32 protein-coding genes and 2 pseudogenes are annotated in these 45,023 nt (G+C 68.5%); 22 read left to right on the top strand and 12 right to left on the bottom strand.

Annotation, left to right across the window (positions count from 1 at the left end; all coding sequences use genetic code 11):
• Positions 1 to 2,662: pseudogene (locus QHF89_RS43445) on the bottom strand (tRNA wybutosine-synthesizing protein 4 beta-propeller domain-containing protein); the annotation flags it as partial.
• Positions 2,663 to 2,856: 194 nt separating this feature from the next.
• Between QHF89_RS43445 and trhA the strand changes: the two are divergent.
• Both trhA and QHF89_RS43435 read left to right on the top strand, forming a co-directional pair.
• Complete coding sequence (trhA, locus tag QHF89_RS43440; RefSeq protein ID WP_136968924.1) at positions 2,857 to 3,537, top strand: PAQR family membrane homeostasis protein TrhA; 681 nt, start codon at positions 2,857 to 2,859, stop codon at positions 3,535 to 3,537.
• Positions 3,538 to 3,647: 110 nt separating this feature from the next.
• The gene (locus QHF89_RS43435; protein WP_284721704.1) at positions 3,648 to 7,349 is read left to right on the top strand and encodes an IPT/TIG domain-containing protein; all 3,702 of its coding nucleotides are present in this window, start codon (positions 3,648 to 3,650) and stop codon (positions 7,347 to 7,349) included.
• Here the strand turns inward: QHF89_RS43435 and QHF89_RS43430 are convergent.
• On the bottom strand, positions 7,309 to 8,841 hold the full coding sequence (locus tag QHF89_RS43430; protein WP_136968927.1) for a right-handed parallel beta-helix repeat-containing protein: 1,533 nt from the start codon (positions 8,839 to 8,841) through the stop codon (positions 7,309 to 7,311). The two genes, QHF89_RS43435 and QHF89_RS43430, sit on opposite strands and share 41 nt — an antisense overlap.
• 327 nt (positions 8,842 to 9,168) lie before the next feature.
• Here QHF89_RS43430 and QHF89_RS43425 point away from each other — a divergent pair, with 327 nt between their 5' ends.
• The 11 genes from QHF89_RS43425 (at position 9,169) to QHF89_RS43375 (ending at position 21,084) form a co-directional block, all read left to right on the top strand.
• Positions 9,169 to 9,582 (top strand): YkgJ family cysteine cluster protein, encoded by a 414-nt coding sequence (locus tag QHF89_RS43425; RefSeq protein WP_284721703.1) that lies wholly within the window; start codon positions 9,169 to 9,171, stop codon positions 9,580 to 9,582.
• 197 nt (positions 9,583 to 9,779) lie between these two features.
• Positions 9,780 to 11,624, top strand: coding sequence for a type VI secretion system Vgr family protein (locus QHF89_RS43420; RefSeq protein WP_136968929.1), 1,845 nt, complete (start codon positions 9,780 to 9,782; stop codon positions 11,622 to 11,624).
• Positions 11,625 to 11,633: 9 nt separating this feature from the next.
• Positions 11,634 to 12,923 (top strand): PAAR domain-containing protein, encoded by a 1,290-nt coding sequence (locus QHF89_RS43415; protein ID WP_284721702.1) that lies wholly within the window; start codon positions 11,634 to 11,636, stop codon positions 12,921 to 12,923.
• 16 nt (positions 12,924 to 12,939) lie between these two features.
• Positions 12,940 to 13,854, top strand: a complete 915-nt coding sequence (locus tag QHF89_RS43410) for a DUF4123 domain-containing protein (protein ID WP_136968930.1) — start codon at positions 12,940 to 12,942, stop codon at positions 13,852 to 13,854.
• Positions 13,855 to 13,857: 3 nt separating this feature from the next.
• On the top strand, positions 13,858 to 15,249 hold the full coding sequence (locus tag QHF89_RS43405) for a hypothetical protein (RefSeq protein ID WP_136968931.1): 1,392 nt from the start codon (positions 13,858 to 13,860) through the stop codon (positions 15,247 to 15,249).
• A gap of 30 nt (positions 15,250 to 15,279) precedes the next feature.
• Positions 15,280 to 15,792: a type III secretion system chaperone gene (locus tag QHF89_RS43400; RefSeq protein ID WP_136968932.1), complete on the top strand. Its 513-nt coding sequence runs from the start codon at positions 15,280 to 15,282 to the stop codon at positions 15,790 to 15,792.
• Positions 15,793 to 15,812: 20 nt separating this feature from the next.
• Positions 15,813 to 18,383, top strand: a complete 2,571-nt coding sequence (gene tssI / locus QHF89_RS43395) for a type VI secretion system tip protein TssI/VgrG (protein ID WP_136968933.1) — start codon at positions 15,813 to 15,815, stop codon at positions 18,381 to 18,383.
• Between the two features lie 6 nt (positions 18,384 to 18,389).
• Positions 18,390 to 18,695 carry an immunity protein Tsi6 family protein gene (locus QHF89_RS43390; protein WP_136968934.1) on the top strand — a complete coding sequence of 102 codons (306 nt, stop codon included), beginning with the start codon at positions 18,390 to 18,392 and terminating at the stop codon, positions 18,693 to 18,695.
• Positions 18,680 to 19,705, top strand: coding sequence for a WD40 repeat domain-containing protein (locus QHF89_RS43385; RefSeq protein ID WP_136968935.1), 1,026 nt, complete (start codon positions 18,680 to 18,682; stop codon positions 19,703 to 19,705). The genes QHF89_RS43390 and QHF89_RS43385 overlap by 16 nt, the downstream gene beginning before the upstream one ends.
• On the top strand, positions 19,702 to 20,346 hold the full coding sequence (locus QHF89_RS43380) for a hypothetical protein (protein WP_136968936.1): 645 nt from the start codon (positions 19,702 to 19,704) through the stop codon (positions 20,344 to 20,346). Before QHF89_RS43385 ends, QHF89_RS43380 begins: the two co-directional genes overlap by 4 nt.
• Before the next feature lie 108 nt (positions 20,347 to 20,454).
• Entirely contained in the window at positions 20,455 to 21,084 is a 630-nt protein-coding gene (locus QHF89_RS43375; protein WP_170228889.1) for a DUF4145 domain-containing protein, read from the top strand.
• Positions 21,085 to 21,093: 9 nt separating this feature from the next.
• Here QHF89_RS43375 and QHF89_RS43370 read toward each other — a convergent pair whose 3' ends face one another.
• A complete protein-coding gene (locus tag QHF89_RS43370) occupies positions 21,094 to 22,794 on the bottom strand; it encodes an alpha/beta hydrolase domain-containing protein (RefSeq protein ID WP_284721701.1) in 1,701 nt (566 codons plus the stop codon).
• 288 nt (positions 22,795 to 23,082) lie between these two features.
• Between QHF89_RS43370 and QHF89_RS43365 the strand changes: the two genes are divergently transcribed.
• Positions 23,083 to 24,315 (top strand): hypothetical protein, encoded by a 1,233-nt coding sequence (locus QHF89_RS43365; RefSeq protein WP_136968938.1) that lies wholly within the window; start codon positions 23,083 to 23,085, stop codon positions 24,313 to 24,315.
• A complete protein-coding gene (locus tag QHF89_RS43360) occupies positions 24,312 to 25,415 on the top strand; it encodes a hypothetical protein (protein WP_136968939.1) in 1,104 nt (367 codons plus the stop codon). The genes QHF89_RS43365 and QHF89_RS43360 overlap by 4 nt, the downstream gene beginning before the upstream one ends.
• Positions 25,416 to 25,441: 26 nt before the next feature.
• Here the strand turns inward: QHF89_RS43360 and QHF89_RS43355 are convergent, their stop codons facing one another.
• Both QHF89_RS43355 and QHF89_RS43350 read right to left on the bottom strand, forming a co-directional pair.
• Positions 25,442 to 26,929 carry an MDR family MFS transporter gene (locus QHF89_RS43355; protein WP_136968940.1) on the bottom strand — a complete coding sequence of 496 codons (1,488 nt, stop codon included), beginning with the start codon at positions 26,927 to 26,929 and terminating at the stop codon, positions 25,442 to 25,444.
• 54 nt (positions 26,930 to 26,983) lie between these two features.
• The gene (locus QHF89_RS43350) at positions 26,984 to 28,039 is read right to left on the bottom strand and encodes a nucleotidyltransferase domain-containing protein (protein ID WP_136968941.1); all 1,056 of its coding nucleotides are present in this window, start codon (positions 28,037 to 28,039) and stop codon (positions 26,984 to 26,986) included.
• An 80-nt stretch (positions 28,040 to 28,119) separates the two neighbouring features.
• Here QHF89_RS43350 and QHF89_RS43345 point away from each other — a divergent pair, with 80 nt between their 5' ends.
• From QHF89_RS43345 to QHF89_RS43335, 3 genes are all read left to right on the top strand, one after another.
• Positions 28,120 to 28,362, top strand: a complete 243-nt coding sequence (locus QHF89_RS43345; RefSeq protein ID WP_136968942.1) for an amphi-Trp domain-containing protein — start codon at positions 28,120 to 28,122, stop codon at positions 28,360 to 28,362.
• A complete protein-coding gene (locus QHF89_RS43340; protein WP_136968943.1) occupies positions 28,359 to 30,230 on the top strand; it encodes a ribonuclease R family protein in 1,872 nt (623 codons plus the stop codon). Before QHF89_RS43345 ends, QHF89_RS43340 begins: the two co-directional genes overlap by 4 nt.
• A 501-nt stretch (positions 30,231 to 30,731) precedes the next feature.
• The gene (locus QHF89_RS43335) at positions 30,732 to 31,598 is read left to right on the top strand and encodes a hypothetical protein (RefSeq protein ID WP_136968944.1); all 867 of its coding nucleotides are present in this window, start codon (positions 30,732 to 30,734) and stop codon (positions 31,596 to 31,598) included.
• Here the strand turns inward: QHF89_RS43335 and QHF89_RS43330 are convergent, their stop codons facing one another.
• The 3 genes from QHF89_RS43330 to QHF89_RS43320 are packed head-to-tail and all read right to left on the bottom strand — an operon-like array spanning position 31,599 to position 36,416.
• Positions 31,599 to 32,465, bottom strand: a complete 867-nt coding sequence (locus QHF89_RS43330; protein ID WP_136968945.1) for an STAS domain-containing protein — start codon at positions 32,463 to 32,465, stop codon at positions 31,599 to 31,601. It abuts the gene before it with no gap.
• Between the two features lie 16 nt (positions 32,466 to 32,481).
• Positions 32,482 to 34,374 carry an OPT family oligopeptide transporter gene (locus QHF89_RS43325; RefSeq protein ID WP_136968946.1) on the bottom strand — a complete coding sequence of 631 codons (1,893 nt, stop codon included), beginning with the start codon at positions 34,372 to 34,374 and terminating at the stop codon, positions 32,482 to 32,484.
• A gap of 53 nt (positions 34,375 to 34,427) precedes the next feature.
• Positions 34,428 to 36,416 (bottom strand): CocE/NonD family hydrolase, encoded by a 1,989-nt coding sequence (locus QHF89_RS43320; RefSeq protein ID WP_136968947.1) that lies wholly within the window; start codon positions 36,414 to 36,416, stop codon positions 34,428 to 34,430.
• A 161-nt stretch (positions 36,417 to 36,577) separates the two neighbouring features.
• On the opposite strand from QHF89_RS43320, the gene QHF89_RS43315 reads away from it, so the two are divergent.
• A complete protein-coding gene (locus QHF89_RS43315) occupies positions 36,578 to 38,881 on the top strand; it encodes a M20/M25/M40 family metallo-hydrolase (protein ID WP_284721700.1) in 2,304 nt (767 codons plus the stop codon).
• Position 38,882: 1 nt separating this feature from the next.
• On the opposite strand, the gene QHF89_RS43310 is transcribed toward QHF89_RS43315, so the two are convergent.
• Positions 38,883 to 39,668, bottom strand: a complete 786-nt coding sequence (locus QHF89_RS43310) for a hypothetical protein (protein WP_136968949.1) — start codon at positions 39,666 to 39,668, stop codon at positions 38,883 to 38,885.
• A 258-nt stretch (positions 39,669 to 39,926) separates the two neighbouring features.
• Between QHF89_RS43310 and QHF89_RS43305 the strand changes: the two genes are divergently transcribed.
• From QHF89_RS43305 to QHF89_RS43295, 3 genes are read left to right on the top strand one after another with little or no spacing between them, the layout of a single operon-like run.
• Positions 39,927 to 41,216 carry a ferredoxin--NADP reductase gene (locus QHF89_RS43305; RefSeq protein WP_284721699.1) on the top strand — a complete coding sequence of 430 codons (1,290 nt, stop codon included), beginning with the start codon at positions 39,927 to 39,929 and terminating at the stop codon, positions 41,214 to 41,216.
• Positions 41,216 to 41,986 (top strand): MerR family transcriptional regulator, encoded by a 771-nt coding sequence (locus QHF89_RS43300; protein WP_284721706.1) that lies wholly within the window; start codon positions 41,216 to 41,218, stop codon positions 41,984 to 41,986. Before QHF89_RS43305 ends, QHF89_RS43300 begins: the two co-directional genes overlap by 1 nt.
• A 29-nt stretch (positions 41,987 to 42,015) precedes the next feature.
• Positions 42,016 to 43,194, top strand: a complete 1,179-nt coding sequence (locus tag QHF89_RS43295) for a ferritin-like domain-containing protein (protein ID WP_284721698.1) — start codon at positions 42,016 to 42,018, stop codon at positions 43,192 to 43,194.
• A 1-nt stretch (position 43,195) separates the two neighbouring features.
• Here QHF89_RS43295 and QHF89_RS43290 read toward each other — a convergent pair whose 3' ends face one another.
• The 3 genes and pseudogenes from QHF89_RS43290 to QHF89_RS43280 form a co-directional block, all read right to left on the bottom strand.
• Positions 43,196 to 43,822, bottom strand: coding sequence for a hypothetical protein (locus QHF89_RS43290; protein WP_136968952.1), 627 nt, complete (start codon positions 43,820 to 43,822; stop codon positions 43,196 to 43,198).
• 17 nt (positions 43,823 to 43,839) lie between these two features.
• Complete coding sequence (locus tag QHF89_RS43285; RefSeq protein WP_136927990.1) at positions 43,840 to 44,460, bottom strand: hypothetical protein; 621 nt, start codon at positions 44,458 to 44,460, stop codon at positions 43,840 to 43,842.
• 124 nt (positions 44,461 to 44,584) lie between these two features.
• A pseudogene (locus QHF89_RS43280) lies at positions 44,585 to 45,023 on the bottom strand (PE-PGRS family protein); the annotation flags it as partial.

Genomic DNA, 45,023 nt, shown 5'->3' with positions numbered 1-45,023 from the left:
CGCCGCCATTGCCGCCATTGCCGCCCGCGCCGCCGGCTCCGCCCGCGCCGCCATTGCCGCCCGAGCCGCCGGCTCCACCCGCGCCGCCATTGCCACCCGCGCCGCCGGCTCCGCCCGCACCGCCGGAGCCGCCCGCGCCGCTCGGATCCATCATGCACGCACCGTCGACGCACACGCCACCCGGGCACGGCGTGCCATCGGGCTTCGCGGGGTTCGAGCACATGCCGCTCATTGCATTGCAGGTGCCGGCCTCATGGCATGCGTCGAGCGGCGCGCATTCGACCGGGGCCATACCTGTGCACACGCCGGCCGTGCATTGATCGGTTTTCGTGCACGCGCTTCCGTCATCGCACGCGCTGCCGTCCGCTTTCGCGGGATTCGAGCACATGCCGCTCGCCGGATTGCAGGTGCCCGCCTCGTGGCATGCGTCGAGCGGCGCACACTCGACGGGGGCCATGCCCGTGCACACGCCGGCCGCGCATTGATCGGTCTTCGTGCACGCATTGCCGTCGTTGCACGCGCTGCCATCCGCTTTCGAGGGATTCGAGCATACGCCGGTCATGGGATTGCACATGCCCGCGATGTGGCATGCGTCGAGGGGCACGCACACGATGGGGCTGCCGGGCGAACACGCGCCGCTCATGCACGTATCGTTCTGCGTGCATGCGTTGCCATCGTTGCAGCCCGTGCCGTTCGGCTGCGCGGCATCCACGGGGCAGGTCGTCGCGACGCCATTGCACGTCTCGGGCGCGTCGCACGCAGACGCAGCCGCTCGGCACGTCGTGCCCGCGGCGATCGGGGTGCAGAGGCCCTGCGCCCCCGGGACGTTGCACGCCTGGCAGTCGTTCGCGGCGCCCCCACCACACGCGGAGTCGCAGCAATATCCATCGACGCAGAGCCCGTTCGCGCAGTCCGCCGCACCATTGCATGCGATCGGGGTCGTCGAGGTATAGATCTCGGCGTTCGCCGTGTAGAGCACGTTCGGCGGATCGCCGCCGGCGACGAGCACGGAGCCATTTTGCAGCAGGGTCGCCGTGTGGTAGCCGCGGGCGAGGCCGAGCGATGCGGTCGTGGACCACGCGCCGGTGCTCGGATCGTAGAGCTCGGCGCTCGTCAGGGACGAGGGGCCGACGCCGCCCGCGACGAGCACCTTGCCCGTGGGCAGGAGCGTCATGCTGTGCGCGTAGCGGCCTTTGACCAGGGAGCCGGTGAGCATCCACGCGTTCGTGGCAGGATCGTAGAGCTCGCAGAAGGCTTGGGAATCGGTGTTGCCGCAGGTGAGCGCCTTGCCATTGCCGAGGAGCACCGCCGTATTGTAGGCATGCGCCACGTCGAGCGGGCCCGTGAGGCTCCAGGTGTTCATCGCCGGATCGTAGGCCTCCGCGGTCAACGAGGCGCCCGAGAGGCCCGCGCCGCCGATCGCCAGCACCTTTCCGCTCGCCAGCGTGACGAGCGCGTGCGCCTCGCGCGGATAATTCATCGCGGGGCCGGCCGACCAGGCATTCGTGGCCGGATCGTACAGCTCGGTCGAGGCGTTGGCGCCGCCCGTGACGAGCACGCGGCCATTGGCGAGGAGCGCGGCGCGATGCGAGTAACGCGTGATCGACATGACGCCCGCCGGGGTGAACGTGCCCGTCGCGGGATCAAAGGTCTCGGCGGCCGCGAGGCTCCCGAAGATGCTGCTCAGGCCACCCGTGACGAGCACCCGGCCATCGGCGAGCCTCGTCGACGAATGGGCGTACCGCGCATCCTTCATGGAGCCCGTGAAGCTCCACAGGTTCGTCGCCGGGTCATAAAGCTCGGCGAATTTCGTGGCCACGTCGCCGACCGAAAAACCGCCGGTCACGAGGACCTTGCCATTCACGAGCAGCGAGGCCGCGTGGCTCTCGCGCGGCGTGTTCATCGGCGCGATCGTGGTCCACGCGGGATCAACGAGCAGCGCCGCGCCGGGTGGCGGCGCCTCTTCGAGGTAGAGCTTGATCGTCGCGCCGTCGAGCGCGAGGCGCACGCCGATCGGATGACCGCCCTCCGAAAAGGCGCGCGGCGCGGTGACGTGGAGGCGCGCCCGGCCGGCCGGATCGAAGAAATGAATACCCGAAGCATCGTTTCGCGCCTCGGCCCCATCCACGCGCCACGCGCCGATCGCCTCGCCCGGCGCGGCGTGATCGGCCTCGATCACGAGCCATTCCTCGACGCCGCCCGCGCCGGCGACCCAGAGGGCCGTGCCGCCCCGGCGTGGATATGCGACGGCATCATCGACCGTGAATGCGCGGCCGCTCGTGCCTTCTTCGCGCACCAGGATCTCGAAGCCGTCGGGGGCCCGAAAACGTACTGCGCCCTCGCCCTCCCGCGGGAGCGCGACGCTCAGATCGTCCCCTGCGCCGGCCCCCCGGGGCAGGCGCCGACGATAACCGGCCTCGTCGGCTTCGAAGGGAGACGACCGAAGCACCTCCCCGACCTGCCCGGGAAACTGCGCTCGAAGGTTCGCGCGGAGCGGCTCGGCGGCCGCATCCTCCGGCTCGGGGAGGGACGCGCCGGGCATCTCCGTGGCCTCGTTGCCTTCGCAAGCCCCGAGCGCGACGAGCGCCATTACAAACGATGAAAATCCCCACCAGCGTGCATACGATCGTTGCCTCTCCCCTCGAACCTTCGCTTCGTGCATGGCGCGGACCCTACCCACCGGCGGCGATCTCGTCAATGAGGGTCGCCCGAGCAAGCGTGAAGCCATGGCATTTGCGGTCACTTTTTGGTCATGATCGCCCCAGCAACACGTGACCGTTTGCGCCTTGCCTACGCGTTCCTATCCACGTTACCTTCGGCGAAACGCGTAGCCGCTGACCCAGAGAAGGCCCCCGCATGAACGACGACTTGCTTGCATCGCCTGCGAACGGCTTCGAACCCCATTCCGAGAAGCCCCGGCTCCGGGGCGTCATCCACCAGTGGGCGGCCGTGGTCGCGCTCGTCGCGGGGGTGGCGCTCGTATGCATCACCGCCGGGATGCGCCGCTCGGTGGCCGCCGGGGTCTACAGCCTCAGCCTGCTCACCCTCTTTTCGGTCAGCGCGACGTACCACCGCGTCAACTGGAGCCCGCAGGCGCGCCTGCGGATGCGTCGCCTCGACCACGCGGCCATCTTCGTCCTCATTGCGGGCACGTACACGCCCGTCGCCTTGATCGCCCTGGGCCCCGGGGACGGGACGAGGCTTTGCACATTGGCGTGGGCGTGTGCCGCCGTCGGCATCCTCAAATCGGTCTTCTGGTCCGGATCGCCGAAATGGGTGACCGCCGCCATCGCCGTCGCCGCCGGCTGGTGCATCGTGCCGTTTCTGAGCGCCGTGGGGCGCGCCCTCGATACCACGCAGTTCGTTCTGCTCTTCGGCGGAGGCATCGTTTACACCGCCGGCGCCCTGGCCTACGCATCGAGGCGCCCGAACCCCGTCGTCGGCGTCTTCGGCTACCACGAGGTCTTCCACGCCTGCACCGTCATTGCCGCCGCGATGCACTTCGCCGCCGTCGTGAAGATCGTTCGCGGGGCCTGACGATCCTGTCAGAGGGTTGACGGATCGCCGCTCCCCTCCCCTCTTTCGCAGCGCGGGCTCCCGCTCTATCCTCCTCGATTCTTCCCCTTTCATCACAGGAGGAGCTCGCCATGCGTTTCCGCGCGAAAAGCCGACTCTCGATTGCGTTCCTGATCAGCCTCCCGCTCGCCGCCTTCGCGACGGGCTGCTCCGACGACTCGTCGGCGACCACCGGCACGACAAACCCCGCGGGCAGCGGCGGTGCGGGCGGCAACGGCGGAATCGGCGGCAACGGCGGCAACGGCGGCAACGGAGGCATGGGCGGCGGCGGCATGGGCGGCGCCGGCGGCTCCGGTGGACAGGAAGAGATGCGCGGCCCGGTCTCGTTCACCACGATGCCGGTGCTCGTCGCGCGCATCGGGGACCCGTACGTGTACGCGTCGCAGGCCGTTCAGGAAAACGCCCTTCCCGGCGACACGATCACCTACACGCTCGCGACCAAGCCAGACGGCATGCAGGTCGACCCCGCGACGGGCGCAGTCACGTGGACGCCCGCCGCCGGCCAGGAAGGGCCGCAGACCGTCTCGCTCGTGGCCACGGGCCCCGACGGGCAAAACGCGAAGCAGGACTACACGATCGAGGTCGAGCCGGCCGTCAACATCCTCGGCATGCAACCGGCCGCCGGCAGCGCCGCGGGCGGCGAGCTCGTCACGATCAGCGGCTATGGCTTCGTCGGCACCATCGGCGTCCTCTTCGGCAACGTCCCGGCCGCCGACGTCATGGTCCTCGACGACGGCACGCTCAGCGTCACCACGCCCGCCGCCGTCGCCCGCACCCGCATCGTCACGGTCACCCTCAACGGCCAGCCCCAAGCCACGTTCTCCCCGGGCTTCACCCACCTGCCCGTCGCCGCGTCGACCGACGTCACGCAGGCTAAGCTCTCCTCCACGCTGAAGGTCCAGGGCCTCGGCTTCGATCCGGCGTCCGTCGAGGCAAACCAGCTCGCGATCCCGGGCCGCAGCGGTACGCGCCGCAAGATCGTCACGAACCAGGCGGGCTCCGGCGACCTCGCCTTCGCGCTCGGCGTCGGCAACTCCGAGTCCACGCTCGCGACCGGCGCCGTCGCGATCGAGATCAACGGCCTGCGCTCGAACTGGCTCCCCCTCACGATCACCGACGCGTCGATCCCCGCCGAGCTCGCGGTCACGGGCTTCGACGCGGCCCACGCGCCCGGCGAGAGCCTCACCCTCACCGGCGCCGGCTTCGTCGGCCTTCAGCCCGCGGACCTCGCCGTCACCTTCTCCGGCGCCGCCGCGCCCGCGACCGTCACCTCGATCAACGCGGCCGGCACGCAGGTCGTCGTGACCGTCCCCGCGGACGCCGTCACCGGCCCGATCCAGCTCGCCGCCACGGGCCGCTTGCCCGCGCGGAGCTACGTCGCCGCCACGATCACGGGCAGCACGCCCGTGCTCTCCGTGCTCGACACGACCCCGGCCGGCGGCGCGCCCGGCAGCGCGCTCGTCCTCCGCGGCACGGGCTTCGCCGCGGGCGCCGCGATGAACAAGGTCACCTTCGACGGCGTGGAGGCCGTCGTCCTCTCGGCCGAGCCGAATCGGCTCGTCGTCGAGGTCCCGACGGTCGACTTCGGCCCGGCCGAGATCTTGATCGATTCGGCCGGACAAACCACGAACGCCGGCGTCTTCGGCGTCACGGGGGAGTACACGATCCTCGCCGGCGGCGGCCCCGAGGAGACCGAGATCGGCGACGGCGGGGATCCCTTGCTCGCCTCTCTCGAAGGCGAGTTCGTCACGACCGACGCGGCCAACAACTATTACATCGCCGATCGCAAGCGCGTCCGCGTCCTCAACAACGGCGCCGCGCCCGTCACGATGTTCGGCAAGACGATCCAGCCGAAGACCATCCAGACCGTCGCGCAGGCGCCCGAGGGCGTCGCCGCCGTCGCGATCCACCCCGTCACGCAGGACGCGTATTTCGCCACGGGCTTCCGCATCTTCCGCGCCAAGCGCACCGACGGCACCGTCACGGACTACGCCGGCACCGCGTCGAGCGGCAACGGCGGCAACGGCGGCAACCGCCTGAGCGCGAGCTTCAACGGCATCAGCGACCTCGCCTTCACGGCCGACGGGGCCATCCTGCTCGTCGCGGACAACAACAACGGCACGATCCGCGCGATCAACACCACGGGCACGGCCACGACGGCCTGGGGCGTCACGATCGCGGCCGACGCGGTCGAACAAATCGCGAACATCGGCGCCGTCAACCCGCTCACCGTGACGCTCGACGCCGAGAACAGCATCTACACGACGACGTCGCTCCAGGTCCGCAAGATCCCTGCGACTCGACCGCCGGTGGGCGATCCGATGTACGTCGAGAGCGTGCACCTCGCGGGCGGCGGCAACAATTCGAGCCTGCCCGCCGAGGGCTGCCCTGCGATCACCACGTCGCTCGGCATCAACCGCGGCGCCGTCGTCGATCCCATCCGCGGCGACCTGCTCCTCGGCAGCCGCCACGGCCTCGTGCGCCGCGTTCGACCTGCGGGCGGCAGCCAAGCGACGGCGCTCGACGAGAACGACTGCGTCGATTTCGTCGCCGGGAGCTGGACCGCCGGCAAGGCCATCCCGAACGCCGGATATGCGGGCGACGGCGGCCCCGCCAAGAGCGCCGCGTTCGCGCTCTTCTCGCGCCCCTTCGTCGATCGAAACGGCTCGCTCCTCGTCCTCACCGAGGGCCGCCTGCGCCGCGTCCTCTTCGACGCCGCGGGCAATCCCGGCCTCGTCGAGGCCGTCGCCGGCATCGGCCCGAGCAAGGTCGACAATCTCCCCGGGCTCTCGCTCCGCGCGCTGAACAGCCTGAGCTCCATCCGCGTCGACGCGGCGAACAACCGTTACGTCTACACCTCGGATGCGCGCGTCGTGGCGCACGATCGCACGACGAACCTGCTCTCGCCCCTCGCGGGCACGGGCTACACCGGCAACACCATCGGCCCGAACGGCATGGCTACGGCCTCCGATCTCGCCACCCTGCGCGGCGTCGAGGTCGCGGGCGGCGCGCTTTATCTGCTCGAAGCGAGCTTGCCGCGCGTCGCGAAGGTCGACCTCGCGACGGGCCTGCTCTCCGTCGTCGCGGGCGACGGCCGCGCCGCCACGACGGCCGAGCAGCAGGCCGCGGGCGTCGCCGCGACCTCGCGCGTCGCCATCAACACGGGCGCGGGCAAGGCCGTCGTCGGCCCGAGCGGCGCGCTCTACTTCGCCGATTCGAACTACCTCCGCATCATCAACATCACGAACCAGCCCCTCACCACCTTCGGCGTCACGCTCCAGCCCGGCTACATCGACGATGTTCCGCTCAGCCTCGGCCCGAACATCAGCGGCGTCGCCTTCGCGCCGAACGGCGATCTTTACGTGGCCTCGTACGATTCGAACGCCGTGCGCCGCATCCCCGCGGCGGGCCCCTTCACGGCGGAAAACGTCATCACCGGCGACAGCCAGCGGTATGGCGTCGCCAAGCCCGGCGCCCTCGCCGACCTGCGCCTCAACCGCCCGAGCGACCTCACCTTCCTGCCCACGGGCGAGCTCGTCATCGCGAACGATTTCGGCCACACGCTCGTCGTCGTCGAGCCCGACGCGAATGGCACGATCGGACCTTCGAGCCTCTTTGCACACGTCTTTGGCAGCGGCGCGCCGGGCCGCCTCGCGAGCGAGGGCGCGCCGCCCCTCTCCGTCGCGCCGCGCGGCGTCCGCGCCGTCACCGTCGACGGCAAGGACCTCGTCCTCATCGCTGGTGAGCGCGTGGTTCGACTGGCGACGCCTTGATCTCCGGGGCCTCCGAGGGCGCCACCTCGCAGGCCCCGATGCTGTGCCCCTTCTCCCGCCGCATGCGTGATTTCCCCATGAAATCCCGGTGGTCGTCCACCGGATCCGCCGTCGCGGCCCGCGCCGCCGGCGACGCGGGCAAGAGCGTGTAATCGCCCCGCGACGGATCCACGAAGAGCCGCGCGAGCGGCAGGGAGAGCGATTGCCCGTCCTTGCCGAGCTGCTTTCGCCAATCGGAGAGCGACCGCACCTGTTCCCCGATGGCCACCCGATCGAGGACATTTCCGTCGCTCTCCACGAGCTTCGCGTCTTTCTCCGTCACGAGCTCGAGCCCCGCGCGGCGGGCGTCGCGGTGGAACAGGATGTTGTTCCGCACCACGTTCGGCCCCGTGCTCAATCGGAGCTGCAGCGCGTTTCGCGCCCCCTCGGGCATCACCACCGTGTTGTGCACGATCGAGAGCCCCTTTGGACCGGCGCGCCCGTCCCCGTCTTCCTCCGCGTCCTGCTCCATTCCGTCGGCGTCGCCGAAGGCCACGATGCCCGACGCTGCATTGTCGTAGAGCACGTTCCCCTGCACGATCGAGTCCTGCACGCCGTCGAGGTTGATCCCCGCGCCTTTCCGCTTCTTGTTGTTCGCGAGCGCGCCCCCGCCGTTGCCGAAGATCAGGTTTCGCTCGATCGCGGCGCCGGTCACGAGCCCGTCGGCCACGCCATCGTAAAAACTCTTGCCGTACTTGTCCGTCTCGGGCCGCTCGCGCATGTCGGCGTTGATCTGGACGCCGCAGCCGTCGTTTTCGCGCAGCACGTTCGCGCGGATCGCGGGCCTGTCGCCGCTGTTCGACAGATAGATCCCGTGCTCGCGTCGGCTCCGCCGGATCTCGTTGTTCTCGACCGTCATGTCGTCCACGAACGACGAAAAGATCCCCCACCGCCCGTTGTCGAGGAACGTCCCGTTCCGGATCGTCACGTTCGTCCCGTAAAACACGGCCACCGCGGCGCGCGGCGCGCCGGACGACGAGAGCCCGTCGAGGACGACGTGGTGGGATTTCCGAAGAATGATGTTGTCCCGACAAGCATTCTGGTTCTTGCAATTCGGGTCCGGGCGGACGACCGCGCGCCTGCCGACCGCGAAGATCGTGATGGGCCGGCCCGGCTCGCCTCGCAGCCCGTCCGCGGTGAAGCGCGCATATTCTCCGTCTTCCACGAGCAGCACGTCGCCCGGCGCCGTCGCGAGGGAAATGCCTCGCTGGATCTCCCGGCACGGATTGCGCTCCGAGCAATCGTTCGCGTCTTTCCCCGACGGCGACACCCGGAATCGCCGCCCGCCCGGGGGCGGGGCCGGCCTCGCCTTCACGGGCCCGACGGACGCGAGGCTCTGCATTCGCGGCGGCCCGGACAGCGCCTCGGCCGACGTGCCGCGATCCTCGGGCGAAGCCGGGCGCGAGCACGCAAGCAGCAAGACAAGCGGAGCGGCGCCCAAGAAAACCCGCATGAACAGCACCTCCGCGTGAGTTCACGAAAGGTAGCGCCCGCATTCGACCCCGCCACGGCGAATTGAGAGACTACACACATTCCTGGCCGCTCCGGACACGCGGGAGACCGCCCCGAGCGGGATGGGTTCGTCCCGAGCGGGGTTTGGGGGCGCAGCTCGGCTTGTCCGAGCGTGGCCCCACGCGTTGAATGCGTGGTCATGCTCACGTCGCCTGCCTGGACGAACCCCTGCAGACCCCTCGACCTGGGCCTTCGATGCGCCTAGACTCGCGCCGCCTCGTCAGGGGACGCGGCATCCAACCAATTCCAATTCTCCCTGGAGTCAGCCGTGGCCGCCGGACGAACGCGCGTTCAATACGATTGCAACAAGTGCGTGGCATTTTGCTGCTCCATCTACGAGCGCGTCGAGGTGACGGCCCGGGACGTCAAGCGTCTCGCCTCCCATTTCGGCCTCACCCGCGAGGCCGCCGAAAAGCGCTTCACGGTGCACCGCTTCGGCGGCCGCATCCTCCGCCGCAAGAAAGATCCTTTCTTCGGCAAGGCCTGCAAATTCCTCCACCCCGACACGCGCGGCTGCACCATCTACGAAGGCCGCCCGCAGGCCTGCCGCGAATACCCCGGCCAGAGCCGCTGCGGGTACCACGACGTCCTCCAATTCGAACGCGAAATCCAGAACGACCCCACCATCGTCCCCATCGTCCGCCTCACGTTCAAGAAACAGCTCCGCGACGCGGCCCGCTGATCCAGCCGATCCCTTTGCCGCCTCGGCATGCGGGACCACGGCCTCCGCGTGATGGCGGGCCCGGCCACGCCCACCTACACCACCGGCAGCATTTTTCACGGCAAGCGCCTTCCACCGGCATGACGCGGGGTGTCGATATGCCTTTGCGTGGCCCGGCCCTCTTGCATGTCTCGCCCGCCTTTTCGTAGGCTGGGCCAATGGCGATCCTCGATCTCTCCTTCGAGTCCGGCGAGCAGAGCCTCTCGGTGCGGCACTTCTCGGTGCACGAGGGCATCTCGACGCTCTTCAGCGCCAACGTCGTCGCGCGCTCGCCGAAGGAGGACATCGACCTCGAATCGCTCGTCGGCAAGGCCGGCGGCCTGCTCGCGATTGGCAACTTGAACGTGCCGCGCGGCTGGACCGGCGTCGTCAGCCACGCCGAGCAGATCGACGTCGAGCCGCCGACGGGCACCTCGCTCGGGCTCTCCACCTACCTCGTCCGGATCGTGCCCACGATGTGGCTGCTCACGCAGCGCAAGGGCAACCGCATCTTCCAGAAGATGTCGATCCCCGACATCGTGAAGAAGGTCCTCGGCGAGTACGGCATCGAGCCGAAGATGAAGCTCACCGAGCCGCACCCCGAGCACGAGTACCGCGTCCAATACGGCGAGACCGATTTCGCCTTCGTAAGCCGCCTGCTCGAAGAAGAAGGCATCTCGTACTGGTTCGGCCAGGTCCTGAAGGGCAACAACGTCGCGAGCGAGCTCCACCTCGCCGACGCGCCCACGCGCGGCGAAGCGCGCAAGCCCATCCGCCACGCGGAGAACCCGAACCAGCCGGGCAACAACGAGTGGATCTGCCGCGTCCACCTCGCGCACCAGGTCCGCCCCGGCGCCGCGATGATCCGCGACTACGACTTCGAAAAACCCAAGTTCGTCCTCCGCGGCGAGGCCGAGAAGGCCAAGAAGGAGGACTTCTACGAGCAATACGTCTACGAGCACGGCGCCTTCACCGACGACAAGGAGGGCAAGCGCCGCGCGGACATCCTGCTCGAAGCCGAGCGCCGCACGAAGCGCGTCGTGTCGTACGAGGCGAACGCCTTTGATCTCGCGCCGGGCATCATCTTCAGCATCGACAACCACCCGCGCGAGGATCTCGATCCCGGCAAGAAGCTGCTCGTCCTCGAAGCGATCCACGAAGGCACGCCCGACGGCGAGTGGACGCTCTCCGGCGAGGCCACGTTCATCGACGTGCCGCATCGCCCCGCGCAGCGCACGCCGCGCCCCAAGATCAACGGCCTGCAGAGCGCGTTCGTCGTCGGCCCGAAGGGCGAGGAGATCTACACCGACGAGTACGGCCGCGTGCGCGTGCAGTTCCATTGGGATCGCGACGGCAAGTACGACGAGACCTCGACCTGCTGGATCCGCGTGAGCCAGGGCTGGGCCGGCGCCGCGTACGGCATGATGACGATCCCGCGCATCGGCCAGGAGGTACTCGTCGGCTTCTGGGAGGGCAACCCCGACGAACCCGTCATCGTCGGCCGCCTCTACAACGGCAAGAACCGCGTCCCCTACAAACTGCCCGACGAGAAGACGAAGAGCACCTGGAAGACGAACAGCTCGCCGACGACGGGTGGCTTCAACGAGATCATGTTCGAGGACAAGGCGGGCAAAGAGCTCTTCTTCGTCCAGGCGCAGCGTGATCTCTCGAAGCTCGTCAAGCGCAACGAGACCGAACGCACCGGCGCGAACCGCACGATGGTCGTCGGGGCGAACCGATCGAGCGTCGTCGGCGCCGTCGACACCACGCTCGTCGGATCGAAGTACACGCTCGTCATGGCCAAACCCAAGGATCTCAAGGTCGAGGCCATGGGCAGCCCCGACGTCGAGAAGCAGGAGACCATGATCGAGATGGTCGACGGCAAGATCACGCTGACGACGGGCAAGGCCACCATCGTGCTCGACGGAGCCACGATCACGCTCAAGGCCGACGGGGACATCAACCTCAAGGCCGGCGGCGAAGTCGTCATCCACGGCGGCCCGTTCGTGAAGATCAACTGCTAGGAGCTCGCCATGCCGCAAGCCGCACGCAAAGGTGATCTGACGGTGCACGGCGGCGTGATCGCCGAAGGTTCGCCCGACGTCACCATCGGCGGGATGGCCGCCGCTCGCCTGCTCGACAAACACGTCTGCCCGCTGCACGGCCCTGGGCCCGTCACGCAGACCTCGCTTACGGTCTACATCAACAAGGTCGGCGCTGCGCGCGTGGGCGACGCGTGCACCTGCATGATCCCCTCCACCGCCGTGGGCGGCGGCAGCGCGGACAAACCCGACCGGGCGAAGTGGACTTTCAAGGCGGACGGCGCGTACGCGAAGGAGAACAAGTACGCGACCGACGGCGAGGACTACAGCGAGAAGTCGCTGCGCGACGCCTGGGACAAGGCGAACAACAAGGCCGGCGACAAAGCGATCGATCAGGTCGTGAACGGCCGCGATCCGAAGGACCAGGCGTGGAAGCCCAAGGTCGCCATCGGCGCCAACAAGGAGGTCTGGAGCGCGAGCACGGTCCCGAAGGGCCCCGACGGCAAACCCGTCGACAACTACGCGCAGTTCTTCTCGGGCTCGACGAAGGGTTCGTACGGGGCAACCGCCGAGTTCGAAGGCGTTCGCAACATGAAGGCGAACGCGGGCGGCAAGGCCGAGGTCGAAGGCTCGCTCTTCGCGGCCTCGGGCAAGGCCGGCGACGCGAAGGGCTGGGGCGAGGTCTCCGGCGAAGCGAAGGTCCTCACGGCGAAGGCCGACGCCACCGCGGGCATCCAGGCCGAGGTCAAGGACGGCAAACTCGAGTCGTTTTACGGCGAGGCGGCCGCGGGCGCGGGCGCGTCCGTCGTCGAGGGCAAGGTCGCGGGCAAGAAGACCTTCACGATCCCGCTCGTGAACCTCGACGTCAGCATCGGCGGCGAGGCTTCGGGCGCGCTGCTCACGGCGGAGGCGCGCGCGAGCGCGTTCGCGGGTTACCGCGACGGCAAGCTCCGCATGGGGTTCGGCGCGAAGGTCGGCGCGCTGCTCGCCGGCCTCGGCTTCAAGTTCAACATCGAGATCGGCCCGGCCGAACAGAAGAAGGAGCCCGCGAAGGCGCCCGGCGTCCCCGGCGTCGCGGGCATCGATCCGATCGCGATCGGCTGCATGACCGTGCTCATCGGCGGTGTCCCGCCGCCGTACATCCCTGGCGCGCCTCCGCCCGATCAACCGCCGGGGGTCGTCGTCGACGCGGTCGGCATCCGCAACAAATCCCAGGCGCTGACGCTCAAGGCTGCGAAACGCGCGGCTGCGCCGTTCACGCCCATCAAGTGCGACTTCTGAGGGGGAGCGAGGCGCCATGGACACCGGCATGAACGAGCACGAGTCCCTCCTCGTCACGACCGCGGCCTTCACCGACGACATCGAGCGCCTCGCGCGCGCGGGTCGTCTGTTTGCCGCGGTCGACGCGGCGGACGCGCCGTTCGTCGCGGAAAAGGCGGCGCAAGCCGGCCCCCACGCCGCGGTCTGTCTCTACAAACCCAAGGACGCGAGCGATTGGGCCGACGCCGCGCCGTACCTCTTCCAGGTGGATCTCTCGACCTGGAGCTGGCTGCGCGAGGGCCTCGCCGAAGATCCGAGCCTCTGCATCTTCGCGATCGCCGACACGAACCTCGAAGGCGTGCGGCGGCATTTCCGCCGCTACCTCCTGGTGCAGTCGCCGGCGGGCACGAAGATGAACTTCCGCTTCTACGATCCGCGCGTGCTCGTCACGTGGCTCGACTGCTGCACCCCGCCCGAGCTCGACGATTTCTACGGCCCGGTGAGCGAGTACGGCATCCCCACGGAAGACGGCCTCGGCGCGCTCTTCTGGAAGCGCCGCGTCGAGGGCGCGCCGCGCAGGCGTGAGGATCTCCTCTACAAACTGCGGCCTGGGCAGATGCGCGCCTTCGCGAAGGCCTCGGAGGAGCGCTTCACGGATCGCACGGTGAACTTCCTCCAAGCGCAGTTCCCGGACGCGCGGGAGGAGCCGAGGCCTTCGCTCAAGTACTTCGTCGCCGATCAGATCGATCGCGCGCGCACGCTGCACGGCTTCACGACGGAGCTCGAGCTCGTGACGTACGTGATCACGGCCTGGGCGCTCGGCGGGGATTTCGACACGGCGATGCCGGCCGTGGCGGAGACGCTCGCGGCCAAGCACCTCTCGTCCGGTGACAAGGCCGCGTGGATCTCGGACTTCACGCGCAAGCTTCTTCGTACGCTCGAGGAGACCTGAGTCATGCCTGGTGGCGGTCTATTGCAGAGAGCTTGGGGTGCGGCCTCGAACGCGGCCCAGAAGACGGCCGGCGCCATCACGGGTGGCGCCAAGATGGTCGGCGACGGGATCGTCAGCGGCGCAAAAGCGACCGGCAACGCGGTCGTCAGCGGCGCGAAGGCCGTCGGAAATGCGGCCGTCACCGGCGCGAAGGCCGTCGGAAATGCGGCCGTCACCGGCGCGAAGGCCGTCGGAAATGCGGCGGTCGCGGTCAAGGACGGCGTCAAGGAAGGGGTCCGCGGCGCGACGCGGGCCGTGGCCGACGCCGGCTACAACGCGGTCGGCGCGGGCAAAGACGCGCTCGACTCCGGCGCCAAGCGCGTCAGCGACGCGTATGGGAAGGCCAAGGAGTACTTCACGGGCAAACCCCCTGCCCAGCCTTGCATTGCGTGCACCGGCAAGGACGTCGACCACGACGGCGCGATCTTCGGCTACGTGAACGGCAAATGCGTGCCGCTCACGCAGAAAGGCCAGGAGGTCATGCGGGCCGACATCGAAGCCGCGAAAAAGAGCGGCTACAACCCAAGTTCGCAGACGCATTCGGCCTACGACCCCGATCGGCCCGACGATCCGACGCGGAACACCTCGCAGGCGACGAAGGATTGCTGCGCGAAATGCACCGAGGGCAAACCTCCGCGCACGATCTTCTACGTCAACGGCATCAATACCACGCGCACCACGCATTGCGAGACGCTGAAGCAGCTCGGTGACATGACGTGCGCCACGGTCGTCGGCGTGTACAACGCGACCGAGGGCTTTGCGAAGGACGCACAGCAGACCTCGAAGGATCGGCGCCTCATCCGCGAGGCGGCGGCAGGCAAGAAGGATCTCACGACGGACGGCCGAAACCCCGCCGTGAATACGTTGAGCGACCTCGTCGTGGCCGAGCGTGAATCGGGCCGCCCCGTCGAGATCTTCGCGCACAGCCAGGGCGGCGCCGTCACGAGCCTCGCGCTCTACGACGCGAACAACACGCTGAAGGCGGGCTCTCCCTCGCCGAACGCGGGCCTCGACGAAAACGTCAAGGTCACGAGCTTCGGCTCCGCGGCGCCGCAATGGGTCAGCGGGCCGAAGTACACGCATTACGTGCACGTGAACGACGCGACGCCGATGGTGTTCGGCCTCGGCGACAACCCGAAGAATCACGCGCAATATGCGGGCGGCGGCAACGTCGTCACGTTCTCGGGCGAGCGCGGCCAGGCGGCTGATTTCGAGACGAACGGCAAGAACCTCGACAAGCACTGGCTGCCGGGGATGACCGAATACCACGGCATCGACGACGATCTTTATTTCAAGGCCTACCAGCAGCAGAACCGGAACACCGGCGACACCTGCGGCTGCGGCAAGAACAAGTAAGACGCCGAGGCGGAAGGCAAAGGGACGACGATGGCGACGAACAGCGCGATGCCGCCGGGGCGGGACAGGGCCGAGGCCCTCATGCAGTTCTACGCGCGCAAGGAGAACCGCTACGACGCGGAGCTCGACGCGAACGGGGACATTTCGTTCGGCGAATTCGGCTTCCGGCACGAGCCAGAGAAAGACGCGCTCGTGGCGCGCGCCTTCGTGGCGAAGGCGTGGCGCGACGGCGCGCCCGAGGCGCAGATCGACGCGTTCATGAAGGTCGGCCGCGCGCTCAACGATCCGGCGATCGGCGGGCTCTTCGACCAGGGCGGAGGGTATTTCCACCTCGACCCGGACAAACGCATCTATTTCCTGAAGAAAGACTTCCCGCTCGCCACGACGACGCGGGAGATGCTCGACGAGGGCGTGGAAAAACTCCGGGATCTCGCCGCCACGTGGACGACGCGCTGGTTCGCGCGCGTCGCGGACATCACGCACGGCCGCGCGCTACCGCCCTTGCGCCCCGTGAAGCAAGACGACCCGGACGACACGATCTGACGTAATCGAAGAGGAAGATCATGGCGCTGCTGGAGCTTGCCTTCGAAAACAATGAAGACTCCCTCTCGGTGCGGCATTTCGCCGTCCGGGAGCCGATTTCGGGTTCGTTCGACGTGGGTGTCCTCGCGCGCTCACGATTGCCCGGGCTCGATCTCGAAGGGTTCGTCGGGAGACCCGCGGCGTTCCTGATGATGGGCGGCCCGCTCGCGGGCCCGCGCGCCTGGTCGGGCGTCGCCAGCCACATCCAGATGGTGCAGGCCGAGCCGACGGGCCTCTCGACCTATTTCGTGCGCATCGTGCCGCAGATGTGGCTCCTCCGGCTCCGCAAGCGGAACCGCATCTTCCAGCACATGACGATCCCGGCGATCGTCAAGCAGATCCTCGACGAGTATTCGATCGTCCACCAGATGAAGACGGTCGACGAGCACCAGGAGCACGAGTATCGCGCCCAGTACGAGGAGAGCGATTACGATTTCGTGAGCCGCTTGCTCGAAGAAGAGGGCATCTCCTACTGGTTCAAGCAGGTCGGCGGCGGCAACGCCGGCACGTACACGACCGAGCTCATCCTTTCGGACAAACCCGAGGCGGGCGAGGAGCGCCCCACCCTGCCCTTCGTGTATGCGCCGAACCAGGACGCTCGCAAGGAGTTCGTCCGCAACGTCAAGGTCTCGCACCGCATTCGCCCCGGCGCGGCGAGCTTCCGCGATTACGATTTCGTGCGCCCCGATTTCCACCTCCTCGGCGACGCCGAGAAGGCGTCGAAGCCGGAAGACTTTTACGAGCTTTACCGGTACACGCCCGCCGGGCTCGTCAAGGATCGGCGCGAGCAGCCGCGCGTGCCGGCCGATCCCGAGGGCAAGCTCGTCGCCGACATCGACCTCGCGGCTGCGCGCCGCGGCAAGCGCGAGCTCCAGTTCGATTCGAACGCGTACGACCTCGCGCCGGGGCTGCTCTTCAAGGTGGAAAGCCACCCGCGCAGCGACGTCTCGGCGGGCCGCTTCCTCTGCACCGAGGTCAGCGTCGAGGGCACGCACGACGGCGAATGGACGCTCTCCGGGTATGCGGCGTTCGTCGAGGAGAAGACGCGGTTCCGGCCGATGAAGGTCACGCCGAAGCCCGTCGTCGAGGGCGTCGAGAGCGCGATCGTCGTGGGCCCGAAGGGCGAGGAGATCCACACCGACGAGCACGGCCGCGTCCGCGTGCAATTCCACTGGGATCGCGACGGCCAATACGACGACCAATCGTCCTGCTGGATTCGCGTGAGCCAGGGCTGGGCCGGCGGCGCGTTCGGCATGATCGTGCTGCCGCGGGTGAGCCAGGAGGTCTTGATCGCCTTTCTCGAAGGGGATCCGGATCAGCCCGTCCTCCTCGGCCGCGCCTACAACAAGGTCGCGCCCGTGCCCTTCAACCTCCCCGAGCAGCGGACGGTGAGCACGTGGAAATCGCAGTCCTCGCCGAAATCCGAGGGCTGGAACGAGATCACCTTCGACGACGCCGCGGGCAAGGAGGTGCTCTACATGCAGGCCCAGCGAAACCTCTCGAAGCTCGTCAAGGCGAACGAGAACGAGCGGACGGGCGCGAATCGCTCGATCTTCGTGGGCGCGAACCGCAGCTCCTTCATCGGCGCCGTCGACAACACCATGGTCGGCCAGCGCAGCGTCGCCGCCATGGTCGAGTTCCGGGAGAAAGACCCGGACAAACCGAACGAGCCGACGATGGTGCTCAAGGAGACGATGATCGAGACGATCCACCCGAAGATCTCGCTCACGACGGGCAAGGGCACGAGCATCATCGACGACGCGAACATCAACCTGCTCGCCGATCGCAACGTCGTCCTGAAATCGGGCAAGGACGTCATCATCGAGGGCAAACACGTCTACATCAACACGAAGAGCGTGCCGGGCAAGGCGCCCAAGGTCGAGGGCAGCGCGAGCGACGGCGCGCGCAGGCCCCAGGGCCGCACGCTCGGCGCGGTGCTGGAGACGTTTGGCCAGCCAAAGTCCAAGGCCGTGCGCCTCGCGATGCAGCGCCAGGTCATCGGCTTCCGCCCGCCGACGCCGCAGATGTTCAAGATCGCCGCGGCCAAGGGGAACAGCGTCGAGCAGATCGCCGCCCGGAAGAAGGTCGCCCTCCATTTCTACAAGGACATGGGCCAGAAGTTCGACAAGGCCCTGAAGAAGGTCCGCAATTACAAGTACCCGGAGGAGATCAACGAGATCCTGAGCCACATGCGGGGCATCGATTTCAAGGAGCCCCTCTCCGTGGGCCCGCCCCCGCCCGCGCCGAAGCGGCTCACGCAATGGCAGGTCCCAGACGGGTTCAAGGGCAATTATTTCGCAAGCTCCATGGCAACGCCGCCCGACCTTGGCATTGGCAAGCTCGGGACGAAGCAGGATGGCACGGTCGTCGAGAAGATCGCGAAGCCGTACGCCATTCCCCCGTCGACGCCCTACCTGAAGACCACGGCGGCGAAGATCCTCGACACGTGGAGCGTGCAGAACAAGCCGTCGATGACCCCGGGCGGCATGGCCCAGTATTACATCGGCGACAACTCGAACATCCTCGAAATCGGCGCGAAGCCAGCCGCCTGATCCTGCATGAACCGTCCGATCGACAGCCGGAAGGAGTTTTTCGAAGTCCTCGAGCAGACGCGGATCGAAGCCGAGGCGCGCTTCCAGCGGGCGCCGCGCTCCGCCCTGTACGAATCCATCGCTCGCCAGCTCGCCGCCATGCAATCGATGACGGAGAGCGGCCGCACGCCCACCGAGGACGAGCGAGAGTCCATCACGATCGGCCTCCTCGCCGCCCGCGAGCTCGAGCCGGCGCAGGATCCGGACCTCGTTGATTTCATCGAACGCCTGCACGAGCTCAACGGATATTTCACGGCATGGCCACCCAACTAGCCGGACTCCGCTACCAGCACCGCACGTTCCACGCGCCCGTGCCCAGCGACGCCGTCCTGCGGCTCTGCCGGCTCGCGCCCTCCGGCCAACGTATCGCCTTCGTCCGCGAGGACGGCCCCGAGGGACAAACCGGCATCTGGATCGGCGAGCTCCACAATGCCCATTCGGCCCGGCTCCTCGTCCCGTTCAAGCCCGGCCGTGTCGAGGATCTCGCGTTTTCCCCCGACGGCTCGCACATCGCGTATCGTGTCGCGCCGCTGCTCGGATTCGGCGCGCGCGGCACCATCGGCTGGGCGAGCGCCGATGCGCCGGGCGAGATCCGGCGCGTGGAAGGCACGGGGGTTGGCTTTACACCCGGCGGCAAAGCGATCCTCGTCGCGGATCCCTACCGCAAGGTGCTTCTCCGGTATGCGCTCGACGAGGAAGAGCCGCGCGAGCTCGGCCCCTTCGAGGACGACGCCGATCCCTCGTTCCCTGCGCAGATCGTGGTCTCCCCCGACGGCGAGCACATCGTGTACACGGCCGGGCGCGACGGCGAGGAGGTCTCCGAGGTCTGGCTCGTCAAGCGCGAAAACAGCGCGGTCGTGACCACGATCCTCACGGAGATCCCCGGCGGGAACGTCCACATCTTGCCTTTCTGGTCGCCCAAGGGCACGACGCTCGGCCTCTTCTGCGTGCACGAGGACCAGGAGAAGACCGCGCTCATCGTCGTCCCGCGCCTCGAAGGCGAAGGCCAGGTCCTCTACGAGAGCAGCTACCTCGACCCGGCGCGGACGCCCACGTTCACGCACGCGGCCCGCTCCATCGCGTTCTTCCGCACGGAAAAGCCCGGCGACGAGGAGCGCCTGGGGACCAGCCGCCTCGTCCTGCTCGACGTCAAGCGCGAGACCTTCGCCGCCCTCGCCGAGCCGGACGAGGTGTTCGGCGCGCCCCGCTTGTTCGATGACCGCTCGATCGCCGTCGACGGCGAGGGCCTCGCGCACCTCTTCGTATTCGACGATCCGTTGTGACGAAGGTGCTAGACTCGACTCCAGCGAAGGAAGAGTTCGACATGGCGCTCGACGATCCGGATCTCCCGACCCAAGGTGTCTTCCCGAACGAGGAAGAGCTGAAGGATTGCATCACCGTCACGGTCCGGCAGCCGCGCTCGGATCTTGATTTCAGCATTCTCCTGCCCGACGGCTGGTATCAGCAGCCCGCGCCGATCGATAAGATCGACTTCTCCCAGGAGTCGGAGTTCGTCCCGCTCGCGCTCTTCAGCGCGGCGAAGGAGATGCTGCCGCCCATCCTCTTCACGGTCGGCGTCCGCCCTGCGCCGAAGAAGGGCAACGTGGCCGAATGGCTGGAGCGGCAATGTTATCTCCAGCAGCTCGCGCTCGAGCGCATCAAGCTCAACAAGTTCCCGTTCGGCTGGGCCGCGGAAGCGGTCGCGCTGCAGGCGAGCGAGTTCGGCAAGCTCAAGCTGCGCATCACGATGTTCGAGGACGGCAATCGCCTCTTCGCGCTCATCGGAATGGCGCCGCTCGACGTGTGGGACGTGTGGGTCGTCCCGCTCGGCCTCTGCGTCAATACCTTCGAGCTCCTCGAGCCCAAGGGGCAAAGCGCGCCGCTCGCGCCCAAGTACGAAGATCCCAAGCCGGAAGGCGAGTAGCCCCGGCGGGGGGTCCGCGGCCCCCGGGGCGCGTCGGGCACGGAATGGGCATTGCCCCCGGACGGCATGCGTGGAAGAGTGGACTTCCATCGTTTCGAGGAGGAGCCGATGCACCGCAACCCGAGCTTTTATTGCCAGGCGTGTCGCATGCAGGTGCAGCTCGTGCACCACGGTGAGCACAAATACCAGCAGCAGGACGGGGCCTCGAAGGACTACGTCTTCGGTCATTGCGCCCGCTGCAACCGCGTCGGGCTCGTCGAATACGAGCACGAAGCCGACGGCGCGGCCGCGGAGCCGCGGCAGCTCTGGCCCTCGGTGCTCCGGCCCATCGATTTCGAGCTCCCGCCGCGGGTGATGGAGGCCTACCAGGAGACGCTGCGGTGCGAGGCGGCCGGCGCGTGGATGGCCACGGCGGTCATGGCGCGGCGTACGCTCGAGGTCGTGGTGCGTGAGTTCGCGCCCGATCACGAGCGTTTCCTCGACGGCCTGCGGGCGCTCTACACGAAGGGCCTCATCAGCGAGGAGCTTTGCCGCTGGGGCGAGGAGCTCCGGTTCCTCGGCGACGTCGGCGTCCTGCCCACAGACCCGAAGGCCTCGCACCAGGACGCCAAAGAGGCGCTCGAATTCCTGGGGGCGCTCCTCGAAACGCTGTACCACTTGCGCGAAAAGTTCCGGCGCATGCAGGCGCGGCGCCAGCGAGGGCGGCTCGGGGCCGATGCGCCCGAGCGGCCCTCCTGAGGTCTCTCGTCAGAATTCGATCTTCGACGCGTCGAGCTCGTCGTTCACCGCGTCCGCGGCCACGGTCTTGCTCGGCGGCGGCGCCGTGCCCTTCTCGGCCCACGCCACGAGGGCGTCGAACGCGCGCTCGGCGTAGGGCTGCAGGATCGTGAACTTGTCCTGCGCGCCCTCCTCGGCCGGCGTGCCGTCGAAATCGAAATCGAGCACCCCGTCCGAATGCAGGTCCACGTGGCCGCCGCCGGCCACGACGTAGAGCCGGTACAGGTCCGGATTGCCGTACGTGGTCACCGCGTCGCGGTAGTCCTCCGCGTTCGAGATCACCCCGAGCAGCCCGTCCGCGTCGCCGTGAATGCTCACGAGCGGCGCCGAGAACTCGCCCGTGTTGGCGTTCTTCAGGGCATACGACACGCTCTCCTCCGTCCAGCCGGCGTCCGGCGCCGAGGCCAGGAACGCATAAAACGGCGGCGGATCCATGTCGTTCGGCGGGAAGCAGCTATACGCCGCGCTCCCGGCCAGATCGTGGCCGAGGAGCTCCGCCTTGAAGTAATACGCCGTGAAGTTGTAGTAACCGATCCCCTTGAATTGCGGCAGCGATGCCTTGAGGGAATCGAACGCCGTGTTGTAGGCGCCCCAGATCGTCGCCGACGGCGCGCCGAAGCCCGCTGCGATCATCGCATCCTGCGCCCCCGAGAACGGCGGCGTCTCCGCGAACGCGGCCGGCGTCGAGAGCGTCGCCGCATCGTAGGCCCACTTCATCGCGAGCGCCGCGCGCTCGTTCGAGCTCACGAGGTGGTTTGCCGCGGCATACTCGGCCGGCGTCACCGTCCCGTTCTTGTCCTTGTCGAGCACCCGCGCGTCGGGCCAGTACGCGCCCGACCAGTCGAGCCCGCCGGCGAAAACCCGCTTCCCGCCGGCCTTCTCGCGCTCGTGATCGATCTCCAGCGCGCGCCGCACCTGATATCCGCCGTTCGACAGGCCCACCGCATACACGTGGGTCGGCGCCCTGCACGTCACGATCTCGATATGATCCGCAGCCCACTGCGCGAGATCCAGCATCATCGCGCCCCAGTGCTGCGTCGGGTGCGCCTTGTTCAGCAGCGTCGCGTTCCCATCGACCCCGCCGTTCGTCATTCCCTTGTTCCCGGCCACGTAGGCATACCCGCGCCGTAACACCCAGGGCACGATCGTCCCCTCGTTCGCGAATTCGCTGCGCGTGCCGGGCGTCCCCGCCACCACGAGCTTGCCGTTCCAGTCGTTCGGCATCTTCAGCACGATCTCCTGCGTCCGCGTGACCCCGCCCTCGGTCACCGTGAGCGTGCCCGTGACCTCGATGCCGGCCACGTTGTCCTTCGGCGCGAGCTTCAGCGAATGCAGGAGGCTCGCCTGCATCTTCTTGACCTTCGCTTGCTCCTCGGGCGGAAGGTCGTCGAATTCGGGCATCCCGGCCTTGAGGGTCCAGTAGTTGATGTGCGCGAGTCCCCCCCCGCCGGCGTTGTAGAACGTGCGCAGCGACCCCGTGAGCCCGCCATCGAGCCCTTCGAAGTCCATCGTCGGCACGCACGTCTGTGTGGGAGGATTGCAGGCATCGCCCACGCAGGGCGGATTTTGCGCCGGATCGTCGCTGCACCCCGCGAGGGAGAAGGCCGCGAGGACCACGGCCGCTTGGAATGGGTTTGCCCGTCGAGTGAAGGATCGGAAGGTCTTGAGCATCGGGTGAAATCTACAAGGACACCCCGGCGCGCTCAATGTCGGCAAAGGCACGGCGCGCCATGTGCGCAGCCGCGTCGGCAGGATCCCACGCGTGGCCGCGTCCGCCGCTTCGCAGGCACCTGTCGAATTTCGGGCGGTCATCGTCGATGTTCTGCACTTTCGGAACAGACAGGCCCGAGATCGCCCCCCTCCCCCCTTGCCGGCACGGCGCGTGCCTCTACCGTGATAGCTCGCTGGATGCCGCGATCTCCTTTTCGCGCGCCGGCGCCTTCGCCACGAGGTAACACCGTGCGATCACCTCCCCGACGCCTCCTTTCGTCCGCGCTGCTCACCGCCCCGCTCCTCGCGTTCGCGGCGCCCGCCGCGGCGGATGACGCCCCGCCCGCGCTCCGCTGGGACCAGCCCGTGAGCTGTTACAACCTGAAGGAGGGAAAGACGCTCCGCGTCCAATGCACGCAGGACGCCAAAGGAGAGACGTGCCTCGTCGCCCCCGGCGAGATGGTCGGCATCGGCGATCCGCTCGACAAGGTCCAGCCCTGCACCCCCTACAACGATGACGCCTACCGCGCGCTCGCGCGCCGCGCCCGCATCGTCCCCGCGGTCGCCGAGGCGCCGCCCGGGTATGCGCGCGGCGAGAGCGGCCGGGCCTTCCAGGTCAAATTCGACCTATTGAACCGCTTCTACATCGGCGTCGGCTGGGCCCCCACCCTGCAATCGACCCGCGGGTTCGCCCTCCCCCCGGGCTTCCCGTTTGCCCGGGCGAACGCCGAGATGGGCATCCACCTCAGCATCCTCTCGCCGCGACGGCGCGCCCGCCATGACCTCCGCATCCTCGAAGGCAGCGCGACCTTCGCCGACCTCGAGCTCCGCGGCACCCTCCTCTCCTACGATTACCAGCACGAGCACAGGCGCCCGCTCTTCTGGATCAGCACCTTCTTCGGTGAGCCCGACGTTTTCCCGATCCTGCCGCGCATGGGCTTTGGCTTCCGCGTCCTCTCCGTCCTCGATCGCCAGCCCTCCTTCCGCGACGCCCTCGACATGGAGTTCGGCGAGTTCCACGTCGCCTGGAACCCCTGGCAATCCGACGACATGTACAGCCACCTCCGCGTCGAAATCGGCGGCAATTTCGGCGCGCACTGGCAGGATCGGACGATCGTCTCCGGCAAATCGGGCAATTATTTCATCGGCCCCACGGCCGCGATCGAGACGCGCATCAGCCTCGGCAAGGGCGGCCTGCATTATCTCTTCAGCGACCTCACGTTCCGGCGCCCCACCATCGTCGCCGGTGAGCTCACCGGCGAGACCGTCAATCGCCTCGCGGGCTCGTTCGCGTACGAGGGCGTGCTCATCGCGATCAACGACCAGCCGATCTCGGCCCGCATCGCGGCCGAGGGCCGCACGCAAAACGATTTCGTGCGTGACGTGCGGGCGGTCGAACTCCGCTTCTTCGCGGGCCTGCGCATGTCCTTCGGCGCCCCGCCGCGCGTCTTCGAGCCGATGCCCGCCTTCGAGGACCCGTGATCCGACGCTCCCTCACCGCCGCGATCGCCGCGATCGCCATCACCTCCGCGCCCATGGCCGTGGCGGATGAGGGGGGTTTGGGGGCGCAGCTCGGCTTGCCCGAGCGTAGCCCCCAAGCGTTGGACGACTTTATTCATTCGCCCAAGGGGCGCACGTTCCGCGTGCGTTTTGATCCCGAGAGCCGCATTCGCCTCGGCGCCGCCGCCTCCGGCGCGCGCAAGGAGAACGGCCGCATCACCCCCGCGCTCGAAGTCCATGCGGGCATCTCCGTCCGCCGCCGGTATGCCTTCGGCGAGGGCCCCTCGCGGATCGAATGGCAATTCGATCAACGTATCCTCTCGGGCTTCGTCGCCCCCTTCGCCCGCCCGTTCGGCGACATGCCCTCCTTCGACGCCGTCCTTTACGGCGCCGCCGCGCACCGCCACGACCTCGCGCCGCGCATCGTCCTGCCCTCCTCGCCGCCGCTCAGCATTCCTTTCCCCTTCGACGTCGGCTTCGACGCCGAGTTCGGCCGCGTCACCGTCCCGCGGGCCCTGCCCACGGGCGCCGCGGACGGCGGGGCCATCCCCTTCCTCCGCGTTTCCGTGGCGCGCGCGACTGCCTACCTCGATCCTTTGCGCTCCAACCATCCCGGCCGCAGCCTCGAGATCGGCGTGGGCGTGCGGTACGACCTCGACGTCTACGGCGCGCAACGCGGCACCGGCCCCGCGGACTCGATCGCGCGCCCTCGCCTCGTGCACCGCGTCGCGCCTGGCACGGCGGGCTCGATCCGCTTCCGCTTCGAAACGCAGGACGGGCTCCTCTCGCTCGACACCCGCGCCGAGATCACCCCGCACTGGACCAGCGAACGCACGTGGAAACTCGCCGCGCTCGGCTACGGCCGTGTCGAGCGCACGATCCTCGCGATCAACGACGAGCCGATCTCCGTCTTCCTCGAAGGCAGCTACCGCCTCGTCCCGCCCACGCTCGAGCTCGCCACGCTGCACGACGTGCGCGCGAGCCTCGGCATCAGCTTCGGCCTCGATCTCACGCCGGACCCGCGCGTGAAGAAGATCCAGCCGCGCTCGCGACAGATCCCGACGACGGCGCCCGCCCCCTGAACGGCGATTCCTTCGAACCCAAACGATCAGTGCACGGGAGGCGCAGGCGCAGGCGTGGGCGCAGGCTCCACGACCTTCGTCTCCATGGGCACGTTCGGGAAAAACAGCGCCCCGACGAACGCGAGGACGCCGAGCACCGCGATCATCCAGAACACCGTACCGAGGCCTGCATCGAGCAGCCCGGCGATACGCTGCACGACGTCGGGACCGAGCGCGGCCATCCCTTCATGCGAGAGCGCTCGGCTCGCCGCGTCGCTCGGGAGTGTGGGGTCCTTCCGAAGCGAGGCCACGATCACGCCGCCCATCACGCCGACCGCGACGGCACCACCCATCGTCCGGAAGAACATCGTGCTCGCGGTCGCCACGCCGCGCTGCTCCCAGCGCACCGAGGTCTGCACCGAGATGACGAGCGCCGTGTTGGCGCAGCCCATCCCGATCCCGAAGAGCCCGGTCACGACGCGCAGCGCGAGGGGCCCTTGGTCGGCGACGAGGGGCAAGGCGACCGCGGCCGCCGCCGTGCAACCCATCCCGAAACGAACGAGGGCACGAAAGCCGACCCGCGGGAGGATCCTCCCGCTGAGCGTGCTCGCGATGGGCCACGAGACGAGCATCGGCGTGATGGAACTCCCTGCTTGCGTCGGCGTCCCGCCGAGCACGCCCTGGATGAAGAGCGGAACGTACGTGAGGAGGGCGATCATCGCGCCGCCGATGACCGCGCCAATCGCGGACGAGAGCGCCATCACCCGGCGCGCAAAAAGCGAGAGCGGCAGGAGCGGCTCCTCGGCGCGACGCTCGACGAAGACGAAGGCCACGAGCAGGAGCGGCGTGGCGAGGATGAAGGCTCCGGACTTGTGCACCCCGGAGCTCGCGATGAGCAGCGACGTCACGAAGCCCGCGAGCAGCAAGGCCCCTGCGAGATCGAGGCGCCGCGTCTTTCGCTCCACGCGCTCGTGCAAGGCTGTCGCGACGAGCGCCGCCGCCGCCACGCCGAAGGGCAGGTTCATGTAGAAGACCCAGCGCCAGGACACGTTCTCGACGATCACGCCGCCGATGATCGGCCCGACGAGGCCAAAGAACCCCCACGCCGCGCCGATGTACCCTTGCAGCTTCGAGCGCTCCTCGATGCCGAAGATGTCGCCGATGATCGTGACCGGCATCGGCTGCATGGCCCCGGCGCCGAGCCCCTGGATCGCGCGGAACGCGATGAGCGCGGGCATCGACTGCGCGGCGCCGCTCGCCGCCGATCCCAGGAGGAAGATCGCGATCCCCGCGAGCAGCACGGGCTTTCGCCCATGCAGATCCGCGAGCTTGCCGAAGATGGGGACCGAGATCGCCGAGGTGATCAGGTAGGCGTTCGTGACCCACGCGTAATACTCGATGCCGCCGAGATCCCCGGTGACGGTGGGCATCGCGGTGGCCACGACGGTCGCCTCGAGCGCGGCCATGGCGAGGGCGAGCACGAGGCCCGCGACGGTCAGGCCTCTGTGCGTGCGTCGTTCGTCTGGAACCGACATGGCCAAGACGGTGTGGTTACTCCGCGGCCAGCGCCCGCGCAACCACGGCTCCGCTCAGAACACGCCGAATTGCCGCACGAGACCCGCGATCTCGTCGTCCTCGTGAAAGAAGACGCGATCGAGCCCCTCCTGGAACGTGTAGGTCAAGCTCGTCGCTTCCTTGAACAGCGCGTCGTCCCCGAAGGCTTCGAACGGCAGATCCGAGAGATGCCGGCGTTTGCCCTCGTCGGAGAGGATGCCCATGAACGCGTCGTACGAGCCGATCACCTTCTGCGCGGTGTCCGCGGAGATCGAAGGTCGGAGCAGCACCTCGCACATCTGCTCCAGCGGCGAGAGACGCAGCCGCTCGCGCAGGTACCGCACGACGCGCGCAGGATCCACGCCGCCCTCGCCGCGCCGGAACTCGCCCTTGCCGAAGAGCTCGAGCGAGAAACACGCGAGCATCCCGCTCGCGAAGAGCAACTTCCGGCTCGTGCGCAGCTTGACGTTGCGCAGCGCCCAGCCGCCCTTGAAGCCCTGCTTGTTCACGAAATCCACGGTGATCGTGCGCCAGTACCGGATGATGTCGTTCAGCAGGAAACGCGGCACGAGCTTCGAACGCTTGGAGAACAAAAGACCACGGTCGTCGCCGACGTAGCGGTGCAGCACGAGATCCACGACCCGCTCGAGCGCGTCGCGCTGACCGATCGCGATCGACTCGAGCAGGAACAGGATGCGCTGCGTGGTGTTGCGGTTCGTGTCGTCGTGCCCGCCGATGAGGTGCAGGAGCGGGTGGCTGAAGGACACGTTGTCGAAGACGCCAAAGGGGCTCGGCGGCTGGAACTTCGCCTCGTGCAGGATCTTCGTGATCGCGAGGGCCTTCTCGAAGTGGACCCGGTCGGCGCGCCCGTCCACGAGCAGCGTCCAGTCGATGTCGCTGCCCGCCGTGTACTCGCCGCGAGCAAACGACCCGAACACGACGATGCTCGCGTCCTCGGGATCGTGCCCTTGAAGGAGCTCGCGCAGCCTGCAGAGCGTCTGCGCGGAGAGGTCACGCGCGGCGAGCACGTGCGGAAAGGCGCGGCCTGCCTTCGCTTCGAGTCGCTGGATCACCTCGGATTTCGCTTCCATTCGGTTTTCCTGAGGGGGGCGGACACTAGCACATGCCTCCCGTGGACATCGCGACGATGAGCCGATTATCCTCCCCGGCCATGGCGAGAGACGTCACGCGCATCCGCACGAGGGATGAGTTCGTCGCGCTCCTCCGCCGCGTCGCCGACGCGGTCGAGCGAGGCGAGCCGTTCCGCGTCCAGGTCGGCGGTGTTCGGGTCACGGTCCCGTACGAAGCCGAGCTCTCGATCGAGCACGAGGCCGAGGGCGACGCCGAGGAGATCGAGATGCAGCTCCGATGGCGCCGCGGGCAAGCCGAGAGCGACGGTCCCGACAGCCAATGAACGACAGCACGGCACGCGGGCGCATCTCCGTTCATCCCCGCGGGTTCGGGTTCTTCGTCGTCGAAGGCCCGACCCCGATCTCCGCGTTCATCACGCCCCCGGATCTGAACCCCTTCCTCGACGGCGACGTCGTGAACGCGCGGCTCAGCTCCGACGGCAGCGGCCGCTTCGTCGCCACCGAGCTCGCGCTCGTCAGCCGCCCCCGCGCCGAGGTCTTCGGCAGCGTCGCCCTCCGCGGCGGCAAACGCTACCTGCGGATCGATCGCTCCGTGGCGAACACGGACTGGCCGCTCGACACCACGAACGAGCTCGCCGAAGGCACGCACGTCGTGGCCGAAGTCTCGGGCGATCGCCTCGTCGTCGCGCGTCTCGTGCCCGAGGGCGCCGACCTCGGCGTCGAGCGTTGCATCGCGCGGCACGGCCTCCGCGCGGTCTTCGCCGACACCCTGGATCGCGCCGCGGAGGAAGCGGCCGCGCGGCCGATCCCGATGGAGCGACGGCGTGATCTCCGGAGCGTCCCGACCGTGACCATCGACGCGGCGTCCACGCGGGACATCGACGACGCGCTCTCGGCGTACCCGGCCGACGCGAGCGGCGCGCTCCGCGTGCTCGTCTCCATCGCCGACGTCGACGTGTTCGTCCCCGAGCGCTCGGCCCTCGATCGCGAGGCGCGCCTGCGCGGCACGAGCGTCTACCTCGCGGGCCGCGTGCTGCCGATGCTCCCGGAGGCCATCTCGTCGCGCGCCGCGAGCCTCGTCGAGGGCGAAGACCGCCCTGCGCTCACGGCCGAGCTCCGCATCGATCCCGAGGGTCGCATCACCTCGGTCGACGTCTACGAGAGCCTCGTCCGCTCCCGCGCGCGCCTCACGTACGACGCCGTCGACACGTTCCTCGCCGAGGGCCACGCCGAGGGCGTCCCGCACGCCGTCGAGAGCACGCTGCGCTGGCTGCGCACGGCGGTCGCGCGCCTCGGCGCCGTTCGCGCCGCGCGGGGTGGCGTCAACCTCGCGCGCGAGGAGGCGCGGATCGAACTCGACGCGCGCACGGGCGAGCCGACTGCGGTCGAAGCGCACCGCGAGACGCCTGCGCACAGGCTCGTCGAGCGGCTCATGGTCGCCGCGAACGAGGCCGTCGCGGATTGGCTCGTCGCGCGTGGCCTGCCCGGCATCTACCGCGTCCACGACGAGCCCTCGCCCGAGCGCGTCCGCACGCTCGCGCAACTCGCGCACAACTTCGGCATCGAGGCTGGCTTCGGCCCTCGCCTCTCGGCCCGCTCGCTCGCCGCGTTCGAGGCGCAGATCGCGGGCGCGCGCTTCGAGCCCGCGATCCGCACCGTGCTCGGCCAGGCCCTCGGCCCGGCGCGCTACACGCCCGATCCCGGCGCGCACTTTGGCCTCGGCGCGCCGCTTTATCTGCATTTCACCTCGCCGATTCGCAGATACGCCGACCTCGTCGTGCACCGCATCCTCAAGCGGTACCTCGAAGGCCACCGCGATTACGAGGACATCCGCGCCGGGCTCGCTGTCCTCGCGGCCGACTGCGACAGATCCTCGCAGAACGCGGGCAAGGCGGAAGCCGAGCGCCATCGCATGCTCGTCGCGCGTCTTTATGCCGGCCGCCTCGGCGAGGAGGTCTCGGGCAACATCGTCGCGCTCAAACCGTTTGGCCTGCTCGTGCAGATCGCCGGCACGGGCGCGATGGGCTCCATTGCCATGGAAGTGCTTCCCGGCGGGCCTTTCCGCACGGACCTCGCGGCGCAGGCGTTGATCGGCGCGGGTGTGCGGTATGCGGTGGGGGATCGGATCACGGCGACGGTGGCGGCCGTGCATGAGGAGCTCGGGAGGATCGATCTGGTGCCGGCGGGGTGACGAGGGCGTGATCTCGGGGGACGAGGGCGCTCTCATGCGTGACGAGAGCGCTCCCATGCGTGACGAGGGCGCGATCTCGGGTGACGAGAGCGCTCCCATGCGTGACGAGGGCGCTTTCTCGGATGACGACGGCGCCCAACGTGATGACGACGCGATTTGGCGATGGGCTCCGACCGGATGACGACGGGCTCCGGGCGGATGACGATGGGGGTCCGGCCGGGTGACGAGGGTCTTGACCTCGATCGAGGGGCGAGTCCGTGGCTTCGAGAGCCTGGAGCTGCGCTTTCCCGAAGCGTATCTCGCTCCGGGCCATGACGAGACAACCTGCTCCAACGGCGGCGGATGCGAGCGGGATGTATCGCGCGTATTGCCAGGTCGTGATCTACGACCTCGAAAAGAAGCGGAAGCATCGCGGGCCATGAGCCGACTCGCAGCGCTCCCACACTGCCCGCGCCCACGTTTCTCTTGACACCCCTCCCCCCATCGCCCGACTCTCCCGCCATGCCCATCCAATCCAGCGACGATCCGATCCACACCCTCGACATCCTCGCCGCGAAGGTCGGCGCGCCTCAGGCGGGATTGCTCGATGCGCTGCTCGCGGGCACCGATAACGAGCAGCTCACCGACAAGGGTCGCGAGATCGCCACGAGCCGGCTCGTCGTCGACGGGGTGCGGCTTTATCAGGAGGCGTACCACTTCTGGCAAAACGCCACCGAGCCGCAGAAGAAACGCCTCAAGGGGTTTTCGTTGCCCCTGCTCGGCGTCGCCGTGCATCAGCTCCTCGCGCTCCACGTGCGGGCGCAGAAGATGGCGGACGACACGACGGACGAGGGCAAGTCGCGGGCGAAACGCGCGACCGAGGCGAGCCGCACCGCGTCGCATGCGGTCGCGATGCGTGATCAGGCCGCCTCGGCGTTGCGGGACGCCGCCGGCCTCGACCCGGCCTTGCGCGCGGAAGTCGACGAGACGGTCGGCACGGCCGAGACCCCGGACACGCTCGCGCGCGGGCTCGATGGGCTCGCCGGTGTCCTCGACGCGTGGCTGAAAACCCCGCCCGCCTCGCCCATCCTCGCGCGGCTCACGCTCGCGAGCCTCGATGCGGCCTATGCGGAGGAACTCAGGGCCGCGGCGAATGCCGTGCGGACGACCGCGGCGAATGCCGGCGAACGGCAAGCGGCGAAAGCCGCGGCGCAGGCCGGGCTCGATCGCGAAGACGGCGTCGCGATCCTCCTGCTCGGGCAGATTGTCCGGGCCTTCGACGGCGCGAACGATCTGGATCCGACGATCCCGCGCCTCCTGCCGAATTCGACGCGGCGCCTGTTCTCGCGGCGAACGAAGAAAAAGGAGACCGGCACGGCGGAGGCGTGATCACCTGCCCCGCCGCACCACCTCGAACGCCATTCGCCGGAGCGCCGCGCGCAATCCATCCCGCAGCGTCCCGTACGTCGGCACGCCCGAGAGCGGCGCGTCGATTCCCACGAGCGTCCTCGCGACCTCCGGGCTCACGCCGACCACGGCGCAGCCCGCCCCGAGCAGCCGCGTCGCGCTGATCGTTTGCAGGAGCCGGTGCGCGGCGCTCTCGTCCACCGACCGCATCCCCGTGATGTCGAGCAGCACCTCGCGCGTCTGAAACTGCTGAATGGCCGCGAGCACGTCGTCCGTCACCCGCTCGCCTCGCCGCTCGTCGAGCGTCCCGACGAGCGGAACCACGAGCACGCCGTCCCACACCTGAATGATCGGCGCGGAGATCGCCTGGATGAGCGCGATCTTCTCTTCGAGCTCCGCCGTCCGCGCCGCCACCATTCGTTCGAGCTCGGCTCGATGCTCCGCCACGAGCGCCTCGTTGCGCTTCTCGGTCGTGACGTCTTTCACCTGCACGAACACGCCGATCGCCGCGCCATCCTCGCCGCGCACCGGCGCATACACGTTCTCCCAGTAGTTCCGCTGCAGCGCCTCGTCGCCATACGCCTCGACGACGGTGAATGCTTCGCCCGCAAGCGCACGATCGAAGTTCACGCGAGCTTTCTCGCGATCGGCGGAGGCCTTGATGACCTCCAGCATGCTCAGGCCGAGGCGGATGTCTGCGCCCCATATCGCCCGCATGACCCCCTCGTGCCGGGGATTGAAATAGATGTATCGATACTCCCGGTCGAGCGCGAACATGATCGCGCCGGGGATGTTCTCTCCGATCGCGCGGAGCACGGCCATCGTGGTGTCGCCTTGGGTCTTGCTCATCACCACCTGGCTCCACCTACTTCTGCAGCACGCCGGCCACCACGAGCAGCTTGATCAAGATTCCCATCAAGCTCTCCCCCGCGATCCACCCGCTCGACACGGGCACCGTCAGCCGCTCGCCGAGCGCCGGCTTCGTCTTGCGCAGCACGTGCGCGATCGTCGCGCCGATGAACATCGCGATCGCGTTGCTCGCCGGGATCACCAGCGCGATGCCGAGGCCCGCCGGCGAAGGCACGAACGGGAGCAGCTTCTTCGGCGCGAATCGCTCCGCGAGCGCGAGCACCACGCCGAGCAGAAGGCCGATGACCATCGCCCGGTCTGCCCCCGGAGGCAAACCCCCGAGCCCGCCTGCGAATGCCTTCGAAACGCCGGCCCATACGAGGCACGAGGGCGCGGGCCACTCCTCGCTGCCGAGCACGGACGGGTCCGGCATGATGAGCCAGAAGGCCGGCACCACCACGAGCGCCCCGGCCACCACGCCGAAGAGCTGCCCTTTGAGCTGCTGCCTGGGGCTCGCGCCGAGCAGCCACCCGCTCTTCAGGTCCACCAGGAGATCCGCGGCATGCAGCCCGACCCCGCCCGTCACGTTCGCGCTCATGATGTTGCCCGCGAGATTGCCGGGCGAAAGCACCCCGTACACCGCCTGCGTCACCGGCCCGAGCGCCTTCGTCGGCGTCACGTCCGTCTCGCCCGTCACGCGCGCCGCGACGAACCCCATCACGACGGACAGCGGCACGGCGATGATCCCAGCCCATAACGGAATCTGGAACAGGAACCCCATCAAGAGGATCACGATCGGCGCGAGCACGGCGAACCCTGCGGGGAACCACCAGGTCGGGCACTCCACCTCCGCGATGGGCTCCTCTTTTTCGGATTTCGCGCCACCCGTGAATATGCCCGACAAACCGCGGAACGAGCGGACGATGCTCTTGTAATCGAGGAAGAAGCTCGTCAGGCCCGAGGCCACGAGGATCGCGGCGCCTGGCCAGAGCGTCCACCCGACGATCGCCTTGTAGCTCACCTCTTTGATCGCGTGCTCCGCGGCGAGCCGCGGCGCGAGGATCGCGTAGCCAGCCATCCCCGAGAGCAAGAGCGACCACGCCGTGCGGAAGCTCATGAGCGCGCCCGCGCCGACCAGCACGAGCTCGCAGTTCAGCGTGATCGTCCAGTCCTTCGCCGCGCGCCCCGCGATCTGGAAGGGCAGCGCGATCGAGCCTGGCAGGTTGAACGGGATCCACGCCGCCTTCGCATCACGCAAGAACGCGAGCAACGCGCCCATGAGCCCCGCGATCCCGAGCAGCCGCGCCTTCTCCTTGCCGCCGCCCGCGCCTTCTGCGCCCGCATCTCCGTGATGCGTCGCCTCGTGCATCGAGCGCAGCGTCTCGGCCGTCGCCGTGCCCGTCGGAAAGGCGAGCGCCTCCTTGTTGATGAGCTGCCGCTTGATCGGGATCGCCGCGAACACGCCCATCGCCGCGATCACGCCGAACCAGAGCATCAGCCAGACCGCGCTCGGCCGCGTCGTCGTGACCATGAGCAGCGCGCCGAACGCCGCCATGTTCCCGCCGCCCGTCATGTACCCGGCCGCGGACGCGACCGAGCCCATCGCGTTGTTCTCCAGGATCGTGAACTCGCTCTTCGTCAGCTTCGCCGCGCGAAACAACTCGAAGACGGCGAACGCGAGGATACACGCGGTCAGCGTGACCCCGAGGCTCCAGCCCGTCTTGAAAAAGACGTAGAGGTTCGACAAACACATCACCCCGCCGATGAGCATCCCGGCGATGATCGCGCGCGGCGTGAGCTGTTTTTCCCCTTTGCGATAGACCGTATCGAGCCATTGTTGCTCGGGGTCCGTCGCGCTCGTGGTTTCCTGCGGGGCAGCGGGCTCGGCGGTGGGCTTCATCGTGGTCATCGCGGGTCGAGCCGCGAGCGTACCGGAGAAACGTTCGAGGTGCGAAGAAAAACCTACTCGTCGAGCGCCGGAAGGATCGTCACTTCCAGCGCGCTCGGCATCGCCTGGGATCGATACACCCGGTGCGTCGCCTTCATGTAATCGCTCGGCTTGGCCTCGAAGATGTTCGGCACGAATTTCTGCGGGTTTCGGTCGATGAACGGGAACCACGTCGATTGCACCTGGATCACGATCCGGTGCCCCTTCTTGAAGGTGTGGAGCACGTCGTTCACCGCGAACTTCACCTTCGTCGGCTCGCCCGGGACGAACGGCTTCGGCGCTTCATAACTCTCGCGGAACCGGCCGCGGAACGGCTCGCCGCGCACGAGGATCTGCTGGCCGCCCTTGTCTTTTTTGCCCGCCCACCGGTCTTCCTTGGTGAACCCCGGCATCTTTCCGGGGTTCTCGTCGATGAGCTTCACCACCCAGTCCGCATCGGTCCCCGTCGTGCTCACCCATACCTCGGCTTCGAGCGGCCCCGCGAGCGTGACGTCCCGCTCGAGCGGCTCCGACCGATATTCGAGCACATCGGGCCGGCGTGACGCGAAGCGTTGATCCTCGGCCATGTAGTTCGTCGACCAGTCGTTCCCCATCTCCTGCGTGTGCGGCACGGGTTTGTCTGGATCGCTCACGTATTCGTCGCTCTCGGCCTCCGTGTTCTTCGGCGGCTCGAACGACAGCGCGCCGCTCGCTTGCAGGTAGAGGCGCCCCTTCTTCGCCTCGCGCGGGGGCCAGGCGTCGAACCTGCGGAAGCGATTGGCGCCCACCTCGAAGACCAGCGCCTCCGAGAGCTCCGGCTCCGGCCCATCCTTCAGGTGATGCTTGAAGAACGCGAGCTCGAGATCCTGGAGCACGACCGACGTCGCGAACCCGAAATCCGCGTCGCCGAGTTTGTCCCCTTTCTCATACCACCAGCCCCCGTGTTTCCACGGCCCCATCACGATCGAGTTCTTCGTGCCCGGGTTTTGTGCCTCGATCGCGCGGTACGTGGCGAGCGGGCCGTAGAGGTCCTCCGTATCGTAAAATCCTCCCACGACGAGCACCGCGGCCTTGATGTTGCGCAGGTGCGGCAGGATGTTCCGGGCCTGCCAGAACGCGTCGTAGTTCGGGTGCGCCACGATCTCGCGGAAGAACGGCCGCTCGCCCTTGAAATGCTTCGCCTCGGCCTCGGCGAGGGGCCCCGCGGAGAGGAAAAACCGGTAGGCGTCGGGCGTCCCGTAGTCGACCCCCTCCCAATCGTCCTCGCTGTCCTCCTTGGGCTTCGGCCGCGGTTTGTCGAACGACGCGAAGAAATGGAACGCGAGCTGCAAATTGAAGGCGCCGTGCCGGTGCATGTCGTCGCCGCGGAACCAGTCCCCGATCGGCGCCTGCGGCGAGATCGCCTTCAAGGACGGGTGTGAATCGATCGCCCCCGCCGACGCATAAAACCCCGGATACGACACCCCGAGCATGCCCGCGCGCCCGTTGTTCCCGGCCACGTTTTTCGTCAGCCACTCGAGCGTGTCGTACGTATCGGTGCTCTCGTCGATGTCCTTCGGCCCCTTCTTGTCGAGGTGCGGGCGCACGTTCACGAACGCGCCCTCGGACATGAAGCGGCCGCGCACGTCCTGATGAACGAAGATGAAGCCCTCCTTCTCGAACGCCTCCGATACCAGGCGCTCGCGGTACCGATCGGCCCCGTACGGCGCCACGGAGTAAGGCGTGCGCGTCATGAGGAACGGATACTTCCGGGAAGGGCTCGCGTCGTTCGGCACGTACACCGCCGTGAAGAGCCGCGCGCCGTCGCGCATGGGAATGCGGTATTCGTATTTCGTGTACCTCGACCGAATGAACTCCGCGCGCGCGTTCGACGCCTCGCCCTCGCTCGTCGCTGCGGGCGCGGCGGCGGGCGCGGAGAGCGGCGGCGGCGTCGGGGCGGCCTTCTCCTCGACATGACACGCGGAGGAGGCGAGGAGCGCGAGGACGAACGGGGATGTGCGGGCGAGAGAAACACGAGCGGACACGAACGACCTCCTGGGGACGCCGAGGGGCGCCGCACAGGATAGACGCCCGTCGTGACGCTTGTGAGCAAAATCCAATCGCCGCCCCCCGGCCCGCCGCGGTGGTAGTCTCGGCGCATGCTCCACGCGTCGTACCGCGAGCGCATGAGCCCCGTGCAAAACCAATGAAGATCCCCCCGGCGGCCCACCGCGCCGCACTCCTACTCGCCCTCCTTGCGATCGTCGCCTTCCGGATCGTCGCGTTCGTCCCAAAAGCGCCGCCGGCGAGCCCGACGCCGCAGGCGTTTTCCGTGGACCTCGCCGCAGCCCACGTGGCGCACCTCGCCGCGGCGCCGCGTCCTCCGGGTACCTCGGGTCACGACGCCGCGCAGGAGCTCATCCGCGCCGAGCTCACGCGCCTCGGCATCCCCGTGGAGATCCAGCGCGCCACGGCGCTCGGCACGCACTGGGGCGTGCCGTACGACGGCGCCCGCGTCGAGAACCTCGTCGCGCGTTTGCCCGGGCGCGAGCGTGGCCCGGCCCTCGCGCTCGTCGCCCATTACGACTCCGTTCCGAATGCCCCCGGCGCGGCCGACGACGCGAGCGGCGTCGCCGTCTTGCTGGAGACGGCCCGCGCCCTCCGCGCAGGCCCCGCGCTCCGCAAGGACGTGATCTTCCTGTTCACGGACGCCGAAGAAGCCGGCGTGCTCGGCGGGAACGTCTTCGTCCGCGAGCACCCGTCCTTCCGCGACATCGGCCTCGTGCTGAACTTCGACGCGCGTGGCACACGAGGCCCCGTCGGGCTCATCGAGACGAGCGCCGACGCCGGCGCGCTCGTGCGGCATTTCGCGGACGCCGCGCCCGATCCCGTCGCCACGTCGCTTTTCCCCGAAATCGCGCGCCGCCTCGGCCACCAGACCGATTTTTTCCCGTTCCGCCAGGCCGGCGTGCCCGGGATGAATTTCGCAGCCGCCGACGGGGCCGCCCATTACCATTCCCCCGTCGACGCCCCGGCGCACCTCGACCGGCGCACCCTCGCGCACGCGGGGACGCTCGCGACCTTGCTCGCGCGGCGCTTCGGCGATCTCGATCTCACGACCCTCGCCGCCGAGCCGGTCGTTTATTTCGACGTGCCGGGGCTCGGGCTCATCGTGTACCGCCGCGCGTGGGCGCTGCCGATAGCGATGATCCCCGCAGCTTTGTTCGCCTTCGCGCTCCTCTCTGCCGTACGACGCGGACAAGCGCGCCCGGCTCGTGTGCTCGCCGGATTCGGCGTGCTCCTCGCCTCGCTCGTGCTCGCGGCTGGGCTCGCCGCCGGCTTCGTCGCCGCGCTCCGCGCCCTCGCGCCCGTGTGGGGCGTTTTCCGCGGGGATCCCTTCGACCCGGGCCTCGCGCGAATCGCCCTCGCCCTGCTCGGCGTCGCCGTTTTTGCCGCCGCCCATCGGTTTTTCCGGGCACGCCTCTCCCCCTTCGAGCTCGCGCTCGGCGCGGCCTCGGCCTGGCTCCTCCTCGCGTTCGTGACGGCCGCGCTCCTGCCAGGCGCGAGTTTTCTGTTTGCCCTCCCCCTCGCCGCGTCGCTCGCGGGCCTGCTCGTCTGGCAAAGGCGCCCTGCTCCGCAATCACCGTCGAGCGGCCTCTGGCTCCTGCTCTCCGCGCTTCCTGCGCTCGTCCTCGTCGTCCCGGTCCCTTATCTCCTCTTCGTCGCCCTCGGCTTGCCGCGGGCCGCGCCGGCCGTCGCCGTCGTCGTCCTCCTCGCGGGCCTCCTCGCCCCGCTCTTCGAAGTCCTCGGCGCGGGCGCCTCGCGCAAGCCCGCCCTCGGCCTCGCGGCCGCCTTCGTGGTCACGCTCGGTTTGGCCGTCGTGACAAACCCCTTCTCGCCGGCGCGGCCGCGCCCGGCTTGCCTCGCTTATGCCTTCGACGCCGATCGCCGCGAGGCCGTCTGGACGACGACCGAGGACAAACCCACGCCCTGGACGACCTTGCACATCCCCGAGGCCACGCGCCGCGCCGCTCGTTTCTCGCTCCCCGACCAAGGGACGCTCCGGCACGAGGCCGAGGCGCCGCCGCTCGACCTCCCGCCGCCCCAGTTCGAGGCCCTCGGCGACACGATCCACGAGGGGATCCGCACCCTCCGCTTTCGCCTTCGCTCGGGCCGGAGCGCGCCCTTCGTCCTCGTCTCGGTCACCTCGGAGGCGCCCCTCCGCGGCGCGACGATCGACGGGCGACGCGTGGACGAGCCAAGCGCCTTTCGAGCGACGACCGCCGAGCCCTGGGGTTTTACCTTCCAGGGTTTGCCCGCGGAGGGCATCGAAGGATCGATCGACCTCGCGCCCGGCGCGCCCGTGACCGTGCGGGTGGTCGATCGGACCTACGCCTTGCCCGAGCAGCTCCTCCGCGCGCCCATCCCCGCGGACGTGATGTTGATGCCCTTCCGAATCGCCGGCTCGACGTTCGTCGCCGCCGAGCGCACCTTCGGCCCGGGCCCCTGAATCAAGCCGGCTTCTTCCAGCCCCTCTTCTTCGCCATCCCGCCGGCGGCCTTCCTCGTTCCGTCGCGCAAATGCTCCCATAACGGCAGCGCCGGCACGATCGGGTCATCGGCTTCGACGGAGGCGCGCCGAAGGGCCTGCGAGTCCACGGGCCCGCCCTTGGGCCACAACACCTCGCCTTGCCCCTCGCCCACGATGTCGAGCGCGTCGATCACCTTGCCGCGCGTCACGCCCAGCGTGTCGTGCACCAAGAGGCCCGGCCGGAAAGGCTCTTCCCGCTCGACGAGCGCGCGCTCGAAGGCCGCTTCGTCGAAGGTCGCGCTTCCCTCGATCCCGAAGCCGAGCTCCTGCGGCGAGGCTGCGATCGTCTTTTTTTCGTACGTCCGGAGGCCCCCCTTGTCGATCACGACGCGCTCGCCCTCCCCGTCGATCATCGCGCGGCCCTCGAAGCCGTCGGGCGTGAAACGCATGGCCACGTCGTAGTCGTTCATGTCCGACGAGGCCCACGCCACGTATTGCCAATCTCGCTCGCCTGCTTTCCTCCGCGCCTCGGCCGGCGCCGCGGCCACGTCGTCCCCCAGGAAGACCTCGCAGCCCAGCGAAAAGGCCAGCGATTTCTGCCGGAAGTTTCCCGGGAAGTAAAACACCGCCTCGACGCGCGGGCTCACGGCCACGCGCACGAGCCTCTCGCCCGCGAAGCGCGGCTCCACGTCGGCCCACGGATCCACGATGGCCTTCGCCGAGCAGCGACGTTTGTCGTACAGATACGCGACGAATAGGTAGCTCACGGTACCGAGGAAAGCATGGTGGCGGCAGGACGACAACACGTCCCGCCGACGAACCCACGCCGATGGTACGACCCTGAAGCATTCATCGCTGGCATTTCCCGTTCGGATCGTCGTCCCGTCGAATTCGTGCCGCGTCTCCGATTCCGATCCCGTGGACGACGACGGCATCCCCCACGACGGCGGCCGCGGAGCCGTCGCGTCGGCGCGCAGTGTCAAGTGACACTTGACACTTTGCAGTCCTGCCGGTACAAGCGAGCCATGGAGCTCGACAAGGCCACGATCCAAGCCGAGACGCGCAAAAGCGGAGGCGCCGCGGATCTCCTGCCCGCCAGGATCGTCGTCCGGCTCGAAGCGCTGGTGCGTGACGTACGGACGGTCTTGAACGACTTCACCGGCTTGCGCCCCGCGCCGTACGCGGTCCGCAAGCCGCTCGCCCGGCACCTCCTCGCCTTCACGACTTCGCCTTCCCCCACGTCGAGCGCCGGCATCACGCCGCGCAGGCTCCGCGTCACGCGCGTCGTACGCGAGACCGCGGACGCCGTCTCGCTCTCGCTCACCGATCCCGAGGGCCGCCGCATCGCCTTCGTCCCTGGCCAGTTCTTCACCGTGCTCGTCACGCTCGCGAGCGGCGAGATCCTCCGCCGCGCCTATTCGATCTCGAGCCTTCCCGACGAAGACGGCGCCGCCGCCGAGGTGACGATCACCATCAAGCGAATGCCCGGCGGCCGCGCCTCGAACCACCTGAACGAGCGGGTCGCGGAAGGAGACGTCCTCGACGTGCTCGGGCCCTCCGGCAGCTTCACGGCGGCGCCGGATCCCGCGGCGCGAAGGCACCTCGTCTTGATCGCGGGCGGCAGCGGCATCACGCCGCTCGCCTCGATCACGCGGACCACGCTCGCGCGCGAGCCCGAGAGCCGCGTCTCGCTCGTGTACGGAAACCGGGGCGAGGCCGACATCATCTTCCGCGAGGCGCTCGCTTCCCTCGTCGAAACCCACGCGGATCGCTTCACGCTCCGCCACGTGCTCTCCGAGCCGCCCGCGGGTTTCACCGGACGCACCGGCCTGCTCGATCACGACAACGTCACGCGCGAGCTCGACGTGCTCGCCGCGGTCTCCGGCCTCGACGCAGGCGCCACCGATTATTATGTCTGCGGGCCCGAGCCGATGATGATCGCGGCGCGGGAAGCGCTGCTCGCCCGCGGCGTCGCTCCTGCTCGCATCCACGAGGAACGGTTCTCCGCCCCCGCGCGCCGCACCACGCCGGCGCTCCCCACGAGCTCCGCCCCGATCGAGATCCGCCTCCGCGGCCGCACGAAGACCGTGACCGCCGCGCCCGGACAAACCCTGCTCGAAGCGGGCCTCGCCGCGTCGTTGCCCATGCCGTTCTCGTGTACGATGGGCGGGTGCGGCGTGTGCAAGATCAAGCTCCTGTCGGGGGACGTGACGAGCGAAGAGCCGAATTGCCTGCAAGAGGAAGAGAAAAACCAGGGGTTCGTCCTCGCGTGCGTGTCCCGCGCGGCGGCGCCGTGCACGGTGGAAGTCCCGTGATGGACGTCGCCCTCGCGAGCAAGGAGCCCACGCGCCCGGCCGTGGACCGCGAGGCGTACCCGTATCGCATGAAGGATCTCTGCGAGCGGACCGGTTTGCCGCGGCAGGTCGTCCATTTCTACATCCAGCAGGGCCTCGTGCCGGAGGGCCACAAGACCGGCCGCAACATGGCGTATTACGGCGAGGAGCACCTCGCCCGGATCCTCCTCGTGCGCAAGCTCCAGCACGAGCGGTTCCTCCCGCTGCGCGCGATCAAGGCCCTGCTCGAAGAGCGCGACGAGGCCTTCAGCCCCGCGCAACGCAGGTTCGTCCACGAGGTGAAAGCCCGCCTCAGCAGGGCGCTCGGCGCGCGCGCGGACAAACCCACGACGGCGGACGCGAACGAGCTCATCCAGAAGCTCGGCCTCGCGCGCAAGGATCTCGAGGACATGGTCCATCTCGGCCTCATCGCGGCCGCGGAGGAGCACGACGCCTCGGGGCGCGCGCGGCTCGTCGTGGCGAGCGACGATACGTGGATCCTGGAGACGTTCGCCGAGTTCCGGCGGATCGGCTTCACCGAGACGATTGGCTTTTCGGCGCGCGACATCGTGATGTACGAGGAGGCCATGAGCGCGCTCTTCGCCCGCGAGGCGAAGCTCCTCGCCGACCGCCTCTCCTCGCTCTCGCCCGAGCAAGCCGCCACCATGGTCGAGCGGGCGCTGCCGGTCATCAACGCCTTCTTGGTCCGTTATCACGACGCCCTGGCGAGGAACTTCCTCGCGACGCTTTGACATCAAACGGGTTTCGGAGGAGACATACGATGTTCGACACGAGCCGGCTCACGAGGTTCCTCCCGCCGAGGATGCAATCGCAGATCGACGCGTATTTCGAGGCGTTCGAGGTCCTCCTCTCGGTCAAAGATCCCAAGGTGCTCGGCGCGCTCGGCCCCTCGGGCGTGCGGGGGCTGCTCCTGCACCGGGGCAAACAAGGCACGCCGACGGACATGCCCGCGACGCACGCGGCCCATTTCGACTGGACGTACCCGAGCGATCAGCCCGAAATGGCCGACCTCTACCGCCGCGCCAAGCTCGGCCAATGGAACGGCGACGATCTGCCCTGGAACACGAGCGTCGATCCGCTCGATCCCGAGATCCCGCTCATCCCCGAGGAGTTCCTCTCCTTCGAGGACATCGAGGAGCTCGGCATCAAGCTCGACGCGCTGGAGCGGAGGAAGCTCAGCTACAGCATGTGCGCCTGGATGCTCAGCCAGTTCTTGCACGGCGAGCAGGGCGCGCTCTTCGCCGCCGCGCAGGTGACCGAGGCCGTCCAGTTCTTCGACGGCAAGCTCTACGGCGCGACGCAGGTGATGGACGAGGGCCGGCACGTCGAGGTCTTCAACCGGTACCTCGATACGAAGCTCGAGAAGCTCTACCAGATCAACGACAACCTCTTCGTGATCATCGACTCGCTCATGACCGACGGCCGCTGGGACATGAAGTTCCTCGGCATGCAGATCATGGTCGAGGGCCTCGCGCTCGGCGCGTTCAGCACGCTGTACAAGCAGACGAAGGAGCCGCTCTTGAAGGAGCTCCTCAAGATGGTCATCCAGGACGAGGCGCGGCACGTGCATTACGGCGTCTGCGCGCTGCGCGAGCACTTCACGAAGCACCTGACGGAGCGCGAGCGGCAGGAGCGCGAGGACTGGGCCTTCGAGGTCGCGCTGCTCATGCGCAACCGCTTCGCCGCGTACGAGGTCTACGAGGAGTGGTTCGAGGGCCGGATGACGCGCGCCGATTGGCGAAACGTGGTGTACCGGTCGAAGGGGATGGAGGACTTCCGGACCGTGATGTTCAGCCGCCTCGTGCCGAACCTGCGCGAGATCGGCCTGCTCTCCCCGAGGATCATGCCGCGGTACGAGGAGGTCGGCCTGATGCGGTACTTCGGCGGGCTCGCCGCGGACCAGCTCACGGCGGAGAAGCTTCTCTCGGATCTACACTGAGTCAGGGCGAGACGGGGATCGTGACCGTCGTCCCGTCGGGGTAGCTGAATGTTCCCTTGACCTCGAACGGATCGAGCCCGGTCTCGCAGCCGTTCTCGCAGTTCTGCTTCACGTTCGCGTAAAGCGGCACGGTCACCTCCACCATCCCTGGCGCGACGGCGAAGCCCTGCGAACACGTGGATGGCTTGATCTCGGCCGGGTTTGCCTTCTCATAACAGCTCGCCGGCATCTCGACCCGCTCGTAGAGGAGGCCCGACCATCGAAACGTCTGCGTCGCGCCCGGCGCGATCGGAGGAACGGACGAGTCGAAGCAATCGAGCGGGAACCCTTCGAGCGTCCGGCCCGCGTCGCACGTGACATCGAGGACCGTGAGCTCGGCCCGTCGTGGTGTCGCCTCCTCGGACGGCGCGATTTGAAACTGCGCGTCGCATATGCCGCTGCGCAGGTAGACGGCCTGAGAACGGTCGTTCCGGACGACGATCTCGACCTCCCCTGCGGAGACCTCCGACATGAAAGGTGCGCAAACGTCGGCGGGTCCGTTCGTCCCGGAGCTCCCCTCACCGCCGCTGCAGCCGGCGAGGGCCGCCGAGATCCCCACGAACACGAACAGCCATCGTTGTTTGATCACGTGTCTCTCCCGGCGCCTCAGGATCCCTCGAGCCCGCGCCACGGCTTCGGGAAGAAGCGCCATTTGCCATTCACGCGCGTGAGCCCGTCGAACGCCATGCCGAGCGTCTCCCCGGGCTTGACGAACTTGAACCGAACCCAGCGGACGCCCGGCTTCATGGCCTCCACGGCCTTCTTGTATCCGCCGGGGAAGTTCGGCCCGTCGCCCTGGCCCGCCGCGATCTCCTCCGTCGTCGCCGAATACAGGAGGAGCTGGGTTTGTCCCTCTTTCGGGCTGATGGCCGCGTTCGGGTCGGACCACATCTTCTTGTAATGTGATTCGAGCTTGCCTGCGGCGTCGTCCTTGAAGACGGCCTTGTAATCGTCGGTCGTCGGCTCGAGCTGCTTCGTGAGCGCCGCATGATCCGCGCCCGGCCTCAAGAACGCCTCGAGCAGCGCCTTCGCCGCGTCCAGATCCCCGCCGCCCGACGGCGCCGCCGCTCTCTCGCCCGCGGGCGTTTGCCCCGGCGCGGCCTTCCCCTCGGCGGCGGCCCTGGGCTCGGGCGCCGCCTCTCCGCCCGCCTTGTCGGACTTGGTGCACCCCGCGGAGCAGAACATCCCCACGACGAGCGATACGGCAAACAACGAACGAATGGACACGGCCACCTCCCTCGGGCGCATGCGCGCCGCGGCGCGCGAGTCTAAGCGACGCGCGCGCCGGCCGTAAACCCCGGCGCTCGGGAAAAGGGCGCGGCGAGCCGCGTCCGACGGGAAAGGTCGTCGCTCAAAAGACCTGCCCGGACGAGCCCGCGACGCCCGCGTTGCCAGACGAGGTGCCGCCCGCACCGCCGGTGCCGGGGGTGAGCGTGTTGCCCGTGACCGAGACCAAGGAGCTGCCGACACGGTACACGGCAAACGAGGGGCCTCCCGCGCCGCCGCCGCCATGCCCGCCATTGCCACCCTTGCCGCCGGTGCCGCCATTGCCGCCCTGGCCCACCTCGGCGGTGCACGTCGCCGCGCCCGCACCACCGCCCCCGCCGGCGCCCCCTGCGGCACCTGCGCCGCCGCTGCCGCCGGCGCCGCCCTTCGCGCTCCGGATCGTATTGCCCGTCAGGGTCAATCCGTTCGAATTGAGGACGAAGAGCCCGAACGATCCCCCGCCCGCGCCGCCGCCGCCGCCGCCGGTGCCGCCGCAGCCGCCCGCGCCGCCACCGCCGACGATC

It is taken from the genome of Polyangium sorediatum (assembly GCF_029946465.1).
Classification (GTDB): Bacteria; Myxococcota_A; Polyangia; order Polyangiales; family Polyangiaceae; genus Polyangium; species Polyangium fumosum.
This window is presented reverse-complemented; position numbering and strand designations above follow the sequence as displayed.

Coding starts and splice junctions, on each gene's coding strand:
- QHF89_RS43420 (WP_136968929.1), top strand. CDS start 9,780: ATGGCGATCCTCGATCTCTCCTTCGAGTCCGGCGAGCAGAGCCTCTCG.
- tssI (WP_136968933.1), top strand. CDS start 15,813: ATGGCGCTGCTGGAGCTTGCCTTCGAAAACAATGAAGACTCCCTCTCG.
- QHF89_RS43345 (WP_136968942.1), top strand. CDS start 28,120: ATGGCGAGAGACGTCACGCGCATCCGCACGAGGGATGAGTTCGTCGCG.
- QHF89_RS43435 (WP_284721704.1), top strand. CDS start 3,648: ATGCGTTTCCGCGCGAAAAGCCGACTCTCGATTGCGTTCCTGATCAGC.
- QHF89_RS43330 (WP_136968945.1), bottom strand. CDS start 32,465: ATGAGCAAGACCCAAGGCGACACCACGATGGCCGTGCTCCGCGCGATC.
- QHF89_RS43400 (WP_136968932.1), top strand. CDS start 15,280: ATGGCGACGAACAGCGCGATGCCGCCGGGGCGGGACAGGGCCGAGGCC.
- QHF89_RS43315 (WP_284721700.1), top strand. CDS start 36,578: ATGAAGATCCCCCCGGCGGCCCACCGCGCCGCACTCCTACTCGCCCTC.
- QHF89_RS43295 (WP_284721698.1), top strand. CDS start 42,016: ATGTTCGACACGAGCCGGCTCACGAGGTTCCTCCCGCCGAGGATGCAA.
- QHF89_RS43300 (WP_284721706.1), top strand. CDS start 41,216: ATGGACGTCGCCCTCGCGAGCAAGGAGCCCACGCGCCCGGCCGTGGAC.
- QHF89_RS43340 (WP_136968943.1), top strand. CDS start 28,359: ATGAACGACAGCACGGCACGCGGGCGCATCTCCGTTCATCCCCGCGGG.
- QHF89_RS43325 (WP_136968946.1), bottom strand. CDS start 34,374: ATGACCACGATGAAGCCCACCGCCGAGCCCGCTGCCCCGCAGGAAACC.
- trhA (WP_136968924.1), top strand. CDS start 2,857: ATGAACGACGACTTGCTTGCATCGCCTGCGAACGGCTTCGAACCCCAT.
- QHF89_RS43405 (WP_136968931.1), top strand. CDS start 13,858: ATGCCTGGTGGCGGTCTATTGCAGAGAGCTTGGGGTGCGGCCTCGAAC.
- QHF89_RS43370 (WP_284721701.1), bottom strand. CDS start 22,794: ATGCTCAAGACCTTCCGATCCTTCACTCGACGGGCAAACCCATTCCAA.
- QHF89_RS43390 (WP_136968934.1), top strand. CDS start 18,390: ATGAACCGTCCGATCGACAGCCGGAAGGAGTTTTTCGAAGTCCTCGAG.
- QHF89_RS43350 (WP_136968941.1), bottom strand. CDS start 28,039: ATGGAAGCGAAATCCGAGGTGATCCAGCGACTCGAAGCGAAGGCAGGC.
- QHF89_RS43385 (WP_136968935.1), top strand. CDS start 18,680: ATGGCCACCCAACTAGCCGGACTCCGCTACCAGCACCGCACGTTCCAC.
- QHF89_RS43415 (WP_284721702.1), top strand. CDS start 11,634: ATGCCGCAAGCCGCACGCAAAGGTGATCTGACGGTGCACGGCGGCGTG.
- QHF89_RS43335 (WP_136968944.1), top strand. CDS start 30,732: ATGCCCATCCAATCCAGCGACGATCCGATCCACACCCTCGACATCCTC.
- QHF89_RS43410 (WP_136968930.1), top strand. CDS start 12,940: ATGGACACCGGCATGAACGAGCACGAGTCCCTCCTCGTCACGACCGCG.
- QHF89_RS43375 (WP_170228889.1), top strand. CDS start 20,455: ATGCACCGCAACCCGAGCTTTTATTGCCAGGCGTGTCGCATGCAGGTG.
- QHF89_RS43305 (WP_284721699.1), top strand. CDS start 39,927: ATGGAGCTCGACAAGGCCACGATCCAAGCCGAGACGCGCAAAAGCGGA.
- QHF89_RS43430 (WP_136968927.1), bottom strand. CDS start 8,841: ATGCGGGTTTTCTTGGGCGCCGCTCCGCTTGTCTTGCTGCTTGCGTGC.
- QHF89_RS43355 (WP_136968940.1), bottom strand. CDS start 26,929: ATGTCGGTTCCAGACGAACGACGCACGCACAGAGGCCTGACCGTCGCG.